Raw genomic sequence first — 57,671 nt, 5'->3', positions numbered from 1 at the left:
CGCGCCCGTGGCCTGCGGATTGGCCACGTGAAACAGAGCCTGCCTGCCGAGGCGCTTGCCGTCACGCTCTATGACTGGGTGCTTGCCGCCCTGCCGGGCGAGCAGGCCGACTATGAAAGCTGGCGCGTCGATGTGGTTCTGGATGACCTTCAGGTGCCTTATGAGTTTCAGCACCAGCCGCTTGGCGCGCTCAGCGGGGGCTGGCAGCGCGCCGCGATGCTGGCGGCCGCCTGGATCACCACGCCGGACCTGCTGCTACTGGATGAGCCGACCAACCACTTGGATCTCAACCGAATAGCATTTCTCGAAAACTGGCTGTCAGAGCGGCCGCGCGATCTGCCGATGGTGATCACCTCCCACGACCGCGCCTTTCTGGATGCCACGACCAACCGCACGCTGTTCCTGCGCGCCGAAGGCTCGCGGGTGTTCCAGCTGCCATTCTCCGCCGCCCGCGCCGCATTGGATGAGGTCGACGCCGCCGATGCGCGACGCCATGCCAATGATCTGAAAAAAGCCCAGCAGCTGCGCCAGCAGGCCGCAAAGCTGAAGAATGTCGGGATCAACTCCGGCTCCGATCTCTTGCTGACCAAGACAAAGCAGCTGGCCGAACGCGCCGACCGGCTGGAGGCCGCCGCCAAACCGGCCCACCGCGAGCATTCGGCCGGCGACATCAGGCTGACCAACAGCGGCACCCATGCCAAGGCCCTGATTACATTGGATGATCTGACCGTTCAGACGCCGGACGGGCAACGGCTATACAGCACCGGCCAGAAATGGATCACCCCCGGGGACCGCATTGTCCTGCTGGGCGCAAATGGCACCGGCAAGACGCAGCTGGTCAGGATGATCCAGCAGGCACTGACCGGCGGGGCGGAGCACATCAGATGTGCGTCCTCTGTCGTTCCGGCCTATTCGGACCAGCACCTCAGCCAGCTGGCCGATAATGACACGCCGCTGGCGCTGGTCACGGCGGCCTCCGACATCGGCGATCAGCCCGCGCGCAACCTTCTGGCGGGGGCAGGCATCAAATTCGCCTTGCAGGACACGGCGGTGAAAGCCCTGTCAGGCGGGCAGAAGGCACGGCTGGCAATGCTGCTCCTGCGGCTTCGCAACCCCAATTTCTACCTGCTGGACGAACCCACCAATCATCTCGACATCGAAGGTCAGGAAGCCCTCGAAGCAGAGCTGATCGGCCAGGATGCCGCCTGTCTGCTGGTGAGCCATGACCGCAGCTTTCTCAGGGCCGTCGGCAATCGCTTCTGGTGGATCCGTGGCCGTCGCCTGGAAGAGGTCGCCAGCGCCGATGCCTTCCTCAGCTCTGAAATGGGCGCGGGCTGAGGGCTATGGCGGCGGCCACCTGTGACCGCCGCCCCGCCAGACCCGCCAGTTGCCGAAATATTGGGCAACACATCATCCGGGCGTCTGGCTGCGCCGGTGGCTGCGGCAGAACCGCTTGCGCCGCCACGTGGTTTTCGCAACTCTGCGACACAGAAACGGATACAGACACAACCCCCGGAACAGACCCCGCCCTGCCCAGCGACCGGGGATATACGACCCAAGGATCCAGCCGATGACGACCGATATTGCCATCACCCGCGCCAGCGCCACCGAGCCCGAGGCTCAGGCGCTGATCAAACGCCATCTGGCACAGATGGCCGCGCAATCCCCCGCAGAAAGCTGCCACGCACTGGATAGCAGCGGCCTTGATGCCGCCGATGTCGCCTTCTTCATGCTCCGCCGCGACGGGCGGGCCATCGCCATGGGCGCCCTGAAGTCGCTGCCCGACGGCGGCTGCGAACTGAAATCCATGCACACCCTCGCCGAGGCCCGCGGCAGCGGCGCCGGACGCCAGATGCTGGAGTTCCTGCTGGACCGCGCCCGATCCGACGGCGCCCCTGCGGTCTATCTCGAAACCGGCTCGACCGAGGATTTCACCCCAGCCAAACGGCTCTATGAAAGCTACGGCTTTGTCGAATGCCCACCCTTTGGCGACTACAGCAAGGACCCCTGGTCGCTATTTATGCGCCTTGACCTGCGCGCCGCGGCTTGACCCTTCCCCGCGTCCTGTCATAACTGGCGCCAGCGGTCCCTTAGCTCAACTGGATAGAGCAGCTGACTTCTAATCAGCAGGTTGAGGGTTCGAGTCCTTCAGGGATCGCCAGTGCTCCATCCATTGCCAATTAGGCATAACCTTGCACACTTTAGGGGTTTTGATGCACACCCCGTGTCAAGTGGAAAGTGCCAATTGACGTTTTGAGTAGCTAAGTCCCCGAGAGAAAATGCTTTCGTTCCTTGACTGACACCCGGGACACCAGCAGGCAGATATCAGCTCACCAGCGTGTTCAGGACGGGTGCAACCTCCTTTTGGAGGTAGATCGGTCCGATAGCCACACCATTCAGCCGGAAAACTTCAATCCCGTGAGCTGCAAAAGCCGCCAGAATCGTGTTCCGGTGAAGCCCGGTCTCCTTCACTATCACCGTCGGCGTGGTGAACTTGTCATGGAAAGCAGCGATGTCCACACCGGACATCCGCCACTGGGAGCGCTTTGTCACCGGGTGCAGAACCTCCATCGCAGGCGTATGGCCACCTTCGATCAACGCTTGGAACGCCCCCTTCTGCCGCACTCCGATGGAGCGGGCAAAGGCAGCTGCGTTCATTTCCCCTTCCATGGCCGCCATTTTCTGCTCGCGGGGGCGAAGCAACTCCGACTGATCAACTTCGGCAACGTTGACGACGAGTCCGTGATAACCAAACGTTTCAGCGTGCTTGCCGACCCTCAATCTGCCGTCTCTGATCGCAGCGATAACCTGGCCGACAGAAAGACCCGCTCGCTTGTGAACATGTTGGATCGTTTCCCATCCTGGCGTACCAGCTTCTAGCAAAATGGCTTTTCGCTCCAAATCCTCGAGCAGGTGCAGCCCATCAGACACCCGCCAGGGAGACTTGATCGTTGCAACTTTCGTCCTGGGCGCCAGAACGCCGTCAGCTTCTAGTGATTTGAGTTCGACTAGCGTCGCGCCCATTGCTTTGCGCATCGCAATCGGCCCGACCAAAGTCGGGATCTCCTCCAGAAGGGGTTTGTATTTCTTTGCGTCGAAGGTCTTGCGAGCATCAGCGCGCGTGTCATCAGGAGGAAACGCTCCAGCCTCAGTCAGGAAGTCGCTGAGGACCGACTTGCCGACCCCGGTTTCCTTGCTTGCCGAGGCAAGAGAATGGAGGCGTCGTTCAGGCACGGTTTGACCGAGAACCTCATCTCCCGCCTCGACCGGCCAGATCTTCAATAAATGCCGACGTAAAATATCGCGAAATCCATCAAAGCTATCATCGCTGCGATAGAGGCGACCAAGGGCCTCGAGCAGCATCGGCAATGCCTGTTTTGACCCAAAGTACCCCCCATCCCCCGCCTGCAAAATGCGATCGAGAGCACACGTGATTGCCTCAGGCCCTCTCGATGCGGCATCAAAGCCTTTGGCCTTCGCAGCACGGTCGTCAATTTCAAGTTCCTGAGCACGAAAGAGTTCCTTGCCAAGCAACGCACAGAAGGTCATGGCGGCAAACAAAGGCTGAGTTGCCAGCCACGTTTTGTCCTCACCTTGCGACAGGCGCCGATCAAGCCAGACGTCATAGGCGGACGGCTCAATCAGATCGCAGTCAAACCTGCCCACCAGAAGGTTTGGCAGGATCTCAGCCAATCTGGCACCGGCATCATCACGACTTACAGGCCGCGAGCTTTCCCAAAGTGGCATCAGAGGATGGCGGTGCCGCAAGCACACATCAACACCGCGGCACAGCCAGTCTCCCGCCATGGCCATGTGCCTCAGCGGAGAGGCTTGTTTTTCTGCCGCCTCACGCAGGCAATGAGGGCAGCCACGGATGATAGGGTTGCGTACGGCGCGGGAGACAAAAACTTCTCCGCGATATTTCATGCGTACGTCCCCGATTCGCTCACCTGTCCATGACAGCATGGTGGCCAGCTGAACGGGCGCCAAACCGGATCGGGTGGCAAAAATGTCAATCGCCTCCTGCTCCTGGTTCAGGATCCGCTTTAAACTAACGCCAAGATCAAGGGCAAATCCGGTGGCGTCGGTACCATTGATCGCAGCCATGCGCGAAAAGAAGGAGGGAAGTGTTTCCCGCTCCGAAGGTTCGACCGCCAAGGGCAACGTTTCTATCAACGGTGAACTCCGTCTCATTCTTGCATAACTTTAGGGCAAGATCGCTTATGCAAGCGCGAGTGTCCAACCCGTGAGGCCCCAGGATAGATTCAGGATGGTATCAACCCCACCGTTGGTAGCGAGTGTGCTTCAAGTTAAGTTCGAGACCATTGCCCCGTCTGTGTGAAAATTTTGAGAAGTTTGTAAACCCAAGATTAGGAACAGACATTCGTGTCTGCTCCTTCACAGTAGACAGGACAGTAGCTGTCTTGCCTCAGTTAGGGCCAAGGTCAGGAATGCATAGAAGCGCCCTTTGCAAACTCGGCCGTTTGACGCAACCAGCCGAGTTTTTACGCTGCGGCGCAGCCCGCCGTTTCTGCCGTTCGCTGCGACCGCGAGATCCTGCACCCGGTGAATTCACACAATGCGGGACAAAGCAGTCCTTCGCTGCAAACGCAAACTGAGCCACCACGCAAAGCTCCATGGCTTCCAACCGTGCTACCAGCATCAGTTCCGACATCAAGATTGGAACGTTGGAACACTTCCCATAAAAAATTGTCTCAACGATTCAGCCAACTCACTACACTGCATGCAACTTTCAGTGAGTGGGTAAAATTTGTTCTTTGCAGGTCGCCTTGGCGTCCAAGCGCGCCGCCGCAGTCTTAGCAACACCCTCGGCTGAACAAGAGCATCCACCACACCCCCTTCTAGCTGTATTGCACTCAGCCTTCTGACGTGCAAAGTCAAAGCAACTGAGCAACAGGAGTTTGAGGTCATGCATCCCTCAAGGTTTCAGATCTTTAGCCTATTTGACGCGGTAGATGTCGATATCAATTTCCTTGAAAACTGTGGCATTTTAGTTGGCCCCAACGGAATAGGGAAAAGTAGCGTTGCAAATATTTTCTACTATTTTGTTTCAAGGCAGTGGAGTAGGTTAGTTGATTACAGGTTTGACCGGATAGCACTCTGGTTCGGCGATGAAGTTGTAGAAATTGGTCGAGATGAAATCACTGGTCTTTCGAAAATCGCAAGCGTTTTCGATGATCTAAGCCCGTCTTCAAGAACATTCGATATTTTAAACAAGCTGAAGTCAAAGGATAGGCTAGAAGAGTTTCTGAGTGATTTGGTTTCTTCCGGGAGGAATATGCCGAACTGGAGGGACTACCTTTCCGACGACTTGTCATCTGACCAGTTCAGGCACTTCATGTACTCACTGCGTAGGAGAATGGAGCGCGACGACGATGACTTTTTTCGCTGCCGAAGAGAAACGTAGAGGCTCAGTTAGATGAATATATGCCGGGGAGAACTTTGTTTTTTCCCACCTATAGAAGAATTGAAAAAGATCTCCGCGAAATTTCCCCAAAACTTCGAAGAAAATTCAGGGAAGATCTTTCATCCGATGGCGAGTTAGAGCTTACGAGATCCTCTCGCTACTACGTTGACCTTGTAAGCTTTGGAATGAATGATGTTCGAAACCGACTGAATGGGTTGGCAAGTGAGTTAAGAGATTTCTCTCTTTCTAAATTTAATGAACTATCAGGCCTGTATCTGAAGGATGTTATCAGAGGGCAAGCTGATGACTTCAATGTTGAACAAATTCGAGACCTTTCAGAATCGGCTCTTTCTAAAATCTTGGGGCGCGTGAGTGAGGATGTCCTGTCCGATAATGACAAAACCTTACTTAGGCAAAAAGTTACTTCCATCAGATCAAACCCCTTGGACTCGATTAGTGTTCATGACCGCTTCCTGGCGCACTATTTCTCGAGGTTGGTAGTCGTAAATGAAGAAATCTCCCAAAAAGAGGGAGATATCCTTTCATTTGTCGAGACTTGCAACGACTACCTGCATCCTAGAAAGCAGATCGTTTATGATGAAACGACTTTCAGCACAGCAATCTATGACCAGGTATCTGGCCCCATCGACCTAAGCCTGCTCTCATCAGGTGAAAAACAAGTTATTTCCGTCTTTGCTCATCTCTTTCTGGATAAGCAGGAGGTTCAAACTGTAATCATTGATGAGCCTGAATTATCGTTGTCGGTTCCATGGCAAAAGCGCTTTCTAGAGGACATATTGAAGAGTAATAGATGCAGCTTTCTACTCTCTGTAACGCATAGCCCGTTTGTCTATCAGAATAGCCTCCGGCAACATGCGTTAGATCTTCGCAAGAACATGTATTGATCATGAGGGCGGGACCATTGGAAGACTATGCCGATTACCTTGCCGCTGAGGCTGTTTCGGAGAATGCTGCAGTACATGAGTTCATAGCGTCCTATCAGGATGAAAATGAAGTTCACGTTTTTCTGGAGGGTGAAGAGGACTTTATATACTACTTGCCCGAAATAAGAAGGTTGGCAGGCTCAAGGAAAGTGCTTCCATATAATTGCGGCGGGAAATGGAACGTCGTGGAGGCTCGAGACTTTATCGAGGGATCCTATGATGTAATGGCTCTATTTTTTGTAGATAGAGATTACGACGACTTGCTAAACCGGCAAGCAAGGAAAAGTGAGTCTCTTTATATAACTGATGGCTATTCTATTGAGAATATGATGTCTTCCGATGAGGCCGCGGATGTGCTTTTGACTGATATTCTCGCCTTGCCTGCTAGGGATGCGTGTCGCCTAAAGAGCCGTATTCTGAAAATTCAAAATCAAGTTAAGTTTAGAATGTATGCTCTTGCGGCTTGGATATTGGCTGCAAAGGATGCTTTTTGCAGTCCAAACTTAAACAACACTAACTCCATGGGATCTCTTCTCGCGGTTTCAAGCGATGGAGATCTTTTGTTCTGCGGTCAATGTTTTCTAGACTTCAAAAGGAAGGTCGATTCGGGAAAAGGTGTGCCTCCTCTAAATCTGCAAGTCAGATGGTATCGCGCTATACGCTCTCTAGAATTCAATACGATTTGCCGTGGGAAATACCACGCCTGGATCTTCTCCAAATCAACACAATTTGCAATTAAGGAAGAAAATGCAAAGCGCAAAATTGCAAAGAAGAAGATTAGGGAGCCGGAAAGCCTTGCAGGCGCTCGTGTTGTAGAACTTCTCGCGGGGCGCGTTCCCTACCCACCTTCATTGACAGAGTTTTTGGAATCTAGGTTGAGCTAGGAGCCTGCCTGGCCATTCTTAGGGCCAATTGAATTGCCTTATTCTTGTCAAGTCGTACTAGCTAGGAATGAAGAGTTTTCCCTGCTCTGTGGTGTCAGCTTACTTCTGGCTTAGTGTCACCCCATTGGTTGGATGCGGAGGCTATGGTTACTGAAAGTCTATTTGCGGCTGCAACATTCAAGCTAGGCGGCGACGGCAGCTATGGGCTGAGGCTGTGTGAAAACTCCGGATGCTGTATGCTTTTCGGCAAAGACCGGAGGCAGGCATGTCGGGATATATCGAGGGTACTGACCGCAGTCAGGTGACACTTTTTCCGGCCCGGCTGGAAGACTGGATAGACGAGGATAATCCGGTCCGCGTGATTGACCTCTACGTGGACGAGATTGATCTTGGGGAGATCGGTTTCCTGCGGACGGCGCCGGCGCAGACAGGACGGCCCGGCTATCACCCTTCGGTCCTGCTGAAGCTGTTCATCTATGGCTATCTGAACCGCGCCCCTTCGAGCCGTGCCTTGGAGCGGGAGGCTGGGCGCAATGTCGAGGTGATGTGGCTGACGGGTCGGCTTGTCCCGGACCACAAGACGATCGCCGACTTTCGGCGCGACAACGGCCCTGCAATCCGGCGGACCTGTGCGCAGTTCGTCGAACTCTGTCGCCGGATCGGGGTGCTGAAGGGGGATTGTGTTGCCATCGATGGCTCCAAGTTCAAGGCGGTGAATAATCGCGACAAGAACTTCACGAAAGGCAAGATCGCCAGCCGCACCGCCCATCTGGTCGCGAGCATCGAGCGCTACCTTGAAGAAATGGTTCGGATCGACCGTCAGGAAGAGGGCGAGGCCCGGGCCGGGAAGATCGCCAACCTAGCGCAACGCTGCGAGCGCATCCGGCAGGAGATCGAGCGCCTGGTGGACATGGGCGAGGCGCTCAGGGAGAGCCCGGACAGGCAGATCTCCCTGACGGATCCGGATGCCCGCTCCATGGCCACCAGCGCCAAAGGCAGCGGTTTTGTGGGCTACAACGCTCAATCCGCAGTGGATACCGAGACCCATCTGATTGTCGCGCATGACGTGATCAATGCCGGGCATGACCGTGAACAGCTGTCGCCGATGGCCAAGGCGGCGAAGGCCGCTCTCGGACGCGACGAAATGAGCGCGGTGGCAGACAAGGGCTATTTCAGCGGCCGGGAAACTCTGGCCTGTCACGAGGATGGCATCACCACAACCCTCCCCCGGCCCGAGACTTCGGGCAACCGCAAGAAGGGCATGTATGTGAAGGCCGACTTTGCCTATGACGCGGATGCGGATATCTACCGATGCCCGGCAGGTGAGACGCTGACATACCGCTACACGACCGAAGAAGGCGGCCTGGTGGTACGGCGATACTGGACCAACGTCTGTCAGGCCTGCCCTGTCAAGGCGCGCTGCACGACCGGCAGGGAACGTCGTATCACCCGATGGGAACACGAGCATCTGGTCGACGAGATGCGTGGCCGTTTGAGCCGCGACCCGGCCTTGATGGGCCTCAGCCGCTCAACCGTCGAGCACCCGTTCGGCACAATCAAGAGCTGGATGGGAGCGACGCACTTTCGGATGCGAACGCTCAAGAACGTCCGCACCGAGATGGCCTTCCATGTCCTCGCCTATAACATCAAGCGGATGATAGCCCTGATCGGGGTACGTGGGCTTTTGGCTGCCATTCCGGCCTGATGGGCGGCGCTCAGCTCAAATCGTACCGCAAAAAACGCCACAAGAGCGCGGATTCAGCCCTCTCCGGCGCATAAGGCGCTAAAGTGACCCAAAATCCGGCTGCCTCCACAAAATCGACTGAAACTTCCTTATCGTCGAGAAACCAAACGAGTTTCCACACACCCTCGGCTCTCACCAAGATTTCGCCGCCACCAGGCAGAACCTCGGCTTTTGGGACACGGATGGCAGCACATCATCGGAAACGCCGCAGGATCAATCTCTTGGCCGGAGCTGTCGATGGCCGGTTCCTGTCCACGCACAATAAGGGTCTTGCTGCGTTGGCATTCGGCGGCAGGGAGCCCACTTCGACCAATGCTGCGCGCTGCATGACTTTCTACTTCCCACAGGCGGGGGTATTCCCGCCTGTGTCCCTTCCCTGCAGGATCAGCAGGTGTGATCCGGAACTAACTTGCCGGTACAGTGCGGTGCTGTCTCCATAGGCAATGCCCGAGACCGGGACTTTCTGAACATTCGCGGCTCATGCTCCCCATTCGCAGAAGTTGCGAAGTGCTCCAAGAGTAAGCGCGGCAGGCAGAGGCTCGCCGCGGTCCGAACCGGTCGGCCGCTAGGCTAAGCACCAGTATTCAGTCGGCACAATTGCTCTGCATCGCACTGCCGCACCCCACGGCTTCTCCACGCCCGGTTTTCCGCGTCCTGGCCCGAGCCAGCCTCAGTCCCGGATCACCGCCATGACTGCGCCGCCAAGCTCCTTCAGGGCCGCGTTGCGCGTGCCGAAATCCGCATCTGCGTCAGACAGAAAGATGGTGATGATCCACGGCGCACCCTTGTCGGGCGTGACCATTGCGATGATGTTGCGCGTGTGGCTGCCGCTGCCAGACTTGTCGAAGACCTGCCAGTCCGTGGGCGTGTCAGCGCGCAGCAGGTTGCCCGTCACGCCGCCATGGCTCATCCAGTCCGCCAGCTGATCGCGCGATGCCGGGGACAACGCACGTCCCAGCAGCAGCTTTTCCAGCGTGGCAGACATTGCAGCCGGGGTCGTGGTGTCGCGCGGATCGCCGGGGACGAATGCGTTCAGATCGGGCTCGCGCCGGTCCAGGCGGCTGACCGGGTCGCCGATGCTGCGGAAGAATTGCGTAACTGCCTGCGGCCCGCCCAGATGGTCGATCAGGATGTTGGCTGCAGTGTTGTCGCTCATGTCGATGGCGGCAAGGCACAGCGCGCCAATCGTCATGTCCCCGCCAACCCGTGTTTTTGCGACCGGCGAGTAGGACTGCAGATCCGCCTCGCGTACCGGCAGCGCATCGGAAAGAGCCAGTGCCCCCGCATCGCGCTGCGCGAGCACGGCCCCGCAGATCGGCGCCTTCACGGTGCTGTTCATCAGGAAACGTTCATCCTCCCGGTGCGACCAGACCGTCTGCCCTCCAACTTCTTTGAGCGACAAACCGACGCGCCCGCCAAGCCTCTGCTCAACTTGCGACACAGTTTCGGCCAGCGCCTCGAGGCGCGTTTCGGCGGCGGACAAGGTGGCCAGAGACAGGCCAAGAGCGAGCCCCGCCGCAGCGCGCGACAGGACGGAAGCGGTGAACCGCATGGGACGTTCCTTTCGGGATAAGAGCTAAAGACGACATCAGATGATGTCATGCGGCTGGTATAATTCAGCTTGATCCAGCGCTACAAACGACAAATCTTATCACCTGCCATTAGCTGAGGTATTGCCATGGATCGCCCCGACCTGCCGTTGAACGCCCTGCGCGTGTTCGAGGTTGCCATGCGGCAGGGCAGTTTCACCAAGGCCGCCGTCGAACTGCGCGTGACCCAGGCCGCGGTCAGCCATCAGGTCGCGCGGCTGGAGGATCTGCTGGGCGTCACCCTGTTCCTGCGCACCTCTCAGGGGCTGGTGCCGACCGACGAGGGGCAACGGCTTTTCCCGGTGCTCGAACACGGGTTCGATGCGATGGCGCGGGTGCTCGGCCGCCTTGGCGGGCAGCGTGACGTGGAGGTGCTGAAGGTCGGCGTGAACACGACCTTTGCGCTCGGCTGGCTGATGCCGCGGGTGGAAGCGTTCCGGCAGGCGCATCCAGAGATCGATCTGCGGATTTCGACCAACAACAACCGGGTGGAGATCCTGCGCGAGGGGCTCGACATGGCGATCCGCTTCGGCACCGGCGGCTGGACCGGACATGACGCAATCCCGCTAATGGAAGCACCGTTGGCGCCGCTCTGCGCGCCGCAGCTGGCGGCGCGTCTGCAGCATCCAACGGACCTCGCGCAGGCGACACTTCTGCGCAGCTACCGCAGCGCCGAGTGGCCTGGCTGGTTCGAAGCGGCAGGCGCACCATGCCCGCCGGTCACGGGCCCGGTCTTTGACAGCTCAGTAGCGCTTGCGGAACTTGCCGCCTCGGGAGCAGGTGCGGCGCTGCTGCCGGTCGCCATGTTCGAGAGTTTCATAGCCCAAAGCCGCCTGGCGCAACCTTTCTGCGTCACCTTTTCCGCCGGCCGCTACTATCTTGCCTGGCCGTCAGACCGCCCGGCAACACGGGCGATGAACACATTTTCCCTATGGCTTTCCGGGCAGCGCACAGGAGAGCCAAAGCTGATGCCCCTTGCTGGATCGGGAGAAGCATGAGCACTCAGTATTGCCGCCACTCATGGACCGGCAAGGCCGCGCGATGCACGAACGGTTGGTTTTCTGAAGCCTCACTTCGGAGTGGGCCAATGATCGTGTGCCCTCCCTCCCTAACAGAGGGTGTATAAGATTGTCGGTTAAGGGCCCGCACGAAGCCTTTATTACCCGACTTCTGCCAGGCAGAGAGTGATCGCTTTGGCAGATTTTCTTTAGCTGAGGCGCCTTCAAGAAATTCGTTTGAACAGATAGGCAAAAGGCGATCTTGTATAGGCGATACCGCGCCCAGAGGCCTTGATGTTTCCCACGGTGATCGACTGCGGCTTTTTCGGCACCATGTAGGCGTCCAGCTCCTTATCTGAAATACGGTAGTGGTCCCCTGCGGCGGTTACAACCGCAGCCAGTTCAAATCTCGGATCCAGCCCTGCAAGCGCTGCATCTCCATGACTGGAATTGGCCAGAAGCACACCGCCAATACGCAGCAAATGGCCGCAGGTTTCCGAGATGAACCCCGCATAGAGCGAGATCAGCAGGTCAAAGCTCTGCTCCTGTAAGGCCAGCGACCTGTAGTCGCCTGAAACGAAGCTGACCCGCCCGTTCATGTTCCCGCTATGATCGCAGATAATTTGCGCCACCCCTTCGTCATCGGCAAAGAACGCCTCTGCCCGAGTGTCCATATCTGCGTAGGTCACATCGCCGTAGACAAAAGAGGGGGCTATATCGACATAGCTGCCTGGATAGAGGACCTTGCGCGCCGGAACGGCGGCGCTGACGGCCTGAAACAGCCGCCAGCGGTCGCCTTTATGGCGATCCTGTTTGTTCCACAGGATTTGGGTTCTTCGTTTCAACGCGCAGCTTCCGGTCCGTTGTTCCAAAGGTCCATGGCAATCTGATGGGCTATCATCTCTACGCAGAACCCGCCTTCTGCAACCGCTGCCGCGACACCGCTGAATCCGGTCCGGGCATCCCCAACCACGTATAAGCCAGGCACATTTGTTGTTCCCGCAGAGTCGGCCCGTTCCGGCATCCCCCAGTCATTCTCACCTTTTGCCAATACTCCCAGACGTTCTGCAAAACCGGTGGAGGGTGCGGAAAAATCCTCAACGGCAAATCCGCTTTGCCGCGCTATTTCCCGGCCATCCTCCAGCGTGACATGTGTGAGAATTCCTTCGGCGGATCGCAAGCCTGCAATATTGCCTTCCTCAACCGGGACACCCTTGGCAATCAGTTCAGCCTTCACCTTGGCGTCCAACGGCCGCCCATTGGTGAAAACGATCATATCGTCGGACCAAAGCCGCATCATCGGTACGAAATGCTCGACCTCATCGTGACCGAAGATCGCCAGCGCCTCCCCGGCATGCTCAAAGCCGTCACAAAACGGGCAGGGATAGACCGATTTTCCGTACACTTTTTCGATGCCGGGCAGCGCCAGCTGATCCAGATCGTCACGGTAGCCAGTTGCAATCACCATGCGTGCGCCGGTCAGAGTCTCACCACCCCAAGTCGTTACGGAAAAGCCCCCAGGCAGTTGTGCCACATCCACTGCCTTGTCGGCGATGTAGCGTACGGAAGGGTATTTACGGAGTTGCTCCTTGGATACTTCCAGCAGCGTGCTGGGATGCGCTCCGTCCCGTGTCAGAAAGCCATGCGAGGCTGTAGTGACGAAGTTTCGGGGCGCCTCGGCGTTTATAAAGGCGGTTTTGAGCCGGCTTCGCCCGGCTACCAGAGCCGCTGATTGCCCGGCCGGGCCGCCGCCAATGATGATAAGGTCGTAAAACACGCCTGCCATTTCTGTCTCCAGTTCTCAGTGCCATACCATTGACGGCTAGATAGGCTGCCTCCCTGCGTTGCTGGAGAGCGCAGATTTGGGTATTATCGGCTGATCTTATGGTTTTCAGGGTTTTCACATGGCGACGGACAATTCCGCTACTGCGCCGCATCCGCCCTGCTTTGTCATCCACGAAACGGGGGTGAAAACATCACCCGGCGCTGTTTGCGTCCATGCTGAACACGGGCTGATCCTGGTTTGCGACGGCTGGTTCACCATGGAGCAGCGCTATGAAGCCCTGTCCCTGCCAGGGACGGTTACGGTTGTTCCTGCTGGCGTTCCGCATGTTCCGCTGGCGGGCGAGGATCTGGAATACTGGCTGCTGGGGTTTTCGGCGGGAGGGTTAGGATTTGACGAAGCCCAGGCCGTCATGCGCCCGTTTGCCGAGGTCAGGCTTGGCGCAGCACCGGTGATTGCGCTGGACGATCCGGCTCAACAGCGTTTGCTGACCTGGTTCAAAACCCTTGCAGCGGAGACAAACGAACAAACCGACGAAAGCGCTGAGGTGCAGCGCAGCCTTATCACGCTGATTCTGGCCGAGATCACACGAGCCATCCCAAAGCCGCAGGAGGGCATGGCGAAATCTGCATTGGTTGCCAAGGCACTGCGTTACATTCAGTTGCATAGCCTGTCGCCAATATCGTTGAGTGACGTCGCCGCAGGCGTGGGCCGAACCGCCCCCCATGTTGCGGCAACCGTTAAATCTGAGACCGGTTTTACCGTTGGGACTTGGATCACGTCCGCCCGGGTCGCAAAAGCAGCTCAGCTCCTGCAGCATACCGATTTGACAGCCGCCCAAATTGCACCGCGCGTCGGTTGGCAGGACACAACGCATTTCATCCGCCAGTTCCGGAAAATCTATGGAACCACCCCTGCCGCCTGGCGCAAGACGATGCGACAGGCAAAATAGCAGCGGAAATCCGTCGCAACTATTTGCGCGAAGGATGATCTTGCTTCGCACCACGTGAATTGGCGCTACTGCAATAAAAGCGGGCTCAACCTGGACCGGCCGTTTAAACCAGAAGCGGCGAGCTCACCCTTTGAGCCCATCCTTGACAGCTCGCTGTGGTGCCGCGAAGGGCCGCTTCCGGTATTTTAACTTTGCGGATTGCCTCAAAGGCCCAGCTGGCATTGCGTAAAATATTGCGGCCACAGCTAGTTAGGCCTGGAAACCTGGCAGCTCCTTGGCCAGCATATCTATGAAATGTCTCACTCGTGGTTCCAGAAACCGCTTATGCGGATACAGGGCAATAATCGGCACCTCACCGCAATCGACGTCCGGTAAAATCCGCACCAGTGTCCCAGCATTAAGGTCATCTTTCACTAGGGTACCCGGCAAAAAGGCGATGCCCATTGCTGACAGGGCCGCTTCGCGGAGCCCTTCCGCACTGTCGAGCCGCAAACGCACGCGTCCCGGTGCAGTGCTCCAGAACCCGGGCGCTTCTTGTAAAGCCCAGGCCTGGCGCTGGCCGACACTTGAGAATTGCAGCAGGTCGTGTGCGCTCAGTTGATCAAGATTCTGCGGCCTGCCCAGATCCTTTAAATATTCAGGTGATGCGCACAGCACAGGCCGATCTGTCATCAAGGTGCGCGAGATGAGGGACGTATCAGGGGAGGAGACACCGACCCGCACAGCGAGGTCGAAACCCTCTTTGATGATACGGGTGACGGTATCGGAAAAACTGATTTCGAAACGAACTTCGGGCCATTCTTTCTGAAAGCGGCGAACAACGGGCATCAAGAGCCGCCGTCCCAGTGCATCGGGCGCTGCGATCCGAAGTGTCCCGCTGGGGATACCGTCAGTGCCCGCCATGCTCGTGTCGGCAGCGGCAATTGCTGCTTCGATGGCCTGTCCCTGGCGGTACAGTCTTTGCCCTTCTTCAGTCAGGCTAATCGCGCGGCTCGTGCGGTTCAGGAGACGGACACCGTACCTGTCCTCGAGCCGTGCTACTGCTTTTCCCGCCGTTGACCGGGACAGACCGAACGCTCTGCCGGCAGAAGCGAAATTCCCGGTCTCCACCACGGACAGGAAAACCAGAATATCATTTACCTTTGAACCGGCCATTTCACTCCTCTGGGCGAAATTTCTTCGCCTCAGCCACGAACAGGGTTCGCCTTTAGTTCAGCTTACATTGAACGCCATCAAGCGCAATAAAGGGAAATGAAATGTCGAACACACTCATCCGGATGAACCCGGCAACGCTGCCGGACGCCAGTAAGGTCGGCTACTCCCAGATCTCCATCTCTAATCCTGGCCGGCTGGCATTTGTCTCCGGTCAAGTTGCGTGGGACGCGGCGGGGTCTGCGGTGCCGAAAACGCTCGAAGCGCAAACCAGGCAAGTCGTTGCAAACCTCAGCGCCGCCCTGCAGGCCATCGGTGCCAGCACCAGCGATATCGTTCAGATGCGGATCTACATGATGGAGCTGAACGACGAGACAATAGGCGTCGCAATGGCGCAGATCGCAGGATTCCTCAAAGGCGAGCAGCCAAGCTTGACCGGTATCGGCGTCGCTGCATTGGCGGGGCCTGATCTTCAGATTGAGATTGAAATGGTTGTTCAAATTCCGACCTGAAGCAGGAAGAGGCGCGGAGTGATAAACTAAACGCGGATATTGTGATTTCAAGCTGCAGTGTCCGCAAAGTCCGCTCACCGTTGGTCGATCCAGGTTGCGGCAAAGGGGTGGATTGAATTTTGCCCTTCGAACCGACTGTCAACGGCCGGTTTAGCGACACATGCTGCTTTACAGCGAAAACCACGCCGCACCCGCGAGCGAATGCTGCGTCAGCAAACACAAAGAAAGGCAACGGCAGCAAAGTCCCCTGCAGCATACCTTGGCTTGTCAACTAGCAAAGGTCAGCAAACCGCGCGACCTGCATGAGCACCCGTCACGGCTGAAAGGCAGGACGGATGTCTGCTTCAGGCTGAGGCTGTGTGGAAACGTGCGCCCGCGATCTCTCTCGTTGAGCTCATTTCCGCAGATGATCCGGAAAACCATTCAAATGGACGAGAGATTGCAGATATCTGGCGCTTCAGCTGAACAAGGGGATCGATTTGAGTTTCCACACTCCCTCGGCTGGCTGCGGAAGTGCAGTTTGCTTTGTGCGGCACTCTAGGCGCCTAGTCCTTGTGCCGCGCCGCCGCATGAGGATCCCGGCAGTAAAGAAAGCTCTTCTGAGTATAGGCGCAGCAAGAGCTGATGTTCGCACTCATGCGGCGGCGGAAAAACCCTACATCGAAAGCATGTTCGGTCCCACGAAGCCGATACTGCTCAGTCTCCTGCATGGATACACAGGTCGCAAGCCAGGCGAACTACCTGGGTACGATGCGAAGGCAGCCGGCGTGCTGGACGTCGATCTCCTGTACGAGATCCTCAACTTTTTTCGACGAGTATCTTCTTGTGTTCGCTGCCCGCTTTGCGGCCTCTGCCTGCCGCCACTGGTCTCTGCCGTCCATTATCCGGCAGCGCATTCCGCGGCGGTGTCCCAAGATGAATTCAGGCTGCCCTCGCATGAGCGGTCAAGGAGAACGCAGAGAGGCTTGTGTGATGCACTTAAGCTCCCAGCCGTTTGCGGGTGTCCTCATCCTGATCGCCATCTGCCATGCGCCCGAATGCCTGCCGCCACCCCGGTGCCAGATCCGCCAATTGCGACAGAACGTCTGCATCATCCCGGGAAATCCTGCGGGTCAGGCGGGCACGGGTGACCCGCAGAACGCTCCAGTCCGGATGGCGCCTTTCGGCCAGCGTAATCCGGTCGCCAGCAGCGGCATCCCCTTCTTCCAGAACGCGGTAGTACCACCCCGTGCGGCCCGTTTTCTGAAACAGATAGGGCATCTTTGCGTTGCCTGTGTGCAGCCCCAGTTTCCAGCACGGCTGGCGGCCCTGGCTGATCTGCACCGTCGCAGACCCCAGCCTGAGGATATCGCCGATGCAGAGGTTTTCTTCTGTCAGGCCAATTGTGGTGATGTTCTCGCCAAAGGCAGCCGCCTCAGTGCCAGCAGCCATATGCCCCTCGCGCTGCCAGGCGGCATAGTGATCGAAGGCATAGTGATGAACCGCCTTTTCAGCGCCGCCATGCACCGTCAGGTCCGCCTGCGCATCGCCTGTAAACCCGGTCAGCGTGACGGCCTGGCGGCCGGACACCTGGTCCTTTTGAATGGCCGAGGGCGCTTTGCCGTCCCAGCGGGTCCGGACAGTGCCAAAGAAAATGCCGCCGATTTCTGCCGACAGGTCAGGATGTGTCATTCAGGGTTCCCTGTGCTCAATGCAAATCTTGTGTTTTTCCCCAGCCGCCAAAGCCAGCCCCAGCAGGGTGCAGAAGCCGTGTTCTGCGCTGGCATCATGATAGGCGCAGGTCCGGCAACGGCCGAACGAGTGGCCTCCGTTGGCTGCCAATGCCAGATTCAGGCTTTGCATCAGGCCATCTTTCAGGCTGCGCTGCACATCCGGCGGCAGGCTGCCGATGGCCTTGGCGATCGGATTCGCCTGCTCCGCCGCTGCAAGACCGTCCTCAGTGAGCGCATAGGATATTGACCGCTGGTCGGAGTCCTGCCGCCGCTCGGTGGCATACCCCTTGCGCACCAGCGCCTTCAGCGTCTGGGACATCGTGCCGCGCGTTGTTCCGAGATACTCCGCCACATGCGACGGGGACCGGGAAAACTGATTGGCTTCAGACAGATACTCAAGCGCGGCCTTTTGCGTCGGGTTCAGGTCCCCGGTCCAGCCGCCCGCGGAATCTATCCTGGCAAGACGGTTGATGAGGATACGGATGCCATGATCGTTTTTCATAGGCAACCAATAGCGAGTCGAAATTAAAGTTGCAATCCACCTCTCCATTTAGTAGCGAGTCGCTGCCAAATAACAGGAGACGATTATGAAACTGTCCTTTGCCGTGTTTGCCGCTGCTGCCTTCACAGCCTCCGCCGCCATCGCCGGCGGCGGCCACGCCCTGCATCAGGAGGGGGCCGTCATGTCCCCTGCCGATCCTGGCAAGGCGGCGGATTTTGACATTCTGGCCGCGCATGCGCATCGCGATGGCAATACTGTGACCTTCCACATGACCACTGCCGGCACCGCAGGCGCTTCGGTCCCGGATGCATCCGGGGCCGTTGGCGGTGCAGATGTCTGGTCTTATGTGTGGCCGACCTCTCTGGACCCTTCCGCAGTGGGGTTCGAGGGCGGCACCGGAATTCTTGCGCTGGCCGCAACCAGCCATCCGGATTTCGACGACACGCCGCTTTATGATGAGAACGGCGATGGCGACCCGGCCAATGACGGCGTCGAATGGCACAGCCATTGGGTGGTGCTGACCCCGTCAGACGCCTGCGGCCCGGGCGCCCTGTCCGTGCGCGACATTGCCGAAGGAACCGCGCCCAGACTGCCCGCAACATGGCCGGGGTTCCCGGTCTTCCTGGACAGCCCGGGCTTCACACCGCTGTTTGACGGGCCGGAAATCAGGGTGAACGCCGGATTTGCCAGCGATGTCCAGCTGGAGGGCGTTGCCTATGACGGTGTTACATCCGCCCTGCGGGTGAATGCAAACATCCACGCCCCGCTGCTCTGTGTCACCGATGTCTTCGATGTTGCCTCAGGCGACCTGAGCCTGCCCGGCAAGCTTCAATAATCCGCACCGGGCAGCCGCCGCAAGAAAGGCGGTTGCCCCTCATTGAGGAGAAAGCAAATGCAAGCACCAGAATTGCAGGTATCCGAATGGTTCAACACCAATGAAGATCTCAGTCTTTCAGACTTGAAAGGGAAGGCCGTGCTGATCGAGGCCTTCCAGATGCTGTGCCCCGGGTGTGTCTTGCATGGCATTCCACTGGCGCAGAAGGTGCAGCGGCACTTTCCCAGCGATAAAGTTGCGGTGATTGGTCTGCACACTGTTTTCGAGCACCATGATGCCATGTCGCCTGTGTCGCTGAAGGCCTTTTTGCATGAGTACCGCATCACGTTCCCTGTGGCGGTCGACACGCAGGGGGCTGGCCCGCTGCCGGAAACCATGTCCGCCTTCGGGATGCGCGGAACGCCAAACCTTATCCTGCTGGATCAGGCCGGCCGGATTGCGGCGCATCATTTCGGCCAGGTTTCAGAACTGCAGCTAGGGGCGGAGATCGGCAATCTACTTGCAGGCAGGGCTGCCTCAATGACCACCTAGCCCGGGACCGAAGTTTCCAGCAAGTGCGATGGCAGCGGCTGCCCGGTGTGACTGGCTGGCCGGACACTCTGTTTGGACGGAACACCGGTTCACCGGGACCTGCTGCTGGCACCTGAAAAGCCCACGGCCCATCTGAAGCCCAGTGTGCCGGGCTGCCAGCAGGGCAGCGTCATGCCCTGCCTGCAGCGATCAGGGGTGCGGATGCGAAACTCCGAAGCGATTGATCAGGTAGGAAAAAATGTCTTCATCTTTCTCGATTCGGCGCACATCTCCCACACCAGCTTCGCTGAGGTCCGCCGAATGCGTGTCATCCCCGTCCGGCAGGACAATATGCGGGCAGCCCTGGCGATCGCCGGTGTATCCGGGCAAATCCCCGCGCGGGCGGGTGAAATCCACATAGCGCACATCAAGCTCCTGACGGATTTTCGGGAACATGCTCAGAAGACCTTCAACTTTCAGGCAGGCCGGGCAGTAGAATGGCGTATCGCCATATTCCGGATCGTTAAAGTCTGATTTCAGAAGGTACAGGATGGCTTCAGCCATGGATCATTCCTTTCAGGGTCCGCCGCTGCAGATAGTCAGGCTGGCTGCCGGTGTGCTTTTTCCGCTTGTGTCGAGCGCCGCATGCGCTTGACATATCGAACGTCGATGTATATCGCCACAGCATGAGCATCAATACCAAATCTCCGGACCTCCTTAGCCCCGGCTACTGGAACAGCACCATCAGGATGAGCTTGTCCAAGTTCTTCATTCTCTGTGTTCTGTGCGACCGCGACTTGCATGGCTATGACATAGCCAAGGAAGTCATCAACAGAACAAAGGGGTGCTGCGCCCCGAAGGAAGGCACAATCTATCCGGTTCTGAAACAGTTTACTGAGGGTGGTTACGTCACCTATGAAACGGAGACCGTCTCCGGCCGGGAACGCAAGATTTACACGGTCACTGACAAGGGCCGTGAAGCTTTCAAAGTCGGACTCGGGGAATGGATGAAAATCACACAGGCCCTGAATGATTGTGCGGGCACGGCTGAAGCTTAGTCTCAGCCGTTTTTTTTGCCCTCCACCTTAGATGATCGATGCATCGTTAGACTACATATGAGATATTCACCCGATATCGCACACGCGGATGCTTTTTCTGTCGGCCGATATGCCAGGCAGATGCGTGCAGCCTTCCCTGGGAAGCTTGCACGCCCCGTCCCAGCAAGCAAATGCTTGGAGTTCCTTTGATGCAGACGTCAGCAAACGAGACAATCCACGCGGCAGAATTCAGTCCGGTTTTCCTGTCCGCATTTGGATTCGCTCAGCTATGCTCGTGGGGCACGCTTTACTACGCATTTCCGCAAATGGCTGAGGCAATGGGCGCCGAGTTCGGATGGGCCAAATCCGAGATCTATGCTGCGTTGACAATCGGGCTTTTGATGTCGGCACTGGTGTCCGTCCCGGTCGGCGCCGCGATTGATAAAGGGTATGGCCGTTTGATTATGACCGGGGGCTCGATCCTGGCGGGGATTTTGTTCTTGGCGTGGTCACAGACTCAGTCACTGCTGTGGTTCTACGTTGCTTTTGGCGGCATCGGCTGTCTTCAAGCGGCTGTCCTGTATAACGCTTCCTTTGCTGTTGTCGCCCGGCACTGCGACACCTCCAAAACTCGGGATTACGTGACAACCCTCACCCTATGGGGAGGGTTCGCCAGCACGGTTTTCATTCCCCTGATCGAATATCTGATGGGCTATTTTGACTGGCGCCAGGTTCTGATGGCTCTGGGCTTGGTCAACATTCTGGTTTGCGCAGGCATCTACTCTTTCCTGCCCCGCGCAGGTGCAGCCAGCACTGGCAAAACCCCGAGCCCGGAGAAAACCATGCCCAAAAACGCTCCGGCATGGGCGCTGCGTCAGCCGGTCTTCTGGGCGCTCCTGATGTGCTTCGTACTCTATGGCGCCATGGAGACATCCTTCCGTTTCCACCTCTATCCGCTGCTCGGTGAAAACGGCCTCTCAAGCGAAAATGCTGTCTTTATCCTGGCTCTGTTCGGTCCTGCCCAGGTTGCAGGGCGGGCATTCATGAAGATCTTTCAGACCAGAAGCATTGCATCCATCGGAATTTTTGTCGCCTCCGTCTTTCCTTTGGCATTGTTGGCCTTTGCCTTGTTCCCGCAGAGCTTTCCCGTGCTGGTCGCTGCCGCAATCGCTTACGGGGCCGCAACAGGCATCATGACAATTGTCATGGGGCTGTCCGTTCCGGAACTTTTGAGCAGAACATCCTACGGGGCAATCAATGGCATGCTCAACACGCCTGCCCTTATGAGCAAGGCCTTTGCCCCCGCAATCGCAGCGCTCGTCTGGAGCAGCAGCGGCAGCTATGCCGGGCTCCTCTACGGTCTGGCGGCCGTCAGCGCCACCATGATGCTGGCTTTCCTATCCGCAGTTTTCATCTCCAACCGCAACTCAGTCACTAACAAGGCCCCGGCCTGAAGGAGAACCTCCATGAGCACCTTTGACACCGCTCCCGAAAAGACTGGCGACAACTTTGTGCGCCACAATCCGAATTTCCTGAAAATGGTCTTCGGAAAGGAAGAGATGACCCCCTTGTGGGTTGCCGATATGGATTTTGCAATCGCAGATCCGATCAAAAATGCCATGCTGCGCATCGCAAACCGCGGACAATTCTGCTATGAATTCAACGCCAAAGGCGTGTTTGCCGCAATCTCTGGCTGGTATGAGCGCCGCCATGGCCTGACGCTGAATCCCGACAATTTCGAGCAGGTGACAGGTGTGCTGACAGCTGTATCGATGCTGAACCGCGAGCTGACCGAGGCTGGTGACAGCGTGCTGATGCAGGTGCCGGCCTACCACCAATTCGGCAAGGTGATCAGCGGTGCCGGACGCGAAGTGGTCAAGAGTGCGCTGCGCAACACAGACGGCGTTTACGAGATGGACTTTGACGATCTCGAAGAAAAGCTGAGTGCGCCTGACGTCAAAGCGATGATCCTGTGCAATCCGCATAACCCGGTTGGCCGCGTCTGGAGCGAGGATGAGCTTGCCAGGCTGGCTGCTCTGGCCGCCACACACGGTGTGACCATCATCAGCGACGAGATCCACGCTGACATCATCTACAGCGGCCACAAGTTCACCAGTCTGATGGCGGTAGACGCAGCGAACCACGTGGCGGTGATCGGCTCTCCGGCCAAGACTTTCGGCCTGCACAGCATCTCGAATGGTTACGTCTATACAGAGAACGCGGATATTCTGGAGCGTTTCAAGAAAACCGCCGATTCCATGTATCTGACGCACAGCAACGCCTTTACCCTGGCAGCAACCGTTGCAGCCTATGAAGAAGGCGATGCCTGGGTGGACAAACTGATCGCCTATCTGGAAGGCACCGTGAACTGGATCGATGGCTTCTTGAAAGAGGAACTTCCTGCAATCAAGATGTCACCGGTTGAAGGCACGTATCAGGTTTGGCTCGACTGTTCGGCAACAGGCCTTGAGGGCGACGCCTTGAAGGCAAAACTCAGCGAGTCCGGCTTTGGTGCCACACCTGGCACCTGGTTTGATCAGGAGGCAACCCGATTTATCCGGGTGAACATCGCAGCCCCCCGGGCCGATATCGAAGCCGCATTCAAGCAGTTCAAAACGGTGATCGACAGCTCTGGCGCGTCTGATTGCGCCCCGGCTGCCTGCACTCCCAAATCAGATAGCTGCTGCTGAGACTGACCCCGTACAGTCATTGCCAGCAGCCAACTTGGGCTGGGAGACCCGGCAAACGCGTTTGCAATCTCCCGGCCCCTTTCGGCCTCAAGGTTTTCCGATCCACCAGTGCGGGACGCAGCTACCTTCCCGCGCAGGTACCACGGCCCTTAGCGTCCAATAACTGCCTGAGTGAGTGGCTCGATCCTGCAGGCGCTGCTGTTATGGTTGCTGCAAAGGCTTGCCGCTGACTGGCGTGCGGACAGAGAGAGCCGCCAATGATCGCATAAGCCCCCGGCAGGACAGTGCCTGAAAAACGGCATTAAGATCAGAGTTTGCAATCAAACGAGCTTGGTGACTGGCTGTGAATACCTGAATATGAGGCCAGAACCGGAACCGGATAGGTTTCGGCCCGGGCGAGTCTCATATGGGTTTCAGAGTTCCGCGCGGCCGCCATCCACCACGATCTCGGCACCCAGCATGTAACTTGAGGCGTCGCTGGCCAGAAACAGGACCGCGGAAGCAACCTCATCCGGCTGGCCCATCCGGCCCGCTGGCACCTGCGTGCCGATCCGTTCGACATAGGCCCGGAAATGGTCATCCGTCTCATCCTTTCCGCGGTGAATCGGCGTCACGATGGTGCCGGGGCTGACGCAATTCACGCGGATCTTGCGCTCCAGCAGCTCCGCTGACATGACCCGCGCAAAGGAACGCACCGCTGCCTTGGAGGCCGATAGCAGCGCCTTGCCAGGTGTGCCGATCTGATTGAGCCAGGAGGTGTTCAGGATGATCGAGCCGCCTTCCGGCATCAGGGGCAGCACGGACTGGACAGTAAAAAAGGTGCCTTTCACATTCACATCCGTCAGCCGGTAGTACATCGCCTCATCGGTCTTGCCGAGCGGTGTATTGAATGCGGCGCCTGCATTGGCAAAGAGGATATCAACTTTGCCGAACTGATCTTCAAGTGCCGCCTGCATGCGCTCCAGATCATGCGCCTGGCTGATGTCAGCCTGAATGGCAATTGCATCGCCGCCAAGTGCGGCGCAAGCGGCTTCCAGTTTATAGGTGTCCCGTCCAGTGATAGCGACGCGGGCGCCGTTCAGCTGCAGCATTTTCGCGGTGGCAAGGCCAATTCCGCTGGAGCCGCCGGTGACAAGGGCGGTTTTTCCGTCGAGCATGACGTATGTATCCCGATTGATGGTGTTGAAAAGACCCGGAGCGGAGCGGCTCCCGCATGATGGGGGGGGCGGAAACAGCGGTTTCCGCTCCGGGCAAAGGCAAACCTGGTTTGCCCGGCTGGATCGCGGCGGGCCGCAATCCAGCCTCTCTCAGCCAGGTCTCAGCGCTGGCTTTCCTCTTTTTCCCAAAGGCTGCCAAAGTAGTCCTGCGCGGGCATTTTCACCTGCGGCAGGGTCTCATGGCTCACGCTGCCATCCTCCGGCAAAAAGCCGTTTAGATGCAGGATGTAGGCAGTGACCGCATAGGTCTCCTTGTCGCTCAGCTCTTTGGGGTTGAACGGTGGCATGGCCACGCGAACATAGTCGAAAATTGAGGTCGCGTAGGGCCAGGAATGCCCGGTGGACCAGAGGAAGCCGTGCTCCGGCTTGCCCTCACTGGCAAGTATCGGGATGTACTTGCTCATATCCCCTTCGCCCTTTTCACCGTGGCAGGCGGCGCATTGCTCCTCATAGACCACCTTGCCGTCCTGGACCGTTCCGCCGCCGGGCGGCAGGCCCTCGCCGTCGGGAAAGACGGTGGTGTAGAAGTTTGCGAGCTCCTCTGCCGGAACCTCGGTTCCCAGGGCGGGCGTGTCCTGTGCCGCGGCAGCACCTGCCGTCATCAGGACAATTGCGGCAGCCCTCGCCAGTACATGATTAGAAGACATTGGCGATGGCCCCCTGTCCGTCGATTTGCCAGGCCTGAATGGCGTTGTAATGGTTGCGGCTTCCCTCAAGATAGCGGCTCTTCCATTCCTGATGGGTGGGCTGGGTGTTGCCCCATTCATCCGTTGCCCGGCTTTGCAAGCGCGCCGGATCCCCGTTCCAGCGCCAAGGCAGGGTGAAGCGGGTCAGCGCTTTGCTGAGCACCGGGCCTTCCAGCTCTGCAGGCACCCAGGTCTTGCCGCCATTGTCGGAAACCTCAACCTTGCTGATCCGGCCATAGCCGGACCAGGCGAGGCCGGTCACCTGGTAATAACCCTTGTCGTGCAGCGTCTGCCCCACTGCCGGAGAGGTGATGACCGACTTGGTCCGCATGTACATGCTGAACCCTTCGATCGATCCATCCGCCAGAGTTTCGCTGTAGTGGCGGCTTTCCTCGCGGGTGTATGCCGGGCGGTCGGTGACTTCCAGCCGGTGCAGCCACTTGACGCTGGTGTTGCCTTCCCAGCCGGGCAGGAACAGGCGCATCGGGTAGCCCTGCGCCGGGCGCAGCCGCTCGCCGTTCTGATAGAGCGCGATGATCGCATCATCCATCAGTTTCGCCAGCGGGATGCTGCGCGCCAGCCCACCCGCATCCGCGCCAACGGCAATGACCCATTTGGCCTTTGGGTCAATACCGGCCTCTTGCAGCAGCAGCTTAACCGGGACGCCGATCCACTCGGAGCCGGAAAGCAGGCCGTATAGGTATTGCAGCGGTATCTGCTGCGGGTCCGAGTGATAGCCGTTGGGCGCAGTATTGCCGCCGCATTCCAGGAAATTGATCCCGCCCGTCATCGGATACCGCAGAAGATCGCTGGCTTTGAATTTCAGCGCGCGTTCGGTCATTCCGTGGATGATGAGTTCATGCGTTTCCGGATCGACATCCGGCACGCCGGAGTGGTGAGCGCCGAAATGCAAGCCCGAAGGGGTGATAATCCCTTTCTGCACATAAAGGGGCGAGAAAGACGCGGTCAGCGTTGACTGCCCGTGCTGCGGAAAAATCTTGCGGACAACACCGGACTCGTGCTGCGACGGGCTGCCGTAGGCTTCATCTTCGGCGCCCGGATAGAGCATGTTGTCCGGGAATTCCCTGGCCTTTGCAGCGCCTGCCGCCAGGGCCGCCGGAGCAGCCGCGGCGCCGGCAGTCAGAAGTGTGGCGCCTGTTTTCAGGAAGTCGCGCCTTCCCAGAAAACCTGTGTTGCGTGTCATGAGTTTCCTCCTTCTATTGAAGCCTTGCGGCCGGCTTTACGCATGGTGCGCGTGGCCCGGCCCGGGCGGAGGCTGCGCCCGGGCCGGTAGTAGATCAGACTGCGTGCCAGAACTGGTAGAGCAGGCCCACGGCAAAGGCGCCGGAAAGCGACAGGCCGAGGTAGAGGGCAAAGACCTTGGGTTTTGCCAGGGCCCAAACGGCCATGGCGGCAGGGATCGAGGTGACGCCACCGGCCACCAGGAAGGCAAGACCAGCTCCCGGCGCCATGCCTTGCTCGATCAGGCCACCGACCAGCGGCAGCGCCGCATAGCCATTCAGATAGGCAGGCACACCGACCAGCGTTGCGGTGACAATCGGCAGCAGGCCTTCACCGCCCAGCGTGGAGGTCACGGTCTCTGCCGGAACCCAGGCCAGCATCAGGCTTTCCAGGATAAAAGCCAGCAGCAGCCATTTGGCCAGGAACAGGGTTGTGGTCCAGGCTGTCGTGGCGAATTTTGCCCGGCGCTCCGCCTCGTGCCAGAATTTCCAGACCACCGGCCTGGGCGCACGCATTTTCGAGCCGCCGCAGCCGCCGTTGCCGACACCGTCGCGCAGCGGGTCTTGCAGAGCGCCGCCGTGGCTCAGCAGATGGACTGTGAGGCCGCCGAACAGACCCAGGCCAACGGCCGCAAGGGTTTTGGCCACGGCAAATTCGGCACCCAGCACGCCGGCGGTCAGGAAGAACATCGAGGGGTCCATGATCGGCGAGGCCAGCCAGAACGCCATGACGGCTGACAGCGGCACTCCCATCGCTAGAAGCGCTGCGATCAGCGGGATCACTCCGCAGGAGCAGAACGGCGACAACCCGCCAGCCACCGCACCCAGGGCGATCATCAGGAGCGGCGAACCGGTGAAGGCCTTTGCCACCAGGTTGTCTGCGCCGGTTGCCCCGGCCCAGGCCGCGACGGCAATTGAAAAAAGCAGGTATGGCGCCGTATGGGCCAGGGCCGCACCGGCGAAGGCTGCGCTGTCTGCGGATTGCGCCGGGTCGAACAGAGCGAGCAGCAGAAGGATGGCCGCGGAGGCCGCCCAGACGCGCTGGTCCTTGGCGAACTGCCAGGCGGCAGCGCCGGGCCTCGGGGTGTTTTCGGTTGCGCTAGTCATTTCCAAACCACCAGTTTTGTAGTTTCTTTTAATCCAAGAAAAGGCCGCCTGCGTCTCAAGCGGTCTCCTCCTTTGCCGTCAGGGTCACACCCGCGCAGCATTCCGACGTCAGAAAGTTCACGACAGACAGCATGACGGGATAGTCAACCCGGTTGTACACTTCGCGCCCGCGCTTTTCCTGCACCACCAGCCTGGCATCGACCAGCGTCGAAAGGTGGTGCGCAAGGGTGGAGGCCGCCAGGCCCAGATGTTCGGCGATGTCGCCGACCCGCAGCCCGTCCTCCCCGGCTTTGACAAGCAGACGGAAGATGGCCAGGCGGGCGTCGTGACCGAGGGCGGCAAGAGCGCGTGCGTTAGAGCTTGAAATAGTCATGAGACGAAAATAACTAATAACCCGGTTTTGTCAATATGAGTCGGTGAAATTCCTCTAACCGTAAGGATGAACGCACTTTCGAGGGCTCAGAAAGCAACGGGGTGCGAGAAAATAGCAGCCGGCAAAAGCACAAGCCGACCAAACATCAACAATGAAAGAGACGATCATGGCCCAGAAATTTGTCAAAGGCCTTAAGGACTTGATGACTGAAGCAAACAGCGTGGTTGCCGTCATGCCGATTGACGAAGCAAAGGAGAAATACGCCGACGGCAACTACGTGTTCGTTGATATTCGCGATGGCACTGAAGTGCAGCGGACCGGGCTTATCCCCGGCGCCGTTCATTGCTCACGCGGCACTATGGAGTTTCAGATCGCCCCAGACAGCCCGCACCACAAACCCGTTTTCAACCAGGACAAGACCTATGTGTTCTACTGCGCCGCTGCCGGCCGTTCCGCTTTGGCGGCCAAACTGGCGATGGATATGGGCATGTCCCCGGTCATGCATATGGCCGGCGGATTTGATGAATGGGTCAAGCAGGACGGGCCCGTGCAGGCTTCCAACGGCTGAGCCCGGACCTGCGGATGCGTTCACCGGGGGAGCACAGATGTGCCCCCCTCAGGGCCTGAATGCCGATCGGCCCAAGAACCAGGCAAGCCGGAGCTGTCAAATGACTGAAGAAAAGATCTCCCGTATCGCCCATGCAATTGTTGAGGATGCACTCAGCGAATTTGGTGAGGCTTCGGTGCTTGAACGCGCTTGCAGGCGTTTGCTTGAAGCGGGTGTGCCCCTTGTCAGATTCAATGCCTCTCAGCCAGTGCTGCACCCGACAATCGGTGGCTATCTGCATCTCTGGACCCGGGATGGAGGCGGTATTAAGACAGAAAGCTGGCTGCGCGCGTCTCAAGAAGCCGGAACCGATTTTTCCCGCACTCCTTTCTACAAACTGATCTACCAGAAGGCTGATAGCCTGAGATACCCGCTCTTCGGAATTAGCGGATACGGCTGTTTCCCCTTGCTGGAAAAACTGCAGCAGGACGGCGGAACGGACTATTTCGCGTTGCGGATCTCCTTGGGAACGGGAATGAGCCTGGGTCCTGCCCGCATTTTTTTGACATCCTGGGCAACCGACCGGCCGGGCGGCTTTGAAGACTGGCATCTGGAGGTGATCAAGCGGATCGCGCAAACGCTCGCCCTGGTGATCAAGACCTCATCCAACCAGCAGATCGGCCGTAATGTTGTCCGGGCCTATCTTGGGAAAAATGCAGCCGAAACAGTTTTCAACGGTCAGATCGAAAGAGGTGCAGGACAGAGCATACAGGCGGCACTTTGGTCGTCTGACTTGCAAGGATTCACCAAGATTTCCGACGAGGTTCCGCGCGACCAGCTATTGAATATGGTCAACGATTATTTTGAATGCGTGGTAGACAGTGTCCACAGGTACGGTGGCAATATCCTCAAATTCATGGGCGACGGGGTGCTCGCAGTTTTCGACAAAGGCAGCGATGCGCTCAGCACCTGTGCCGCAGCCCATGCGGCCGAACATCTCAGGCGGCAAATCACCAGGCTGACAACTGCAAGACGGGACAGAGGCCTGCCCGCAACCGGCCTATACCTTGGCCTCCACCTGGGAGAAGTCCATTATGGAAATGTGGGCTCGCCAAACCGTCTCGACTTTACTGTTACCGGACCTGCGGTGAACGAATTGTCACGCATAGAGGGCATGTGCCGCAAATTGAACCGGGACATTGTAATTTCCGAAGCCTTCGCGCGGAGCCTCACCGTTGAAAGCATAAAGCTTTCCAGCCTCGGCAGCCATGAACTGCGCGGCGTGCGGGAACCCAAGGAGTTGTTTTCGCTGGAGAGTTTTGGAACCCTTCTCTGCTGACTTTAAATTTCGCTGACGCAGGCAACCTTGCGAGCCTCCCTAGCCCCGCAACTTTCGTGCAGGGCATGCGGCTGGGTGAATATGTGCAGGATTTCTGACTGCCTGATAGGGTCAGGCCTCATTCATTCCGCACCACTGACGCCAGAACGCTTTTCTCATGCTTCCAGCACAGCCTGTGCAGCTAGCCCGGAAGATTCTACCGCTCCAGCCAGATACCCGGCCTCTTTGGGACTGCTTTCGCTGCCGCCCAGCGTCAGGCGCCCTTGCCAAGGGCCGTTAACCCAAGCGGATGCGCCCGCTGGGTGCCCGCTATTGTCCAGATCTGCGGGAGCCGCTGTCAGCGGATCAGCTGCCCAGTCCTTGATAAGCGCGGTCTGCGGCACAGCCGCCCTTTCGCCGAAAATGCGCACAAGCTGCAACAGGCAATCCTGCTTGAGCCGGCTGTCCCCCATCTGCGCCCTTTGCCGGGCTCCGATTCCAATGAAGCCGAAGAGAGCTGCCTTGCCCGAAGCGGTGGTGGCGTCGTGTATTTCCGCCATCGGACCGACCATGCTCTGTACCGTTCCGCTGAGCCCCGCTTCCAGCCAGAACGGTTGCTGATATACCGCCAGGAACTTGGCATGGGGCGCCATCCATGTTGGCGTGCTGTCCCATAGCCGCCGGTCATTTTCTTCCAGATCAGGCGTAAACCGCACGGATGATGCAAGCACGCGCGGCGGCAGCGCGGCAATGACGTGACTAGCCTTGACCTTATGCCCGGCACCATCCTGGAATTGAATTGTCAGCTCCACCCCATTGTCCAGCAAGCACAGGCCAGCAACACGCGCGCCCCGGTGAACCCGATCACCCGCCAGCAAGCCTTCAATGGCACGGACCAGCGAGCCTGTTCCCCCTTCAAGGCGCCTGGATACCGGCTCCTGGCGCCCCCCAGGGTAGCGCAGCGCAGGCTCGCGCGACATGCGTTCGAATATCACGTCGCCCTCCGCACGCTGGGCAAAACTCGGCAGCCCCAGCTCCTCTATCAGGCTGCCGATTGCTGGCTGCATCCGCGGCCAGAACCAGGATGGCCCCAGATCGAAACCATCCTCATCGGTGCTGCCTGCTTCGTTCACAGTCAGAATGCGCCCGCCCAGCCGGTCCCGTGCTTCAAAGAGCTGGTAATCAATACCGGCCTGATCCAAGAGACGGGCGGCGTTAAGGCCGGCTAGGCCGCCGCCAATGATCGCAACTTTGGTGTCCATCAGTGTCTTCGTACCCCATTCGCGCGCTTGATCAGGCAGGCAATTGCAATACGTCCGGATGCTGCAACGGCGCATCCTTGATCCAGACGGTTGCGCCGGCATCCCCTGTTTGGGCATCAATGCCGTGACCGGCCGGCAGCCGCAGCCAGCTCTGTTCCTTCAGACATTTTCCTCTCACCGAAAGCTCTCCCTTTAGCACCAGCAGTTCCAGCCCGCGCGTGTTTTCAACTGCAACAGCAACGCCCGGCTCCCATTCTTCCAGCATGACGCGTTCTGCACCGTCCTCGAAAAGGGTGTTTGACAATTTCACACCCTGACGTGCTTCACCAGGACCGCCCTCCCCTGGCACACGGACAATCTGTGCCGCATCCCCATCCCGGAACTGCCAGAGGCGGACAAAAATCGTACAGCCGTCAACCGCGGCAGGGCTGTGAGAGGTTCCTGGCGGGTTACGAAAATAGGTGCCTGCCGGGTAATCCCCGTGCTCGTCCTGAAAGGTCCCGTATAGCACCAGGATTTCCTCGCCGCCGCTGTGAACATGTGCAGGAAAGGCGCTTCCCGGCGCATAACGGACGATGGACGTCGCCCGCGCAACCTCACCGCCTTCGCGGTACAGCATCTTGCGCTCTACTCCAGCCGCCGGGCTCGGGGTCCAATCAAGGGAGGAGGCGTGAACGGTAACTGGCTGGTCCAGTTCTGCATTGATGCGCATGGCGGGGTCCTTTTCCTTTCAGCTCTGTGACTGTGGATAGCACTGCCAATTCATGAACAGAAATGGCATGAATTCATCAATCAATGCAGGATGCTCATAGTGCTTGACCGGTATCATCTAGCCATTCTCCGCGAAGTGCGCCGGGCGGGCAGCGTCACGGCAGCAGCAGACCGTCTGAGCCTCAGCCAGTCGGCAGTCAGCCATGCAGTTGCCAAGCTGGAGAAGTTTCACCAGGTAAAGTTCTGGCGCAAAAAGGGCCGCAGCTTGGAGTTCACGCTGGCAGGATCCTATCTTCTTGATTTGGCCGACCGCATTGTTCCGGAGCTGGAACATGCTGAAACCGTTCTGGCCGGTATGGCAACCGGGCGGCGCGGGGTCCTCCGGGTCGGCATGGAATGCCATCCTTGCGAGAGATGGCTGATGCAGGTCACCGCGCCTTACCTGGCGGCATGGCCGGACGTGGAACTGGAGATCCGCACGGAATTCCGTTTCGACGGCATTGCAGCACTGGAAACGCACGAAATTGACCTGCTGATCACCCCCGATCCGGTGGCCAGGCCAGGGCTTTTGTTTGAACCGGTTTTTGACTACGAGATCATGCTTGCGGTGCCGCACGATCATCCCCTGGCAGCGCAATCCGCAGTCGAACCTGCAAGCTTGACTGATCAGACACTTATTTCCGTACCTGTCAGCATGGACCGGCTCGACATCTACACGCGCTTCTTGATCCCGGCCGGCTGCCGCCCCAGGCGGCGTGTGGAAATAGAAAGCATCGACCTGACGCTCCACCTTGTTGCCGCGGGGCGCGGACTGGCGGTTTTACCGGACTGGCTGATCATCGAAACCGGGGCAGGCCTTCCCGTCAAGGCTGTGAGGATCGGAAAACCAGGGCTTTCCAAAAGCATCAATGTGGGTTTGCGGCAGCCAGACGCCGGCATCGACTATGTGGCCGGCTTCTTGAAACTGGCCCGCAAATTCCCCGGGGCCAGGACAAAGGATGGCTTCTAGGGTCGGGCCCATTGATGCTGCACCGCTGGTTTCAGTTCAGTAACCTTCTGCAATTCACTGTGAGAGTACGCAGCTGCTGACCAGGCGGCTAGTGGGGTCGGCAAGCTGTATTCTTCGCATTTTTGAGCTTCCCACTTGATGCATCGATGATCAATGCGTATGTCTGGCTGCAATCGCAAGTCTATTCGGCAAAAGAGAAAGGGCAGTAAGATTCCCAAGTCTCCTTTGCTGAACGGAAATAAATGTCTCACTGCCTGCAGGTATGCTCCTGTCAGGCAAATGCTTAGTGGGGTTTTTTAACCCGAAACTTTGATGATCGATGCATCGAGGAAATATAATGAAGCAAACACAGAATGACAACGTCGTGGCCATCATTGGCGCTGGACCTGTTGGGATAGCAGCGGCAGCTCAGCTGCTACAAAAAGGCCTGACACCTATTGTCCTGGAGAAAGGCAATTCAGCGGGCCGCGCTATCCAGGAATGGGGCCACGTCCGCGTGTTCACCCCTTGGCAGCTCATGACTGACCCCTCCGTAACAACCCTGCTTGACGATGCGGGATGGACACAGCCGGATGCGGAAAGCGTCCCGACAGGCCAGGAGTTTGTCGACCAGTACCTGATCCCGGCAACATCCATCACCCTGCTAAAAGACCACATAAATTTCGGTGCGGAAGTTATCGCGGTTTCAAAACGCGGCCTGAGCAAGTCAGTCTCCAGAGGCCGCGATAATGCCCCGTTCAGCGTTCACTATGTGACGGCTGATGGAGTGCGTCATGTTCTCGAAGCTGGCGCCGTCATTGATGCGTCCGGAACTTGGTCAAATCCGAACCCCATCGGCGCCGATGGGCTTCCGGTTCCCGGGGAAGAGGAAGCCAAAACTCACATCTTCCATGCAATTCCGGATACGCTCGGTGCAGACCGGAAGCTGTATGATGGCAAATCAACCCTGGTTCTGGGCGGCGGGCATTCCGCAACAAATGTTGTTCTCGATTTGCTGCAGTTACGCCGCGGCAATCCTAGCACCCAGATTTTCTGGGGGCTTCGGCACAACACAATGGAAAAACTGTTGTCGAGTGTCGGCCTGAACAAGGAACTGCCTGAGCGTGCGGCCTTGGGCACAGCGGCAAAAGAAGCCATCGATGCCGGCTCACTGGAGCTGCTTGCACCGATGCGCGTCGAACGCATAACAAAAGCAGACGGCAAGTTGAATGTATCTCTCATGGTCGCCGGCCAGCCCCGCGAGATTTCAGTGGACCGGATCGTGGTGAATACCGGCTTCAGCGCTGATCTGGACATCTTGCGCGAGTTGCGGCTGGATCTTGACGATGTGGTTGAATCCCCGCGCCTCCTTGCCCCGATGATTGACCCGAACCTTCACTCATGCGGCTCTGTTCCTGCTCATGGCGTGGAGGAGCTGTCCCACCCGGACAAGAATTTCTTCATTGTCGGCATGAAGTCCTATGGACGGGCCCCGACCTTCTTGATGCGGACCGGCTATGCCCAAGTCCACTCAATCACCGACTCTCTGGCTGGAGTTGTCACAGAGATGCCGCTTGAGCAGATCGCGCCTGCCTGCTGCATTGGAGAAGACGGCGCAGAATTCAACTGCGGCGGCAAACTGGAAGCCGATCCGGATCCCGCCAGAATCTATGGTGCCCCGCAGCAGCAAGCATCCAGCTGCTGCGGAAGCGAGGACAGCAGTCCGGACTCCGCCAGCAACTACAGCCCCGCGCAAGAAAATGCGGCAGGATGCTGCGGGTCATCTGGGAAAAGTGAAAACGCAGCCACCGTATCCTCTGGCTGCTGCGGCTCGTCTCAAGAACCTGAAGCGGAAGCAAAGCAGGCAAACTGCTGCACCTAACACACTCTACCACTCAGGCAGCCGGGCGAGGCTGATGCCTTGCCCGGCACAGAACTTTTCAGGAAAGCAGCGCCACCGCCAAGCTGAAACGTAACCGGTGCGCCGTGAGTGAATTGCAGGGACCGAAACCCCGTAATTTCCGGTCCCCACTACAGCCTCAGGGGCCGCTGCTCGGCAATGGTCTCCATCGAAAAATAGGATGTGACCGAATCCAGCTCCACCGAGGAAATGAGCCGCTGATACACGCGGTCATAGCTGTTCATGTCCGCTGTTATCACCTTGGCCATGTAATCATAGTCGCCGCTGATCCGGAAGAAATCCACCACTTCGGGAATGTTCATAACCGTCCGGCGCAGCTCTTTCAGCCAATCGGCAGAATGGTGGCGCGTCCGGATGAGCACAAAGACAACAAGCTCCATCCCGACTTTTCTGCGGTCCAGCTTCACCGTCGACCCGCTGATAACTCCGGCCTCGGTCAGGCTCTGCAGGCGGCGCCAGCAGGCATTCTGGGACAGGCCGACTTTTTCAGCCAGCTCCCGCTGCGGCAGCGAACCGTCCTCCTGCAGCGCGTTCAGGATTTCCCTGTCTTTCTGATCTAATTTCTTGCCCGCCATGTTGTCATAATCTGCAAATTTATTCGAACAGCGCAATGAAAAGATCAAAACCTGACGCCTCCGTGAGTAATCTTCACTTAGGAGGTGCCGTCATGACCATGGAAATTTTTAGAGACTCGCTGAAGACCGGTGATGTTGTGAAATCGGTGCGTGAAGGCGTCATCGGCGACGGCGCCAGGATTCCCGGCCTGTTCGGAGACGTTGAGCTCACCTATGCCGATTATGTCGCCTCCGGCCGGGCCTTGTCCCAGGTCGAGGACTACGTGCGGGAGCATGTCCTGCCCTTTTACGCCAACAGCCATACCGAAGCCTCCTATTGCGGCCAGTACATCACCCGTCTTCGCGCCGCCGGGCGGGCCGAAATTTCCCGCCTGACCAATGCAGATGATGGCTGTTCGGTTGTTTTCACCGGCTCCGGCGCCACCGCGGGCCTGAACCGGCTGGTGGCACTGGTCGGGGTGAACAAGGCAAAAAAGGCTGTCGTGTTCATTGGCCCATACGAGCATAACTCGAACATCCTGCCCTGGCGCGAAAGCAATGCAACCGTTATCGAGGTGCCGGAAAACCCCGAGGGCGGCCCCAATCTGGCTGTGCTCGAAGCCGCGCTGATCGAGCATCAGGATGCGGATGTGAAGATCGGCAGCTTTTCGGCGGCGTCCAACGTGACGGGCGTGATCACACAGCCGGACGACATGACCCGGCTCCTGAAAAAGCATGGCGCGCTTGCCGTCTGGGACTACGCTGGCGGAGCGCCCTATCTGCCAATCGACATGAACCCCGCGCCCGACTGCCGGAAAGATGCGGTTGTGGTCTCGCCGCATAAGTTCCCCGGCGGCCCCGGCGCAACCGGTGTGCTGATCATGCGCGACAACGCTGTCGTAAGTGATGTGCCAACCTGGCCTGGCGGCGGCACCGTCACTTTCGTTTTGCCCTTGAAACATCACTACACCAGCAGCCTTGCTTCCCGGGAAGAAGCAGGTACACCCAATGTTGTCGGCGACATCCGCGCAGCACTTGCCTTTGTGGTCAAAGACGTGATCACCCAACAGTTCATTTCCGCGCGCGAGGCGGAAATGAACAAGATGGCAATCGATGCCTGGCGCAAGAACCCGCAACTGGTTTTACTTGGAACTGAACACGAAAACCACCTGCCGATCTTCTCATTCCTGGTCAAACGCAAGGACGGAACAAGGTTCCATCATCAGCTGTTCACACGCATGCTGAGCGACGTTTACGGTATCCAGGTCCGCGGCGGCTGTGCCTGTGCCGGCCCGTACGCGCATTACCTCCTCAACATCGACTCAGAAAAATCCGAAGAGCTGTTTTGCTCGCTGCAGCAGGGCAATGAACTGGAAAAACCCGGTTGGGTACGCCTCAACTTCAGCTATCTGATGAGCGATGAAAAAGTGAACTTCATCATCGACTGCGTCAATGAACTGACGGGCCGCCTCGAGGAACTGGAAGCAAGATTCAAGGCGGACCCCAAGACTGCGCGCTTTGCCATCGACAATGATGAGCTCGAGGTCGCCTGAGGTAAAAGTGCCTGAACCTGACTTGGCGGCCGGTTCTGAAACCGCCGCCAGCGCCATCCCGAAACCAGCGCGAGGACATTCTGATGCAAGAGCGATCCGGCCTCAGTACTAATCCCGAGGTTCATTCCTTCTTCGATCCGGTGACAAACACGATCAGCTACGTTGTGCGTGATCCAGGATCACAGTCCTGTGCCGTTTTCGATTCTGTCCTGGACATCGACTATGCGGCGGGCCGGACATCTTATCAAAGCGCTGACAAGATCATCGATTTCATTCAGGAGCATGACCTCCTCCTTGAGTGGATCATCGAAACCCATGTGCATGCAGATCATCTATCCGCGGCTCCGTACATCCAGGGAAAACTGGGCGGCCGGATAGGGATCGGTGAAAACATCTCTGTAGTTCAGCACACTTTTGGCAAACTGTTCAATGAAGGCACTGAGTTTCAGCGCGACGGCAGCCAGTTCGACCGGCTCTTCGCCGACGGTGACAGCTACTCCATCGGCAGGCTGAAAGTCACAGCAATCAGCACACCGGGCCACACGCCCGCGTGCATGACGCACATCACCGGAAATGCGGCTTTTGTGGGTGACACGCTGTTCATGCCGGACGGCGGTTCTGCCCGGGCCGATTTTCCCGGTGGCGATGCGGGCATTCTCTATGACTCCATTCAAAAACTCCTGGCCCTCCCCGATGAGACCCGCTTGTTTATGTGCCATGACTACGGGCCCAATGGCAGGGATATCCAATGGGAAACCACTGTCGCAGAACAAAAGGCCCACAACATCCACGTCGGAGAAGGCAAGTCCCGCGAGGTTTTTGTCGAACTGAGAACCCGGCGTGACGCGCAACTGGCCATGCCATCGCTGATAATCCCATCCATTCAGGTCAACATGAAAGCCGGTGTCGTTCCCTCCAATGAAACCGGCGATCAGGTTTTGAAGGTGCCTTTGAACAAGCTGTAGGCCCCAATACCCGAACTTCAATGCCCTGGACCGCGCTTCATCTGTCCGCGGTTAATTGTCCCGGAAACACAATCACGGAGGCACAAAGTGAAAGTAACCGCCTGCTGTGATGGTGGCGAAGCTTCAAGACAGGCGCCCGGCGCGCCTGACACCAATCGTCAAGCGTGAACTGGAAAGTTACCTTGCCCGGCTGACTCCCGGGCAAATCAGGAAGCTTAACTGACCAGAAATGTCACGCAGGCTGCTCCGCCTGGTTTGGGGATCAACAAGGCGGAGCCACCTGGGACGGCAGACGAACAGAGCGAGCGGTGCTCATCTCCTCACGCGACCGCTCTACAAAAAGATGGCCGGACTCTGAACACGTCTGAGAACCATCTATCCGCAACTGCCGTCCCATTTCTTTCCCTAGGCGCCGGGCTCATTGCCTATCTGAAGCTACTCGTTGGAAATCTCTGAACATGAGCAGTTTAGCGCTATGCACTTCGCATCTGTAGAGACTATCGGTTTCCCTCCCAAACGACCGCAATGGGGAAGATCGCAGCGCTGCCGAAAGTTTCGCGCTGCAGTAGCGAGGGTTTTCAGCGTCAGCAGTAGCCGCAGGAGCAAAAGCCGGCTTCCTCCCGCAGTGCGGTTCTTCAGTCTCCAGAAATGAAGCAGAATGCACGAACGGCGGCAATGCAACAGTAGCGCTGCCTCGTTCGGCCAGACTTAAGGCGACAACCAGGCGTGCCTTGTAGGATTTTCCAAATTTCGCGGCCTGCGAATTGAGCCCTTCGACCCAAACGAACGAACCCGAGACTTCTTCAACGTTCTTTTTCCGCACCAGGCCAAAGTTTCAACGGTCAATGACAGACAGGTCGACGTTCCAGGTCTTCAGCACGCTGGAGCAGCCGGGATGCAATCCGGAGGTCGATGCGCATCCCATATTGGCATGTGCGGTCAACAGCTTCGGTAACAACTTGGACCGCAATAGACGAAAGATGCCGTTTAGCGCCTTCCCGCCGCACAAAATCACTTAATTCCGCACGTGTGAGCTCGCGCAACCGGACAGGCGGGCATCTGCTGAGAAGCGGTTCAGGCAACAGGCGGTAATTGTTGGACGTCAGCACCCAGCCCACCCAGCTCATGTCGAACTTCACCTGATAGTAAGGGCAATTCCAGCGTTTCGCGGTCATGGGTTCGAGCAACGGCAAGAGCGCCTCAGCCAGACCAAAAGTATGGCCCTTATTGGACGTAGCCTTCCCGGCCTTTTCCACTTCATCCACGACAAGGATCGGGTTTGCTACGCCCGCCTGCAGAATGGTTTCCAGCACGCGCCCCGGATACGCACTGCCCCAGCCCCGCTGCGACCCGACTACGCCGAACGACGCGTTCTCGCTGGTAGCTTCAACAACGGCTGTTGGGACTGTGAGCAACTGTCCAAGGCGCCGCGCCCAGTGGCTCTTACCGATTCCGGGCGGCCCATCCAGAAGCATGGGCGGCAGACGCAGGCCCGGCCACCCTTCGCGTACGGACCGGCGCATCGCATGCCACACGGCTTCCGTCGCCGGAGCCATCCAGGGCATTTCCCCATGCAGTTCAGCCGCCAGTTCATCAGCCAGGTGTTCGGTAGCGATCGCAACCAGCCTGACGCCATCCCGAAATACAGAGAGCCGCTCCCGGTGCTCCCGGCTGAGATGCCCCATGCCGGAAGCTGCCTTCCGGCGCTCAAGAAGAAGATCAACACGGCGTTTGATCCGCGCTCTGTCCTGTTCGCTGGGGCTGGTGGAGTGGCGGCGCCTTGCGGCTCTTTCACCGCTGTCTTCGCCCTCCGCACCAGCGCTGGTATCTGGCAGCTTCCGGCTTCGCAGGTCGCGCAGGTGCTGCACGAACCGTTTTTCCAGCGAGTAGGTGGTGTCCTCCGGGCTGAAAAAACGGGCTTCGATAAAGGGGATGCGGGACATCAGGGGAAAACCTTTGGCAAAATTGGCCTGTTCGCTGGGAAGGCTCCAGCCGCTGAACAAAGGATTGGCTGTTGGGTTTACAGGAACACGGGCTTGCGGCTGTTTGATGCTGTCACCTGGGTCCAATCGACCTCTTCGAAAAGTGCGTTGAACTGGACTTTGCTCAATGTTTCGGGCCCGGCTTGCGGTTTCGGCCAAGCTAAGCGCTTGCCATTCAGCGATTTCATGATCTGCACAAGACATTAGCCATCCCAGACCTGAAACTTCAGCCAGTCGGCGCACCGGGATCGGAATTGATAACACCGGTCAGACCGTCTCCACGAATGATCTACGCCACGTCCGTGCTCAAGCACTCAAACAGTGGGTGCCATCCACCGCCAGAGGTGAAGTCGCAGGCCACGTTCGTCTTCTTGATGCTCCAGGGCGGCCGCCGAAAATCCTTAGAGTGGGCTTCCATGATACGCAGCGCATCCTCGGCAATGCAGTTGTCCTTCTCAGACACGTCCCTCTCCCTTCTTGAGACTGTTGCGGGTGGAACAACGTAACATCGCTGTGTGCCCAATCCACTTTGATTCGGTAGTGCTCCGGTTTGTGGCGGATTTGGCGGGGCGAGTCTATGCATTTGTTTTTTATCAGTTTTTCGCAAATTCCGGCGCTGCTCCTGGCTGATCCGGACAGTCCTTCTGGCAGCCAGGATCGTCTCCACTTTCATTGGCGTCACGGCGCGTGCAGAGATTTGAGAAGTATCGGCGCAAAAGGAAGCGAGGTTCGAAATTTCGCATTCCTACTTGCTCGCCAGCTACCGGTGGTGCTCCCTGGCGGCGAGCAAGTTTCAGTTTTCGCACGCCGCAAACCTGGTGGTGAGCTGCCAAGGAAAGGACGGGGGGTGGCTTTTCGCAGACATTCTTCCGCTGGATGCTGTCAGCAGTTTCGCTTTCACTCATGGAAACCATGTGCTGGATCGAATAGCAGATTCCAGACCTGCTGCTGAGAACGACTTGTGCCTGAGTCCTTGAATAATCGGTACGCAACATCGGCATGGGTGACTGCGAAACGGAGATATGCCTTTGTTATTTATGCATAAAGGCAATAACTTGGATCGGCAAAAACAAAAGAAGTGACCCGCATCATGCCTCTGAGACACTTTGCCCAACAACCTCGCCTGGATCGTAATTGCCACTTCGAGGGGGTTCCGCGCTCAACATATGCGGTAATGAAACGCGCCCAAGAAGGTTCGAGGAGGTTTGTGATCGATCGAATTTGTCGCTGCAGCGGGCACAAACTTCGAGAAGCACAAACCTGCTTGGACAGCCGTATGGTAAATAGTCGACTGGCGGCGCTGCGAGGTCCCCTCGAAAACCGGTCTGGCCGCTTCGGAACTTCCTGTAGTGCCGCAATAAGCAGCAGGCCTGCCAATGCGACTATGTAATCAGCGGTCGCTGTTCCCTCGCTTGGATGGAATTCGGTTGGCACGGCCACTGAGTTTCCTTAGCCATCTGCGGCATGCGCAAAGACTTGACACCAGAGGAAACGAAACGCCTTCATTGGATGCAGCTGTACTTGCGTCTGCCCGAGCTCGGGGTACGGGTAACTTGGCCCACAGAGACGGCTTGTCGGGACCGGCTGATTGCGGCACGTTGGCCCAACGGCGTTCAGTGTCCGAAGTGCGGCAGCAAGCAAACCGGCCACTTGGAGAAGCGGAAGATTTTCTGCTGCAAGAGTTGCCTTTACCAATTTTCCCCTCAGGTCGGCAGCGTTTTGCATCGAAGCCATGTGACCCTCCAGAACTGGTTTCGCGCCGCCGAGATTCTGATTTGGCACAATGCGAATAGTCTCAAGTTGGGTTACCCGACCGGCCACAGCTTGAAGGATGAGCTCGGGATTAGCTACGCCGCCACTTTCAAGATGAAGAAAAATCTCCTGGTCGATTTGGGGCTACCCCAAGGCGGATTGATTGGAAGTTGTATCCTCTCGGAAGCTCCCCATTCAACCCCAGCCATCATCCGCAAAGACCGCACCGCAGAATACCTTTGGGTCTACAACCAAGTCCTATCCCGAAGCGAAGAGTGCGCTGCTGCACACGCGCCCACCGTGCCGCCTTATTGAGTTAACGAGATAGCGGATCCACAGCCGCGTCAGCCGGCCTGGTTCCCAGCTCCAATGCGCGTTGCTATTCTACGTTTGCAACCACAAGACAGCAGGCTTGCGCGAGAGGAACCTACCCTTGAAATAATTTGCGAAAAAATGACAGGCGCTTGATTTCCAAGTTAAGCCCTTGAAAATAAACATGTTTATTGACATTTCGGCGCTCATGTGGGATTTCGCCGACCCTGTTAACATGTGTCGTAGCTGCGTCTGACCTGAAAGGAGTACCTCACCAACCGATGCGCATAAGTAGAAAGCAGAACACGAGCCTGCAGGGCGCATAGTGGAAGCTGGGCGTGCCCTTCCTAATTTGGGCCGTTGTCACCAAGCTGCAGTGTCCAAAGTGTTCAGCAAAGGACATCCAACGCAGTCCCCGTGAATGCTCACCCATCCAGGGCATTCATCTCAATCGCAAACAATCCGGCTCTTCCCGAAAAGGGGCCAAGTACAGAACGTCGATTCCTCGGTTTTCGGCGAATGGAGAAATTATGCCTTCCGATCAGGTCATCGACCACGACAGCTGGAACCACTCACCGGCAAAACTGCCCCGGCAGTCCAAGATCACTCTGGGCAACATCCATGGCGTTTTGCCCTTCGACGGCAAGCGCACGCCGAGCTTCCGAAGCTCCGTCGCCCATCGGGTCTGGGTTACCTACCGAACCGCCGCGAATGGCTACAAGCCCAAAGTGGGAATCGGGGAGAGCGCCGCAGAGGTTGCATCTGCGCATGAATTGCTCATAGCCCCAGATCTCCATGATCTGCGCTTTCAGCCCCTCACCGTCCCGTACACAAACGCGTTTGGCAAGAAAAGGCGGTATACCCACGACCTCCTTGCAACTTTTGTCGATGGACGCCGGCGGCTTATCTTTGTGCGGAACAGCGATAGCCTGTCGAAGCCGCAAACATGGCGCGACATCGAGGCGATCAGGGCGGCAACACCTCGAGATGCAGCAGATGACATGATCGTTGTGAACGCGGGTGACTATTCGCGCCAGCGGCGGGAGAATCTGTTCCGGCTGCATGAAGCAATCCAGCAGCCGGATGATGAGACCGATGACATAGTCCTGTGGATAGCTCGCAACCACACAAGGCTATGGCTTATGCGTGATCTGTTTCCCCAAATCAATCTTCCGCAATCCTGTGTCTTCCGCTCCTGCTACCGCCTGATTGCCCGCAGAAAGCTTGTCGCTAATCTCGACAATGTAATCGCTGAGTGGTCCCGTATTGTAGTGGCCCAGTGACTGTCGCACCGAGATATAACTTCCCCACGGGAACGGAAATCTCTCTGCACGGGCGTGAATTGGTGGTGTCGAAGGTCAGTGACACGGGCTACGAGCTTGCCGAGCCGATCACTGGCGGTGTCAACATCATGGGGTTTGCGGAGTTGGCAGAACTCGCCAGATCCGGGGCAATGACTTTTGAGAACCCCGGCATCACTCCCCAAGGAAGTGCCTCGTTGCGGCTGAAAGGGCTATCGGTCGCGGCTCAGCTGTCGGAAGACCAGCAAAAATACGGCCGGTTCCACTACGCCATTTGTATCGCGGTCCGGCAGCTCCAGACCCAACGCATTGCGATTGAAGGCCGCAAGACATTCAGGCTCTCAATCCGAGAACTCGACAAGGTTGAAAACCGGAAGTTTATTCGTCCGATCGTTGAGGCAATTTTTGGAGAACGCGTTCACCTCGGTACACGCAAGATCAAGGGCGGCTGCCAGAAGGCCTGGTTCCTCTATAAGGGGCGTACACTCAAAAAGTACCACGACATCTTTGAGGCATTGCCGGACGACGACGATCCGATTGCTGCACTAGCAACTCTAGACCATCTCAAGGGTAATGAAACATCCCGGCTGCCTTGGCGCCTGAAGGAGCTGATGACGCAGGCTTGGGAAGAGATGGGTCTCGATCTTAAAGGGAGGGCGCCTGCGAATGTTCTCGCCCACCTGGAAGCGCTCGTGACTCGGGAAAACGAGACCCGGGCGCTGAACCAGTTGAATGCCCTTTCCGTTCCCTCGCAGATGGCACTGGTCAGGCATCGCAAAGAACTCCTGACCCCGACCGAGTATCTCGTCGCCACGAAAGGGGAGCGCTTCGTCCGCAACAAGCGCGGACGTGGCAGTACCGACCTCCGCGCCCTGATGATCGCAGAGTTCTGCGAAATGGACGAATGCAAGCCTTCTCTTGTAACCTCGGCAAAAACCAAGGGATACTGGCACTGCCTTTCTGAAAACTTGCAATCAGCGATGGAGTGGGCGGACAAGGAAATTCGCCGCCGCTTCTGCATCCTCGTCTTGTTGGATGTTGCGACCCGGATGCCGCTTGCGTGGGTCATCAGCGACCAGCCTAAGGCCGAGGCGACGCTTCAGCTTTTACGGATGGCGACGCGCGACAAGACCCGGGAAAAGCGCATCTACGGGTGCGAGGGCGATCCCATGCCAGCCCTGTCGTTGGGCATGGTACGCAATGACAACGGCTCTGGTCTGAGGAATTCGGTAGTAAAGACAGCTCTTCTGGGCGTCGGCGCAGCAATAACTGATGTTCGCACTCATGCGGCAGCGGACAAACCCTACGTCGAGCGCATGTTCGGCACCACGGAGTCGATGCTGTTCAAACTCTTGCATGGATACACAGGTCGCAAGCCAGGCGAACTGCCCGGGTACGATGCGAACGCTGCCGGCGTGCTGGACGTCGATCTCCTGTACGAAATCCTCACCAAGTTCTTCATCGACGAGTATCCTTCTCTTCGGCACATGGGGGTAGGCATGGGCGGCAGGCGGCCCGCCGAAGTCTATAAGGAGATCAACGCAACTCGCGGGATTTTTAAAATTGCTGATGAGGATCGGCGCCGCGTCCACCTCGGCTGGAAATTTGATCTGAAACCCAACGACGAGGGTGTACGGGTTCTCTCAGGTCTTTTCTACTCCTCCGATACCTTCCAGCAAGAAGTCGATAATTGGCCAGGCAAGGTGTCGGTTTTTATCGACCCCGACAACCTCAACTTTGCCACCGCGGTAATTCCCGGGCGATCGACCCTGTTTCGCCTTGCCCTCCAGACCACGGTTTTCGCCGACCTCACAGTCTCAGAGTTCTTGGAACTGATGGAAAGCTATCGGCGTGAAGATCCTGAAACGACTGCCCTCTACGAAGATCGGATCGCGAAAGTTCGGATCGAAAGGTTTGAGCTACTGAAGAAAATTGGTGTGGAGCGGCGATTGCCGCGCAGCTACGTCACGATCGAGGAGGCAAAAGCCAAGGCGCGCGTTCTCTTCTCGGCCTCACGCATTGTGTCAACCCCAGTGCCATCGAACACCGTTGCTCCTGGCAGCTTGGCGAATTGCGACTCAGGTCCAGGTGTTCTGCCCATTGGCAATGCCCAGGTGATCGATCAGGAACCGACGCCGCCCGCGTCATTGCCGCCGGCCGACATCACGTCCCAACAGACTCCGGTCGAGCGGTCTTCTCAACGTACGAAGAAGCCCCGCCGCCTAGGGCGCCCAAATCATGGCGGTGAGTTCTCATAACTTCCCGCCACCGTAAAAACACAAGGAATCCGAGGCAATAGCTGCTCTACAACCAGAGGAAATTTCCATGGGCTTTATTGACGACAAGCGCGTGAGCGCGGCGCGCGACCTGCAGGATGCGCACTACAGCTTCCCGCGGGCCAGCGTTCTCCGCGAAGCGTTCACTGAGTGTGTGACCGATTATTTCATCAAGGCCAGCAACGGAGGCCATTTTGAAGCCCGTGGCCTCGTCGTTACGGGCGAGTCCAGGGTGGGGAAGACTTCGGAAACGATCAAGCTCATCAAAGAATTCAACGACAGTCAAACCCTCATGCCCAACGGAAGGCCAGGAGAAATACTCTATTGCAAACTCGATGGTTCGGTCAGCTGGAAGGACCTTGGGCAAAAGACGCTCGAAAAGCTCGGGTACAGCGCCTCTCCCAGGCGGACGCAAAGCGAAATCTGGCGTCTCGTGCGCCATCACAGTCGCGAACTCGGCGTGATAGGCTTTTACTACGACGAGTGCCAACACGTCTTCACGCCTGGTTCCAAGTCGAACCGCATTTTCTTGGATAGCTTCAAGTCCCTGATGAAAGAACCCGAATGGCCTCTGATACTGGTCTTGTCGGGTGTCCCAGCCCTTGGGACATATGTGCATTCCGAAGAGCAGCTATCCCACTTGCTGACACCGGTTCATTTCGATGAGATCAGCCTTGGCAAGAGCGCCGACCCGGCCAAGGACCCTGACATGATCGAGCTGAACAAACTTGTATATGCTTATGCCGAACTTGCTGAGGTCGATGTCGAGGCGGTTGTGGATGTCGACTTCCTGGAGCGGCTGGACTTTGCATGTTGCTCACGCTGGGGACTGGTCATTGAGCTCATGATTAGGGCATTCGCGTTGTGTCGGATGCGCGGAAAGGATGTTGTCACACTCAAGATGTTCACGAAAGCGTACGATAGGGGTTCCCGTCTCCCCAAAGGCCTATCACCCTTCACCGCACCGGACTACCGGGACATCTTCGAGAGGGCGAAGCTCCTAGAGATAATCAACAAGACATAGCAGACGCGGCAAAATCAAAGGCTGCATCGAGGGCTCGCATTCGCGGGCCCTTTTTCTTGGCTAAGGGTGTGCATGCTTATGTGTTTGCTGTGCATACTTATGCCTCAACGAGCAGAAGAAAAAGCTATAACCAATTGACTAATAACATATTTTTGCAGCGTCACGCCGATGCGAATCGATTGGGTGTGCAAACTTATGAGTCATTGGCATCCATCAGGATCTGCCCGATAGCGGCGGCGTTTCCGGCGCGCAGACCGGGAGCTTGCCAGAAGTTTGCCAGAAGGTTGCCGGGGCGCTCTGGCGACAGACGCCGTTGCGGCAGCCTTTGCGCTTAACTTGACAAAAGAACTCGGGTTAAATAACTGACCCCGGGCGCAGCGGATGATGCGCCATCCAGCAAGACTCTGCACCTCAGCGGTGCAGGGCTCCAGCCATTCTCGATCACGACACCGATCAACACGGCGGCACCCTGTGCCGATGGCTGGAGAGACATGTGACACAGGGCAATCCCCCACCCTCAAATGACAGCGCCCGCCGCCGCCCGCAGCGGATGCTGAACCGGCGAGCCTTGCGCCAGGTCGCCGCCCTTATGCGCTGCGCAAAGGATATGGCAGCGATCTCTCCGCCGTCCGGTCATAGCGGCATGGCGCGCTGGAGCCTGACCGGATTGCCGCCCAGCCCACATGTGATCCCTGAATGGGAGAGGCCAATCATGACCGCTAACCCGTTGTTCCCCCTGCAAACCATAGCCAGCCCCCCGGCCCCGTTCCTTGCCACGGTGCGCGCCGCCCCCGGACAAAGCTATATCGCCGCCAATTGGAGCCCATCATGACCACCCGCAGACCAGCGGCCCTTGCCGCGCTGTTGCTGATCCCCGCCTTCGTCGCCGCGCAGGAGGCGCCGGTGTCGCCAACCCCTCCCGCCCCGCCGGTGCCGCAGGTCGCAGCCGATGCCCCGGCATCGGTGATGCCGCAGATCCCAGCGACCACAGGCTCCGCCGCGCAAGCCCCAGCAGCAGCACCGGCACCGCAACCGGATGCGCCGCAGACCGCGGATGCCGCCGCCCCGGCGCAACAGCAGCGCCTTGCGCAGACCGCCAGCGATGCCACCGCGCAGGCCATGGCGCTCCTGCGTGATGGCGGCCCCTCGATCTGGGTGATTGCCGCTCTTTCGGTGATCACGCTGACGCTGATCCTGTGGAAGATCTGGCGGCTCGCGCTGATCGGCGCCTGGTCCCGGGGCAAGGCCGGCCGCGCTGTCGCCGCCTTTGAACGCGGCGAACCGGACATCGCCCGCGATATCGTCCGGGGCCGTCGCGGGATCCGCTCCAAAGTGGTCGCAACCGCGCTGGCCTCCGTCCATACCCTGCCTGAAGACCGCGCCCGCGAAGAAACCGCCCGCGTCGCCAAGCTGCATCTGGCCTCCGCCGGCTCTGGCCTTGGCGCGCTGGAGTTGATCGCCACCATCGCCCCGCTGCTTGGCCTTCTGGGTACGGTTCTGGGCATGATCGCGGCCTTTCAGGCCTTGCAGGCCGCCGGGTCCAAGGCCGATCCCGCCTTGCTGGCCGGCGGCATCTGGGAGGCGCTCCTGACCACTGCGGCCGGCATGGGTGTGGCCATCCCCGCCTCCGCCGCCCTCACCTGGTTCGAATCCGTGATCAGCCGCATTCGCCGCGACCTTGAGGACAGCGCCACCCGCATCTTTGTCGCCCACCAGCCGCCATCACTGAAACTGGCCGCCGAGTAAGCCGATGCACCTCACCCAAGCTCAGCGCCCCCGACGCAAACCCAGCCTGACGCCGATGATCGACGTGGTGTTCCTGCTCTTGGTGTTTTTCATGCTGGCCTCCCGCTTTGGCACCGATGTGGTGCTCGACCTGCCGCTTGCGGGTCAGGGCGGCAGCTACAACGGCCCGCCCCGGCTGATCGGCATCGGTGCCGGTAATCTCGATCTCAACGGCCAGCCGGTGGCCGAGAGCAACCTGCCAGCGGCGCTCGCCCTGCTGATGGACAGCCCCGGTGACATGCTGGTGCTGCGCGGGCGCGATCAGGCCGATGTGCAGCGGATCACCGATGTGACCACCCTGCTGCGGCAGGCCGGGTTCAGCAATTTTGTGCTGGTGGACTGAGGAGACCCCGTGGACCTGACCGATCCCCCCCGCCGGATGCGCACGGAATCCATCGTGCCGATGATCAACGTCGTATTTCTGCTGCTGATCTTCTTCCTCATGACCTCGCGGCTCGCCCAGCCTGACCCGTTCGAGGTGACCCCGCCCGCCGCCGCGCTGGAGGGTGAGCCAACATCCGATGCCGTGCTTTTTATCGACGCTACCGGGCGGCTGAACTTCGACGGCCACGAAGGCACCGCCGCGCTCAGCCGACTTGCCGACGCCAGCGGCAAAACCATTCAGCTGCGCGCCGATGCCCGGCTGCCCGCAACCGAACTGGCGCGGATCCTGCGTCAGCTGGCCGCCGCCGGGCTCAGCCGCGCCGAACTGGTGGTGCGCCCACAATGAAACGCGCCGCCGAACTCACTGTCTTTGCCGGGATCGCCACGGTGATTCACGTTGCCCTGTTTGCCAGCGCCCCCAGATCCGGCGCCCAGTCCAGCGGCGCCGGCGGCGATGCTCTCGTCTCGGTTCAGGCCGCCAGCGCCACCGTGGTCGAGATGGTCGAAACCTGGGAGCGCCCGCCGCAGACCCAGCCCCGGATCGACACCGATCTGACCCCGCCACAGACCGCCCCTTCGGCCCCCGTGATACCGCAGTTCGACCTGGCGCAGGCGCCCAGCGCCGCACGCCAGCTCGCGATCAGCCCTCCGCCCCCCGCTGACAGGCTCGACGTCGACAGCCCACCACCGCCGCCGCCAGCGCCACCGCAGACCGTACCGCGACCACAGCCCGATCCCGATCTGCGCCCCCGCGCAAAACCGCGCGCCAAGCCGGAGCCACAACCGCAAAACGCCCGCAAAGCCGAGCAGAGATCATCGGGGCGCGATGCCCAGCGCGCTGCCGGATCGGGCGGCGGCGCCGAGGCGGGTCAGGCGGGCAGCTCCGCAGCCGCCACCGCAGAGGCCGGTCGACAGGCCAAGCTTCAGGCGATCTGGGGGGCCAAGATCCGCGCCCGTATCGAACGGCGCAAACGCTACCCGTCAGGCGCGCGCGGCAACGGGCGGGTGGTGGTGCGTCTCACCGTTGCCCGCAGCGGTCAGCTGATCAGCCACCGGATCGCCAGATCCTCCGGCAATGCCGCGCTGGATCAGGCCGCGCTTCAGGCCGTCGCCCGCGCCGCAAATTTCCCCGCCGCCCCCCGGCAGCTGACGCTTAGCCAGATGACATTCAGCCTGCCGATGGATTTTTCGAAGTAACGGCGCGACCGGCCAAGCGCGCCATTGTGCAGGCGTGAAACCCTGTCCGCGCCCCGTCGCAGGATCACCGCGCCACCGATGCGCCCGCAGGCCGGCGCCAGTGTCGGTGTCGGCGCCTGTTCGCCTAATCTGTTCGCCTAATCTGGTTGCCCAGTCTGGTCGCCCAGTCTGTTAACCTCACAGAAATATCCGTTGCGGTCTTACCAGATATCCGCGCCCGCACGCTCTGCAACGCCCAGAAAAAGTATCAGCCTGCCTGTCCGAATGTTTCGCGCGCGAAACAATTAGACAGGGCCGCTGACCTTTTCCACAGCGCGAGCTGACAACCGGGCTGCCCCAGACACGGACCATGCCGCGCCACCTCGCACCCAAGGTTTACGCCGCAGGCCGCTGTGCCTCAGCCACCGCAAGCTCCGCCATCTCAAGGATCGCCGCGCGGGTGTCGGCCACCGCGATGAACCGGGCGTTGTGGCAGAATTTGGCCCCCTTGACCCCGCAGGCCGCCTCAAGCGCGGCATCGGTCAGCCCGGCCCAGGCCGCAGGCAGATCGGCGCGGCTTTCAAAGCTGTCGCCGCTCTTGCGGATGGTGGTCAGCGTCCAGTCGCTGCTGCGCGGATGGACCACGAACAAGAGATGGTCAGCCCCGGCCGCCTCGACCGCCGCGCGAAAGGGCATTCCCATCGGCAGCTCCAGCACCCGCGCCGCACCTGCGGCCTCGATCGCGCTCAGCACCATGACTTCGGCGCGCCGTTTCGCCGCCCTCCCCCGGACCGCCGCCTCGACAAAGGCGCGCGCCACCGGCAGTGCTGCCAGAAACGCCTGATCATCCGCGCCCTCGCGGCTGTCGTCAAACGCCGGCTTCAGCGTCTCCAGCAGCACCGGCAGCGTCATTCCCGCCAGCGGCCCCGCAACCGAAGGTTCAATCGCGCCATTGTCCAGCAGATCCACCGGCAGCACGAACCCCTGGTCAAAACTGTGGTGGATCGCCTCGATATCCGCCTCCGGCACCGCCAGACTGCGCAGGTAATCGCGGCCATAATGCCGCCAGATCAGCCCAAAGGAGCTATAGGGCTGGCCATCGTTGCGCAGTGGATTGGGGCGCTGGTGATGATCGAAAACCTGCGCCTCGGCATCATAGGCCCGGCCCACGTCATAGATGATCCGCCCCGCCTGCGGCGTGATCCAGGCCTCCTCCCGCGAGCGCAGCAGCGTGGCATCGGGAAACAGCCGCGTCAGAATGACCGAGGACAGCAGTTCATCGGCATGAAACCCGCCGGAATGGGTCACAAGATGGGTGATGGTCATCAAAGGCGCTCCGCAAGGGCTAACAGGCGTCGGGCACCCGCAAGGCCACCCATCGGTATCAAAGGCGGCGTCGCCATGCGCGCATCATCACGCCCCCGGCGCCGCGCCAGGCTCTCCCCCCGGATAGCGCATCGTGCTGGCAAATTACAGGGGCGAAAAACACCCGCAGATCATTGGCTTGATACACCCAGTGGCAGGTCGGCTAGGCGGCGGGTTTGCGGACCTGAATGCGGGTCCATTTCTCGCCGCTCCACAGATCATGCAGCGCGCCGATCTGGCCCAGCAGCGCGCGCTGGGGGGCGGCCTCGGCATCGCGCAGATCAAGGATGATCGCCCCATCGGGTTTGACGCTGTTCTTCCAGAAGGTCTCATAGGTGCTGACCGGATAGTGAAAACCGCAGCTGAGCAGCGACAGCGCCAGATCGACATCTCCGATCCGGTTCGGATCCTCGCGGCCCGGATTCACCGTCGTCACATCCGCCACGCCATTGGCGGTCAGAAACGCCCGCGCGGTGCTGAGACTGCTATAGGCGGCCCCTTCGGCGTCGAAGCCGAAATGGGTCGCCTCATTGTCTTCCAGGTCGATCAGGGTGATCGCGCAGGCAAACTCCCGCGCCAGAAACAGATCAATGAAGCCATAGCCACATCCGATATCCGCGACATGTTTCGGCGCAAGTGTCTCCAGCGTGGGCTTCAGCGCCAGATACTCAAGATAGAGCACGGAAATCGCGCGTTTCAGCAGCAGATCGCCGCGGCGCGCCACTTCGTCCTGCAACTCCTCCGGCTTGCCCTTGGACCAGCGCCGGATCGGTCGGCCGGGACGGTCCAGATCAAAGAGCACCTCGGACCGCTGAAGCACGGTGTTCAGAATATCAGCCTCGCTGAACATGGACAGATCCAGCGTTTCGACCACGCTGGACTGGGCAACCTCTGTGACACGATCTGCGTTGAACATCCTCGCGCTCCTTGCGTCTTCTGTGGCTCTGCGCTGCTGCCGGGCAGCACATCGGTCTGATACCATGAGACCGCAGACAGCGGTAGGAAAACATCCTTCGCAGGCTTGGACTTATCGCAGGTTCGGCATGCGGTCAGTACATCACCGTGTTGAGCGTGACCTCGGGCCGCTGGCCTGCGGCGAGCTTGGCGCTGCCACGGGCGATCAGCCAGCCATCTTCCCGTTCCAGCCGCGCGACAAGCCGCCCGGCGGTATGGTTCTGCGGCAGCTCTGTCTGCGGCAGGCTGAATGCGATCTGCCGGCTGGCGCCATCGCTGATGAGATCGACCCGCGCCGCAGTGTCATCGGGCGCATCTGCCTGCGACGGATCCGACAGAAAGACGGTGATCCGCCCCTTCGGGATCTTGCCCTCGCCGACAAAGGTGACAATCCCCTGCACCGCTCCCGGCTGTGCCCGGCCGCGATCAGCGGTGACCCCCAGCGCGGTTGCAGCCAGCCCGAGGATCAGCTGACGCCGGTGCAGCGGCTGGATATGGGACCGAGGTTGGGACTGTCTGATAGACTGCGGGGCAAGATAGCGGGGCATGGTGTTTCCTCTCCCGAAACATAGCCGGCACAGGGGGCGCAATCGGCCCCCTGTGCCTGTTCGTATCAGATCAGATGATCACAAAATCATCTGCTGTCAGCTGTAGCCCGGACTGCAACTGGGCGAACTGGATCGCATCGTCACCACCCCGACCGTCCGCGTCATAGGTCAGCGCACCGCTGGAGGTGTTGTAGACAATCCGGTCCGCCGCATCGAGCGCAGTACCCGAAGCGCTGCTGTGGAAGGCGCCAAAGTCCAGCACACCCTCTGCGCCCACTTCGGTGAAGATCGCGCTGTCCAGCAGGATGGTGTCACTGGCCACATCGAAGTCGCGGATCTCGTCGATATTGTCCGCCCCCAGCTCGGTCGAGAAGCGGAAGTAATCGTCTCCCTGACCACCAAAGAGCGTATCCGCCATCAGACCGCCATCCAGCATGTCGTTGCCACGTCCGCCCCTGAGCACATCCTCGCCCGCCTCGCCCGGCTGCGCCGGTGCCGGTGGGAATTCGACCGAGACATTCAACTCATAGGTGGAACCTTCAGGCACGCTCTCGGACCAGCCATCGGCGGTATCCGGCGACCAGCTGCCCTCAAGGATGTAGTAGGTGCCGGTTTCCTCGACCACAAAGACAGTGCTGGAGTCGCGGTTGCTGGTGGAGCCGGGATCGCCGCCGCCATCATCGTTCTGGGTGACGATATTGCCCTCGCTGTCCAGCAGCCGAACCCAGCTGTCGTGAACATTGGGATCGGCAATCCCGTCGATGTCGATGGTCAGCACGGTGCCCGCCGCCAGATCAATGCGGTAGTAACCACCCGCCCCGTTGCCGGTGGCATTCACTGTGGTGTGCAGCACGCTGGTCGAGTCAAAGATATCCGGGTCCTCGGTCAGCGAGAAGTTATCCGAGATATCAAAGGCGGTTTCGATCGAGTTATTGGTCGCATCCGGACCCAGCGTGGCGTAGCCGGTGCCAAGACCGGGCTGCGGTATCGCATCCGCGGCATCGGCAAAATCCCCCAGCAGGGTGTCATCCCCGTTGCCGCCTTTCAGGGTGTCATTGCCCCCCTGCCCGGTCAGCACATTGTCGGAGCCGTCGCCCTTGATCCGGTCATTGAAACCGGAGCCGGAGATATTCTCGATGGAAACATAGGTGTCGCCCGCGGTCTTGCCATTGGCCATGTTCAGCTTCACGCCACGGGTCGCATTGGCGTAGTCGGCCGTATCGCTGCCCGCGCCGCCATCAAGCAGGTCCGCCCCGCCACCGCCGGTCAGAACATCGTCGCCGGCACCGCCGCTCAGGGTGTTTTCGCCATCCGAGCCGATCAGGTGATCGTCATGGAGCGAGCCAACCGCGTTTTCCACATCCACGATGATGTCATGACGGATCGTGGTGCCGCGTCCGACGATCTGCACCGGTCCGTCAGCGTCGCCGCCACGGGCTGTGCCGTTTTCCAGATCTACAGTCACCCCGACCGAGCTGGTGGTATAAACCACGGTATCCACGCCTGCGCCGCCGTCGAGATAGTCCTGACCGCTGCCGCCGATCAGAACGTCATCGCCGTCCTCACCATAGAGCATGTCACCGTCGTTGCCGCCATCCAGCGTGTCGTCACCGCCGCCGCCATTGAAGACGTCGCCGCCGCCCTGACCCCAGAAATGGTTGTTGTCGGAGGTGCCGATAAACCGGTCGATCCGGTCATCCGAGCCGATCAGGTTTTCAATGCTGTAGAAGGTATCGCCCGAAGCGGTGCCCCCGCTGGCCACATTGGTTTCCAGGTTGACCAGCAGCTGGAACGGGCTTTCCTGGCTGAAATCAACGGTGTCGATCCCTGCCCCGCCGCGGAACACATCGGCCCCCGCCTGACCGCGCAGCAGGTCGTTGCCATCGCCGCCGTCCAGCAGGTCGTCGCCCGCTCCGCCGTTGATGGTATCATTGCCATCGCCGCCATAAAGCGCGTCATTGCCATCGTCGGTTTCGGTCTGATCCTCAAGGTCAGCAATATCAATGGTGTTGTTGATGTCGCGGCTGGCCAGCGTATCGCGCCCGCCAATGATCAGATCATCGCCACCAAGGCCAAAGATGGTGTTGCCACCGGCACCGCCATCCAGCGTCTCATTGCTGTCATCCCCGATGATCAGACTGTCCAGCGCGTCGGTTGGCCCTTCGTTCGGCGCATCCGGCGCGTCGCTGCCCGGTGTTCCCGGCGTGCCGCCCGCGTAGATGATGGTCTCCACATTGGCGATGTCGCCCAGATCCAGCCCATCGGCCACCACGATCACGGTGTCATTGCCGCCGTTTTCTTCCTCGCGAACGATATCATCAATGGAATCAACGAAATAGACGTCATCTCCGCCATTGCCGGCCATGCGGTCATTGCCCGCGCGCCCGTCCAGAACATTGTCGCCGTCATTGCCGATCAGGATATCGTCGTAGCTGCTGCCGATCCCTGTCTCGATGTAGTATTCCGTCTGATCCGCGTTGTGCCCGGCAAAGATCGACACATTGTTGTTGTGCCCGTTGACGCTGGAAAACTCACCGGCACGCAGGTCCAGAATGGTGCTGGCGGTGGAGCCGGAGAAGTCGATGGTGTCATCGCCGCCGGTGTCATGGATCACAAAACCGATATCGTGCTGCGGCCCGTCCTCGGTCAGCAGGTAGCCGTATTCGCTGCTGTTGAAGCCATAGGTATTGTCATCGGTATTGAGGTTGATGGTCTGATAGGTCCGCACGCCCTCATCATCGACGGTGGAGAAATAGCGGCGAATGATCGCCTCGATATCACCCATTAGCGGGGTCACCGCTGACCAGCGCGTATCCTCGCCCACGTCGATACCATCGAAATAGGACATGACGCTGTATTGCTGACGGTCATAGGTCCAGGTCGCATTGTTCAGATAGTTGATCTGCACGCCGCCGGGGCCGCTGTAGTTATAAAGACCGGGGTGGTTCAGGCCGAATTCATGGCCGAACTCATGCACAAAGGTATCAAAGACATAGCCGCCAAGGTCGGTGATATTCGGCTCGGTATCGTGAAAACGCTGGCCGACGCTGACATAGCGGTCGCTGGAAAAGGCGCTGCCGTCGCTTTGTTCGCCGATTTCAGGGCTGACAACCTCCATCCAGTGCACATCGGCATCAAAGGGGGCGTCATCGACGATCTCGAATTGCAAAGGCGTGACTGCGGACCACATCTCCAGCGCGCCGATGGCCGCCTCTTTGTAGCTGGGGTGATCATTCAGCCCGGTCAGGTTGATCACCAGCGGTTCAGCGGCGATTTCCGGCGTCAGGCTGCGTCCCAGCGCGCCCAGATAATCGAGAAACCCCTCGTAATCCTCACTTTTGCCAAAGGGGTTCTCCGGCGTTTGATCATTGGTCCACCAGTCTGTGCTGGTCTCGGTTGATGTTGGCATGTTGGCCTCCCTGTCATTCAACCCAATCGTTCAACCCCGAGTAGTCAGATCTGATGGGCAAAATTCACCCGTAGCCCTCCGCAGGCATGTCGGAGCGCCCGGGCCGCCATCGGCTGACCTCGGAGATTATAGATATATTGGTTTCGTGCCCTGATCGTTTCCGAATTGAATGATCGTTCAACTCACTATTTTTGGTGAGTTTTTCGACACTCCTTGGTTTCGGCAAAAGCTGGCCCATTGACGTCGGGGCATGAGCGAAGTTGTGCGGACAGTTGCAAGGGCCGCAGAACCGCGCAGAACGGCGAATTGACAGGTGACCGCCGTTCCGCTGATCGAATCAATCATAGGTAGCAAACCTGACGCCCGCAGCATGGCCCCGCCCCCAGCCCTGCCGCGCCACGACCGGGCCACAACCGGGCCAGAACGCCGGTAACCGGGCCGCAGGCCTCCGCTGCCATTGGGAGGGGGCTGATTTGGGCCGCCGGATAGGCTCTGTTGCACAAATCGTGTGAAGGGGGCGCTTCCCCTTTCCCCGGACGGACTTACCCTACGGGCACTGTGACGGGTATGCCAAGGGCGGTGTAGCTGTTTAGAACCGCGATCCGGATTGGGTGTCCAGCCACCTGTCGGTCGAAGTCTCGTGAGGCGATGCGTACGCCGAAGGATTTCAGACATCGCATCTTTGCCTCGATCCGCTGCGGACATGATAGCCGGTCCATCGCTTCCAGATGGCCCGCCCGAGGTGCCGGGTGGCGCGCAGGATCCCGTTGCGGGCCGTTGCGGCCGGACAGTCTTCCTTCCAAAGGCGCTCGTTCTTGCGGATAGGGATGACGGCGGCGGCGCCTCGATCCAGGATGGCCGTATGGCAGCCGCGCGTGTCGTAGGCGCCATCCCTTGCCCGGCAGTGCATGTCTACATGCACGAGAAGGCGGTCACGGTGCAGATCTGTTCCTCTGGCGGCACTGGCTCAGCAGTTCGGGCAGGGCCGGACTGTCGCCTTTGTCGCTGGAAGGGTTTTGTTGCACAAATCATCTGAGGGACCAACTGCTCATGCCCGTCAGCTACCACTCTGGATTCAAACAGTGAATCCCTCAGATGATTTGTGCAACAAAGCCGTGACAACCTCAAATCAATGCCTATTAAATGAAGGCAAAGTGACCCTGTTTTTTTCTACTTTTCACCCTCGTGCAGAATGAGATAAAGTAAATACACTGGACCACCCAGAAGCATGCTACTCACACCCAACCTCAATCCAACAAGCATGTCCCTATCCGGTAACCAAAATTTCAAAACAACACAAATCAAATAAAGACTCAGAAAAGGTTTGAATTTTTCACTTTTCACAGGGCATCTCTCGCCAATCTAAATTTTAAATACATCAATTTCTGCATGCCAATATTCAGAATTTCCTCAAGAACTAATTATATTAGAAAAACGACCTCAACTTCACCTGAGGAGTTTTTCCCCAACTAACCGCCTAACAGGCCGACCCTCGACGCCAAAAATTTGATATACTCCCCAAAACACCCACATTTGCTCAGCTATTATAAAAGTGGAACCCAGCAAATACGGATATATAGGTATGGCACATATAGCAATTAAAATCCTCGCCGCATGATTATTTACCGACACATATCCCGCAATAATTGACTCCACCACCATCAATATTAATATTACCAGAGATGATA

At 58.7% G+C, this 57,671-nt stretch carries 50 protein-coding genes, 1 tRNA gene and 1 pseudogene (1 of these 52 running past the window's edge); 29 read left to right on the top strand and 23 right to left on the bottom strand.

Annotated elements, in window-relative coordinates; genetic code table 11:
* The 3 genes from VXL81_RS15950 to VXL81_RS15940 form a co-directional block, all read left to right on the top strand.
* Positions 1-1,338: the 3' portion of an ABC-F family ATP-binding cassette domain-containing protein gene (locus VXL81_RS15950; RefSeq protein WP_416555116.1), read on the top strand. 180 nt of this gene lie to the left of the window's left edge; only the last 1,338 of its 1,518 coding nucleotides appear in the window; its start codon lies off the left edge, out of view; its stop codon occupies positions 1,336-1,338.
* Positions 1,339-1,570: 232 nt separating this feature from the next.
* Entirely contained in the window at positions 1,571-2,050 is a 480-nt protein-coding gene (locus VXL81_RS15945) for a GNAT family N-acetyltransferase (protein WP_416555114.1), read from the top strand.
* Positions 2,051-2,084: 34 nt separating this feature from the next.
* Positions 2,085-2,161, top strand: a tRNA-Arg gene (locus VXL81_RS15940).
* 164 nt (positions 2,162-2,325) lie between these two features.
* Here VXL81_RS15940 and VXL81_RS15935 read toward each other — a convergent pair.
* Positions 2,326-4,176, bottom strand: coding sequence for a TniQ family protein (locus VXL81_RS15935; protein ID WP_416555112.1), 1,851 nt, complete (start codon positions 4,174-4,176; stop codon positions 2,326-2,328).
* A gap of 754 nt (positions 4,177-4,930) precedes the next feature.
* Between VXL81_RS15935 and VXL81_RS15930 the strand changes: the two genes are divergently transcribed.
* The 4 genes from VXL81_RS15930 (at position 4,931) to VXL81_RS15915 (ending at position 8,961) form a co-directional block, all read left to right on the top strand.
* Complete coding sequence (locus VXL81_RS15930; RefSeq protein ID WP_416555110.1) at positions 4,931-5,428, top strand: hypothetical protein; 498 nt, start codon at positions 4,931-4,933, stop codon at positions 5,426-5,428.
* Between the two features lie 35 nt (positions 5,429-5,463).
* The gene (locus VXL81_RS15925; RefSeq protein WP_416555108.1) at positions 5,464-6,333 is read left to right on the top strand and encodes an AAA family ATPase; all 870 of its coding nucleotides are present in this window, start codon (positions 5,464-5,466) and stop codon (positions 6,331-6,333) included.
* Between the two features lie 17 nt (positions 6,334-6,350).
* Complete coding sequence (locus VXL81_RS15920; protein WP_416555106.1) at positions 6,351-7,256, top strand: DUF4435 domain-containing protein; 906 nt, start codon at positions 6,351-6,353, stop codon at positions 7,254-7,256.
* Between the two features lie 265 nt (positions 7,257-7,521).
* Complete coding sequence (locus tag VXL81_RS15915) at positions 7,522-8,961, top strand: IS1182 family transposase (protein ID WP_416555104.1); 1,440 nt, start codon at positions 7,522-7,524, stop codon at positions 8,959-8,961.
* A gap of 709 nt (positions 8,962-9,670) precedes the next feature.
* Here VXL81_RS15915 and bla read toward each other — a convergent pair.
* Positions 9,671-10,552 (bottom strand): class A beta-lactamase, encoded by an 882-nt coding sequence (gene bla / locus VXL81_RS15910; RefSeq protein WP_416555102.1) that lies wholly within the window; start codon positions 10,550-10,552, stop codon positions 9,671-9,673.
* A gap of 126 nt (positions 10,553-10,678) precedes the next feature.
* Between bla and VXL81_RS15905 the strand changes: the two genes are divergently transcribed.
* Positions 10,679-11,587, top strand: a complete 909-nt coding sequence (locus VXL81_RS15905) for a LysR family transcriptional regulator (RefSeq protein WP_416545749.1) — start codon at positions 10,679-10,681, stop codon at positions 11,585-11,587.
* A 224-nt stretch (positions 11,588-11,811) separates the two neighbouring features.
* Here VXL81_RS15905 and VXL81_RS15900 read toward each other — a convergent pair whose 3' ends face one another.
* The gene (locus VXL81_RS15900) at positions 11,812-12,432 is read right to left on the bottom strand and encodes a hypothetical protein (protein ID WP_416545747.1); all 621 of its coding nucleotides are present in this window, start codon (positions 12,430-12,432) and stop codon (positions 11,812-11,814) included.
* Positions 12,429-13,373 (bottom strand): NAD(P)/FAD-dependent oxidoreductase, encoded by a 945-nt coding sequence (locus tag VXL81_RS15895; protein WP_416545745.1) that lies wholly within the window; start codon positions 13,371-13,373, stop codon positions 12,429-12,431. The genes VXL81_RS15900 and VXL81_RS15895 overlap by 4 nt, the downstream gene beginning before the upstream one ends.
* A 118-nt stretch (positions 13,374-13,491) precedes the next feature.
* On the opposite strand from VXL81_RS15895, the gene VXL81_RS15890 reads away from it, so the two are divergent.
* Positions 13,492-14,322, top strand: a complete 831-nt coding sequence (locus VXL81_RS15890) for a helix-turn-helix domain-containing protein (RefSeq protein ID WP_416555100.1) — start codon at positions 13,492-13,494, stop codon at positions 14,320-14,322.
* Between the two features lie 249 nt (positions 14,323-14,571).
* Here the strand turns inward: VXL81_RS15890 and VXL81_RS15885 are convergent, their stop codons facing one another.
* The gene (locus tag VXL81_RS15885; RefSeq protein ID WP_416555098.1) at positions 14,572-15,477 is read right to left on the bottom strand and encodes a LysR family transcriptional regulator; all 906 of its coding nucleotides are present in this window, start codon (positions 15,475-15,477) and stop codon (positions 14,572-14,574) included.
* Positions 15,478-15,599: 122 nt separating this feature from the next.
* Here VXL81_RS15885 and VXL81_RS15880 point away from each other — a divergent pair, with 122 nt between their 5' ends.
* Complete coding sequence (locus VXL81_RS15880; RefSeq protein WP_416555096.1) at positions 15,600-15,986, top strand: RidA family protein; 387 nt, start codon at positions 15,600-15,602, stop codon at positions 15,984-15,986.
* Between the two features lie 978 nt (positions 15,987-16,964).
* Here the strand turns inward: VXL81_RS15880 and VXL81_RS15875 are convergent.
* The gene (locus VXL81_RS15875; protein WP_416555094.1) at positions 16,965-17,657 is read right to left on the bottom strand and encodes an MOSC domain-containing protein; all 693 of its coding nucleotides are present in this window, start codon (positions 17,655-17,657) and stop codon (positions 16,965-16,967) included.
* Positions 17,658-18,200 (bottom strand): MarR family winged helix-turn-helix transcriptional regulator, encoded by a 543-nt coding sequence (locus VXL81_RS15870; protein WP_416549055.1) that lies wholly within the window; start codon positions 18,198-18,200, stop codon positions 17,658-17,660.
* A gap of 85 nt (positions 18,201-18,285) precedes the next feature.
* Between VXL81_RS15870 and VXL81_RS15865 the strand changes: the two genes are divergently transcribed.
* Positions 18,286-19,035, top strand: a complete 750-nt coding sequence (locus VXL81_RS15865) for a hypothetical protein (protein WP_416545733.1) — start codon at positions 18,286-18,288, stop codon at positions 19,033-19,035.
* A gap of 57 nt (positions 19,036-19,092) precedes the next feature.
* Complete coding sequence (locus VXL81_RS15860; protein ID WP_416555092.1) at positions 19,093-19,566, top strand: redoxin domain-containing protein; 474 nt, start codon at positions 19,093-19,095, stop codon at positions 19,564-19,566.
* Positions 19,567-19,755: 189 nt separating this feature from the next.
* On the opposite strand, the gene VXL81_RS15855 is transcribed toward VXL81_RS15860, so the two are convergent.
* Positions 19,756-20,109, bottom strand: a complete 354-nt coding sequence (locus tag VXL81_RS15855) for a DUF3088 family protein (protein ID WP_416545730.1) — start codon at positions 20,107-20,109, stop codon at positions 19,756-19,758.
* Between the two features lie 122 nt (positions 20,110-20,231).
* Here VXL81_RS15855 and VXL81_RS15850 point away from each other — a divergent pair, with 122 nt between their 5' ends.
* The 3 genes from VXL81_RS15850 (at position 20,232) to VXL81_RS15840 (ending at position 23,272) form a co-directional block, all read left to right on the top strand.
* Positions 20,232-20,603 carry a PadR family transcriptional regulator gene (locus VXL81_RS15850; protein ID WP_416545728.1) on the top strand — a complete coding sequence of 124 codons (372 nt, stop codon included), beginning with the start codon at positions 20,232-20,234 and terminating at the stop codon, positions 20,601-20,603.
* Positions 20,604-20,791: 188 nt separating this feature from the next.
* Positions 20,792-22,036, top strand: coding sequence for an MFS transporter (locus VXL81_RS15845; RefSeq protein ID WP_416545726.1), 1,245 nt, complete (start codon positions 20,792-20,794; stop codon positions 22,034-22,036).
* A gap of 12 nt (positions 22,037-22,048) precedes the next feature.
* The gene (locus VXL81_RS15840) at positions 22,049-23,272 is read left to right on the top strand and encodes a MalY/PatB family protein (RefSeq protein WP_416555090.1); all 1,224 of its coding nucleotides are present in this window, start codon (positions 22,049-22,051) and stop codon (positions 23,270-23,272) included.
* 413 nt (positions 23,273-23,685) lie between these two features.
* Here the strand turns inward: VXL81_RS15840 and VXL81_RS15835 are convergent, their stop codons facing one another.
* From VXL81_RS15835 to VXL81_RS15815, 5 genes are all read right to left on the bottom strand, one after another.
* Entirely contained in the window at positions 23,686-24,429 is a 744-nt protein-coding gene (locus VXL81_RS15835) for an SDR family oxidoreductase (RefSeq protein ID WP_416545722.1), read from the bottom strand.
* A gap of 161 nt (positions 24,430-24,590) precedes the next feature.
* Positions 24,591-25,136 carry a c-type cytochrome gene (locus VXL81_RS15830; RefSeq protein WP_416545720.1) on the bottom strand — a complete coding sequence of 182 codons (546 nt, stop codon included), beginning with the start codon at positions 25,134-25,136 and terminating at the stop codon, positions 24,591-24,593.
* Positions 25,126-26,379 (bottom strand): sulfite dehydrogenase, encoded by a 1,254-nt coding sequence (gene soxC, locus VXL81_RS15825; RefSeq protein WP_416555088.1) that lies wholly within the window; start codon positions 26,377-26,379, stop codon positions 25,126-25,128. The genes VXL81_RS15830 and soxC overlap by 11 nt, the downstream gene beginning before the upstream one ends.
* Positions 26,380-26,473: 94 nt before the next feature.
* On the bottom strand, positions 26,474-27,523 hold the full coding sequence (locus VXL81_RS15820; RefSeq protein ID WP_416555086.1) for a permease: 1,050 nt from the start codon (positions 27,521-27,523) through the stop codon (positions 26,474-26,476).
* Positions 27,524-27,578: 55 nt separating this feature from the next.
* Positions 27,579-27,896 carry an ArsR/SmtB family transcription factor gene (locus tag VXL81_RS15815; RefSeq protein ID WP_259997277.1) on the bottom strand — a complete coding sequence of 106 codons (318 nt, stop codon included), beginning with the start codon at positions 27,894-27,896 and terminating at the stop codon, positions 27,579-27,581.
* Positions 27,897-28,062: 166 nt separating this feature from the next.
* On the opposite strand from VXL81_RS15815, the gene VXL81_RS15810 reads away from it, so the two are divergent.
* Both VXL81_RS15810 and VXL81_RS15805 read left to right on the top strand, forming a co-directional pair.
* On the top strand, positions 28,063-28,464 hold the full coding sequence (locus tag VXL81_RS15810) for a rhodanese-like domain-containing protein (RefSeq protein WP_416545779.1): 402 nt from the start codon (positions 28,063-28,065) through the stop codon (positions 28,462-28,464).
* Between the two features lie 100 nt (positions 28,465-28,564).
* The gene (locus VXL81_RS15805) at positions 28,565-29,782 is read left to right on the top strand and encodes an adenylate/guanylate cyclase domain-containing protein (protein ID WP_416555084.1); all 1,218 of its coding nucleotides are present in this window, start codon (positions 28,565-28,567) and stop codon (positions 29,780-29,782) included.
* Between the two features lie 155 nt (positions 29,783-29,937).
* On the opposite strand, the gene VXL81_RS15800 is transcribed toward VXL81_RS15805, so the two are convergent.
* Complete coding sequence (locus tag VXL81_RS15800) at positions 29,938-31,098, bottom strand: flavin monoamine oxidase family protein (protein WP_416549054.1); 1,161 nt, start codon at positions 31,096-31,098, stop codon at positions 29,938-29,940.
* Complete coding sequence (locus VXL81_RS15795; RefSeq protein ID WP_416555082.1) at positions 31,055-31,735, bottom strand: cupin domain-containing protein; 681 nt, start codon at positions 31,733-31,735, stop codon at positions 31,055-31,057. The genes VXL81_RS15800 and VXL81_RS15795 overlap by 44 nt, the downstream gene beginning before the upstream one ends.
* Positions 31,736-31,834: 99 nt before the next feature.
* On the opposite strand from VXL81_RS15795, the gene VXL81_RS15790 reads away from it, so the two are divergent.
* Positions 31,835-32,743 (top strand): LysR family transcriptional regulator, encoded by a 909-nt coding sequence (locus VXL81_RS15790; RefSeq protein WP_416545704.1) that lies wholly within the window; start codon positions 31,835-31,837, stop codon positions 32,741-32,743.
* Between the two features lie 337 nt (positions 32,744-33,080).
* Positions 33,081-34,604, top strand: coding sequence for an NAD(P)-binding domain-containing protein (locus tag VXL81_RS15785; protein WP_416555080.1), 1,524 nt, complete (start codon positions 33,081-33,083; stop codon positions 34,602-34,604).
* 149 nt (positions 34,605-34,753) lie between these two features.
* Here the strand turns inward: VXL81_RS15785 and VXL81_RS15780 are convergent, their stop codons facing one another.
* The gene (locus VXL81_RS15780; protein ID WP_416555078.1) at positions 34,754-35,218 is read right to left on the bottom strand and encodes an Lrp/AsnC family transcriptional regulator; all 465 of its coding nucleotides are present in this window, start codon (positions 35,216-35,218) and stop codon (positions 34,754-34,756) included.
* A 92-nt stretch (positions 35,219-35,310) separates the two neighbouring features.
* Between VXL81_RS15780 and VXL81_RS15775 the strand changes: the two genes are divergently transcribed.
* The gene (locus tag VXL81_RS15775) at positions 35,311-36,750 is read left to right on the top strand and encodes an aminotransferase class V-fold PLP-dependent enzyme (protein ID WP_416555076.1); all 1,440 of its coding nucleotides are present in this window, start codon (positions 35,311-35,313) and stop codon (positions 36,748-36,750) included.
* A gap of 83 nt (positions 36,751-36,833) precedes the next feature.
* The gene (locus tag VXL81_RS15770; protein WP_416555074.1) at positions 36,834-37,715 is read left to right on the top strand and encodes an MBL fold metallo-hydrolase; all 882 of its coding nucleotides are present in this window, start codon (positions 36,834-36,836) and stop codon (positions 37,713-37,715) included.
* A gap of 842 nt (positions 37,716-38,557) precedes the next feature.
* Here VXL81_RS15770 and VXL81_RS15765 read toward each other — a convergent pair.
* A complete protein-coding gene (locus VXL81_RS15765) occupies positions 38,558-39,784 on the bottom strand; it encodes an AAA family ATPase (RefSeq protein WP_416555072.1) in 1,227 nt (408 codons plus the stop codon).
* A 1,377-nt stretch (positions 39,785-41,161) separates the two neighbouring features.
* On the opposite strand from VXL81_RS15765, the gene VXL81_RS15760 reads away from it, so the two are divergent.
* The 8 genes from VXL81_RS15760 (at position 41,162) to VXL81_RS15725 (ending at position 49,728) form a co-directional block, all read left to right on the top strand.
* The gene (locus VXL81_RS15760; RefSeq protein WP_416555070.1) at positions 41,162-41,764 is read left to right on the top strand and encodes a transposase; all 603 of its coding nucleotides are present in this window, start codon (positions 41,162-41,164) and stop codon (positions 41,762-41,764) included.
* A 527-nt stretch (positions 41,765-42,291) separates the two neighbouring features.
* Complete coding sequence (locus tag VXL81_RS15755) at positions 42,292-43,044, top strand: Tn7 transposase TnsA N-terminal domain-containing protein (RefSeq protein WP_416555068.1); 753 nt, start codon at positions 42,292-42,294, stop codon at positions 43,042-43,044.
* Complete coding sequence (locus VXL81_RS15750; RefSeq protein ID WP_416555066.1) at positions 43,041-45,320, top strand: hypothetical protein; 2,280 nt, start codon at positions 43,041-43,043, stop codon at positions 45,318-45,320. Before VXL81_RS15755 ends, VXL81_RS15750 begins: the two co-directional genes overlap by 4 nt.
* 67 nt (positions 45,321-45,387) lie before the next feature.
* Positions 45,388-46,362: an ATP-binding protein gene (locus VXL81_RS15745; RefSeq protein WP_416545684.1), complete on the top strand. Its 975-nt coding sequence runs from the start codon at positions 45,388-45,390 to the stop codon at positions 46,360-46,362.
* A gap of 828 nt (positions 46,363-47,190) precedes the next feature.
* Positions 47,191-48,108, top strand: coding sequence for a MotA/TolQ/ExbB proton channel family protein (locus VXL81_RS15740; protein WP_340547269.1), 918 nt, complete (start codon positions 47,191-47,193; stop codon positions 48,106-48,108).
* A 4-nt stretch (positions 48,109-48,112) separates the two neighbouring features.
* Positions 48,113-48,490 (top strand): ExbD/TolR family protein, encoded by a 378-nt coding sequence (locus tag VXL81_RS15735; protein ID WP_416535148.1) that lies wholly within the window; start codon positions 48,113-48,115, stop codon positions 48,488-48,490.
* Positions 48,491-48,499: 9 nt separating this feature from the next.
* The gene (locus VXL81_RS15730) at positions 48,500-48,877 is read left to right on the top strand and encodes an ExbD/TolR family protein (RefSeq protein WP_416555064.1); all 378 of its coding nucleotides are present in this window, start codon (positions 48,500-48,502) and stop codon (positions 48,875-48,877) included.
* Complete coding sequence (locus VXL81_RS15725; protein ID WP_416555062.1) at positions 48,874-49,728, top strand: TonB family protein; 855 nt, start codon at positions 48,874-48,876, stop codon at positions 49,726-49,728. The genes VXL81_RS15730 and VXL81_RS15725 overlap by 4 nt, the downstream gene beginning before the upstream one ends.
* 375 nt (positions 49,729-50,103) lie before the next feature.
* Here VXL81_RS15725 and VXL81_RS15720 read toward each other — a convergent pair whose 3' ends face one another.
* From VXL81_RS15720 to VXL81_RS15695, 6 genes and pseudogenes are all read right to left on the bottom strand, one after another.
* Complete coding sequence (locus VXL81_RS15720; RefSeq protein WP_416555060.1) at positions 50,104-51,033, bottom strand: MYG1 family protein; 930 nt, start codon at positions 51,031-51,033, stop codon at positions 50,104-50,106.
* A gap of 202 nt (positions 51,034-51,235) precedes the next feature.
* Positions 51,236-51,988, bottom strand: a complete 753-nt coding sequence (locus VXL81_RS15715; protein WP_416535151.1) for a hypothetical protein — start codon at positions 51,986-51,988, stop codon at positions 51,236-51,238.
* 133 nt (positions 51,989-52,121) lie between these two features.
* The gene (locus VXL81_RS15710) at positions 52,122-52,574 is read right to left on the bottom strand and encodes a hypothetical protein (protein ID WP_416555058.1); all 453 of its coding nucleotides are present in this window, start codon (positions 52,572-52,574) and stop codon (positions 52,122-52,124) included.
* Positions 52,575-52,644: 70 nt separating this feature from the next.
* Positions 52,645-55,983, bottom strand: a complete 3,339-nt coding sequence (locus VXL81_RS15705; RefSeq protein WP_416555056.1) for a M10 family metallopeptidase C-terminal domain-containing protein — start codon at positions 55,981-55,983, stop codon at positions 52,645-52,647.
* Between the two features lie 542 nt (positions 55,984-56,525).
* Positions 56,526-56,993 (bottom strand): annotated as a pseudogene (locus VXL81_RS15700) (transposase); the annotation flags it as partial.
* 436 nt (positions 56,994-57,429) lie between these two features.
* Positions 57,430-57,671: hypothetical protein (locus tag VXL81_RS15695; protein ID WP_416555054.1), on the bottom strand; the 242-nt coding region annotated here is incomplete at its 5' end.

Source organism: Phaeobacter sp. JH204B, from assembly GCF_048055755.1.
GTDB classification, from domain to species: domain Bacteria; phylum Pseudomonadota; class Alphaproteobacteria; order Rhodobacterales; family Rhodobacteraceae; genus Phaeobacter; species Phaeobacter bryozoorum.
Note: the sequence above shows the minus strand (reverse complement) of the source record. Positions and strands in the feature narration are given on the sequence as shown.

Coding starts and splice junctions, on each gene's coding strand:
- VXL81_RS15755 (WP_416555068.1), top strand. CDS start 42,292: ATGCCTTCCGATCAGGTCATCGACCACGACAGCTGGAACCACTCACCG.
- VXL81_RS15850 (WP_416545728.1), top strand. CDS start 20,232: ATGAGCATCAATACCAAATCTCCGGACCTCCTTAGCCCCGGCTACTGG.
- VXL81_RS15815 (WP_259997277.1), bottom strand. CDS start 27,896: ATGACTATTTCAAGCTCTAACGCACGCGCTCTTGCCGCCCTCGGTCAC.
- VXL81_RS15710 (WP_416555058.1), bottom strand. CDS start 52,574: ATGCCCCGCTATCTTGCCCCGCAGTCTATCAGACAGTCCCAACCTCGG.
- VXL81_RS15885 (WP_416555098.1), bottom strand. CDS start 15,477: ATGGCCGGTTCAAAGGTAAATGATATTCTGGTTTTCCTGTCCGTGGTG.
- VXL81_RS15740 (WP_340547269.1), top strand. CDS start 47,191: ATGACCACCCGCAGACCAGCGGCCCTTGCCGCGCTGTTGCTGATCCCC.
- VXL81_RS15760 (WP_416555070.1), top strand. CDS start 41,162: ATGCGCAAAGACTTGACACCAGAGGAAACGAAACGCCTTCATTGGATG.
- VXL81_RS15915 (WP_416555104.1), top strand. CDS start 7,522: ATGTCGGGATATATCGAGGGTACTGACCGCAGTCAGGTGACACTTTTT.
- VXL81_RS15870 (WP_416549055.1), bottom strand. CDS start 18,200: ATGAAAAACGATCATGGCATCCGTATCCTCATCAACCGTCTTGCCAGG.
- VXL81_RS15720 (WP_416555060.1), bottom strand. CDS start 51,033: ATGACCATCACCCATCTTGTGACCCATTCCGGCGGGTTTCATGCCGAT.
- VXL81_RS15945 (WP_416555114.1), top strand. CDS start 1,571: ATGACGACCGATATTGCCATCACCCGCGCCAGCGCCACCGAGCCCGAG.
- VXL81_RS15735 (WP_416535148.1), top strand. CDS start 48,113: ATGCACCTCACCCAAGCTCAGCGCCCCCGACGCAAACCCAGCCTGACG.
- VXL81_RS15770 (WP_416555074.1), top strand. CDS start 36,834: ATGCAAGAGCGATCCGGCCTCAGTACTAATCCCGAGGTTCATTCCTTC.
- VXL81_RS15880 (WP_416555096.1), top strand. CDS start 15,600: ATGAACCCGGCAACGCTGCCGGACGCCAGTAAGGTCGGCTACTCCCAG.
- VXL81_RS15895 (WP_416545745.1), bottom strand. CDS start 13,373: ATGGCAGGCGTGTTTTACGACCTTATCATCATTGGCGGCGGCCCGGCC.
- VXL81_RS15800 (WP_416549054.1), bottom strand. CDS start 31,098: ATGCGCCGTTGCAGCATCCGGACGTATTGCAATTGCCTGCCTGATCAA.
- VXL81_RS15930 (WP_416555110.1), top strand. CDS start 4,931: ATGCATCCCTCAAGGTTTCAGATCTTTAGCCTATTTGACGCGGTAGAT.
- VXL81_RS15830 (WP_416545720.1), bottom strand. CDS start 25,136: ATGTCTTCTAATCATGTACTGGCGAGGGCTGCCGCAATTGTCCTGATG.
- VXL81_RS15855 (WP_416545730.1), bottom strand. CDS start 20,109: ATGGCTGAAGCCATCCTGTACCTTCTGAAATCAGACTTTAACGATCCG.
- VXL81_RS15775 (WP_416555076.1), top strand. CDS start 35,311: ATGACCATGGAAATTTTTAGAGACTCGCTGAAGACCGGTGATGTTGTG.
- VXL81_RS15820 (WP_416555086.1), bottom strand. CDS start 27,523: ATGACTAGCGCAACCGAAAACACCCCGAGGCCCGGCGCTGCCGCCTGG.
- VXL81_RS15725 (WP_416555062.1), top strand. CDS start 48,874: ATGAAACGCGCCGCCGAACTCACTGTCTTTGCCGGGATCGCCACGGTG.
- VXL81_RS15785 (WP_416555080.1), top strand. CDS start 33,081: ATGAAGCAAACACAGAATGACAACGTCGTGGCCATCATTGGCGCTGGA.
- VXL81_RS15810 (WP_416545779.1), top strand. CDS start 28,063: ATGGCCCAGAAATTTGTCAAAGGCCTTAAGGACTTGATGACTGAAGCA.
- VXL81_RS15780 (WP_416555078.1), bottom strand. CDS start 35,218: ATGGCGGGCAAGAAATTAGATCAGAAAGACAGGGAAATCCTGAACGCG.
- VXL81_RS15865 (WP_416545733.1), top strand. CDS start 18,286: ATGAAACTGTCCTTTGCCGTGTTTGCCGCTGCTGCCTTCACAGCCTCC.
- VXL81_RS15890 (WP_416555100.1), top strand. CDS start 13,492: ATGGCGACGGACAATTCCGCTACTGCGCCGCATCCGCCCTGCTTTGTC.
- VXL81_RS15705 (WP_416555056.1), bottom strand. CDS start 55,983: ATGCCAACATCAACCGAGACCAGCACAGACTGGTGGACCAATGATCAA.
- VXL81_RS15875 (WP_416555094.1), bottom strand. CDS start 17,657: ATGACACATCCTGACCTGTCGGCAGAAATCGGCGGCATTTTCTTTGGC.
- VXL81_RS15795 (WP_416555082.1), bottom strand. CDS start 31,735: ATGCGCATCAATGCAGAACTGGACCAGCCAGTTACCGTTCACGCCTCC.
- soxC (WP_416555088.1), bottom strand. CDS start 26,379: ATGACACGCAACACAGGTTTTCTGGGAAGGCGCGACTTCCTGAAAACA.
- bla (WP_416555102.1), bottom strand. CDS start 10,552: ATGCGGTTCACCGCTTCCGTCCTGTCGCGCGCTGCGGCGGGGCTCGCT.
- VXL81_RS15805 (WP_416555084.1), top strand. CDS start 28,565: ATGACTGAAGAAAAGATCTCCCGTATCGCCCATGCAATTGTTGAGGAT.
- VXL81_RS15745 (WP_416545684.1), top strand. CDS start 45,388: ATGGGCTTTATTGACGACAAGCGCGTGAGCGCGGCGCGCGACCTGCAG.
- VXL81_RS15860 (WP_416555092.1), top strand. CDS start 19,093: ATGCAAGCACCAGAATTGCAGGTATCCGAATGGTTCAACACCAATGAA.
- VXL81_RS15715 (WP_416535151.1), bottom strand. CDS start 51,988: ATGTTCAACGCAGATCGTGTCACAGAGGTTGCCCAGTCCAGCGTGGTC.
- VXL81_RS15905 (WP_416545749.1), top strand. CDS start 10,679: ATGGATCGCCCCGACCTGCCGTTGAACGCCCTGCGCGTGTTCGAGGTT.
- VXL81_RS15840 (WP_416555090.1), top strand. CDS start 22,049: ATGAGCACCTTTGACACCGCTCCCGAAAAGACTGGCGACAACTTTGTG.
- VXL81_RS15835 (WP_416545722.1), bottom strand. CDS start 24,429: ATGCTCGACGGAAAAACCGCCCTTGTCACCGGCGGCTCCAGCGGAATT.
- VXL81_RS15845 (WP_416545726.1), top strand. CDS start 20,792: ATGCAGACGTCAGCAAACGAGACAATCCACGCGGCAGAATTCAGTCCG.